This is a genomic window from Bacillus sp. AFS088145 (genome assembly GCF_002564465.1).
In the GTDB taxonomy this organism is placed as follows: domain Bacteria; phylum Bacillota; class Bacilli; order Bacillales; family Bacillaceae_G; genus Gottfriedia.
Window position 1 is genome coordinate 115,344 of record NZ_NUUX01000013.1, and the last position, 57,671, is coordinate 173,014.

Genomic DNA, 57,671 nt, shown 5'->3' on the forward strand with positions numbered 1-57,671 from the left:
TCTTAAAGGCTGGTGATGTGATTGTTACCCACGATGGTGTGAAACACTGGCATGGTGCTGCAAAGGATAGTTGGTTTGAACATATTGCAATAACTGCAGGTACACCGGAGTGGTTGGAACCTGTTTCAGACGAAGAATATGAAACTTTAACTAAATAAATTCTATACTAACGCATTGGATCATGAATTCGATGCGTTTTTTAAGTTTAAAAAATAGAAGACCAAACGCTTTGATAAATAATTAAAAGATAATGCATCGATGTCCCACTGTATCTCCTAAAGCATTTTCAAAACTAAAAAAAGTACAGACTGAAAGAATTCCCCAACCTGTACTTCATCATTTTATTTCATTCGTTTTTTATATACCTTCATCGAAATTACATAAAACAAAATCCCAATTGCAACTAACCATAACAATGCTGTTACAATCGCACTATAGTCCGGTTGCCCAGCTAAAAGGGAACGTACACTTTCGGCAATTGGTGTCATTGGCTGATTTTCTGCAAAAGCTCGAAGTTTGCTACCCATATTATTTGTTGGAACAAAGGCAGAACTTACAAACATTAAGCCCATTAGTAGATAAGAGAACACGCTCGCACCTTCATACGATTTTGACATTAGCCCGCATGCTACTGCAATCCAAGTGAAAGAAAATACGGTCAGCAGGATCATACCAGCTGCTAATAGCCACTCCAAAAAATTAGCATGAGGACGGAATCCCATGATAAAAGAAATGAGAATCACTGAAGCAACTGATAATAAGTTTAATATTAATGTTGAGATGACATGCCCTCCCAATATCGATGATTTGGCGATTGGCATGGAATGGAATCGATCAAAGATTCCTCTAGTCATGTCTGTATTAACCCGAACTGCTGTATAGGAAATCCCCATTCCAATACACATAAGCAACACACCTGGAACGATAAAATTCACATAATCTACTTTATCCATTGTCATTGCACTTCCGAAAATATAGACAAAAGCAAGCATAAGCATAATCGGCATGAGAATCGTTGTGATAATTGTATCAATACTTCGAAGTGAATGCTTCATCACCCGACTACTCATTGTAATGGTATCGCTAAAAAAATGGTTTCCCCTCATTCCTATTCTCCTTTCTTTCCGGTAACAGCGAGGAAAATTTCCTCAAGGTTCGGCTGTTTTTCTACGTATTCCACTTTTTTAGGTGGAAGAATTGCTTTTAATTCATTCAATGTGCCTTGAACGAGAATCTTCCCTTCATGTAAAATCGCAATGCGGTCAGCTAGTTGTTCGGCTTCTTCTAAATACTGGGTAGTGAGAAAAACGGTAATGCCAGCTTTCGCCATATCACGAATCACTTCCCACAAAGCTAAACGAGCTTCAGGGTCAAGTCCAACAGAAGGCTCATCAAGAAAAACAAGTTCAGGTGACCCAAGTACTGTCATTGCTAAATCCAAACGTCGTTTCATACCGCCTGAATAAGTAGCAAGAGCACGATTACCAGCTTCAACTAAATCAAAGCGACGTAGACTTTCTTCTACAGCTTCTTTCCGATTAGGCAAGTGGCGAAGTTTTGCTACTAGATCAAGATTTTCACGTCCTGTCAAAATATCATCTACTGCCACATTTTGTCCGGTTAGACTGATTTTCTCACGTACTTGTTGTGGATTTGTTTGAAGGTTGGCATTACAAACTTCAATTTCCCCCTTATCTGCTTGCAATAATGTAGTCAAAATTTTAATAATAGTTGTTTTACCTGCACCATTTGACCCAAGTAACGCGAAGACACTGCCTTTTTCCACTTCAAAATCAACACCTTTGAGAACCTCAATTTCCTTGAAGGATTTTTTTAGCCCTTTCACTGAAATTGCTGTATTACTCATAATTATTTCCCTCCCATATATATAGTTGAAGCGCGTTTCACTCCGTCCTAGCGTCTGCAACTATTTTTTTTATATATCACGCTTACTTTTTCTTACCCACACGATCTAGAATGCTTTTGTTTAAATTATTGCGTAACTTATCGTCCCATCTCTTCGCTTGATCGGTAAGTCCATTAGCAAATGCTGTCAAGTCTTCACCAGTCACTTCCAATACGTCTTTGCCATCTGCCGCACCAGCTTCAAACAAATCAATGAGATCATATTGGATTCTCAGCATATCCATGCCACTTCCAGAGGCGAAACTCCACATATAGTTACAGATTGTTTTGTAGGCTTCTGAGTAGTTTCCAGGCAAAGCTTCCACACGCGCCATCATTTCTTTGTATTCCTTTTTGTCATCAAGTATCTTTTTGATAAAATTTATCATGATATTTAGCCCCCTACCTTATTTTTTATTCGTCCATATTTTAACTTGCTGTTCTACTCTACGCTCAATGTCTTTTTTCAAATCTACTTGGCTTCCTAATAGACCTGCCGATTCTCCATCTAGTTTTGAGAGAGCCATCAATTCGTCAGCAAATGCCGCCACATCTTCACCCGTAACATCTAGCACATGCTTGCCTTCTGCTGAACTTGCTTCAAACAGTTCATACAAGTTGATGATTTCTTCACCAAATCCATATCCGAAATTCCACATATACTTTTGAATCTTTTTAAACACAAAAGCATAATCTTTCGGTAGGGAATTTACTTTTTTCATAAATGCTTTGTATTCCTTCTTGCTTTCTAAATCGCCTATGAATAGCTCTATAAATTTCTTCATATTACTTCTCCCCTTTTAAGCTATTAATTTTTGATGAAACAAAATCCCATTTTTTCCAAAATTGCTGTAATTCCTCATGCCCAGCTTCGGTTAACGAATAAAACTTTCGAGGTGGGCCCATTTCAGAACGTTTTTTCTCAATATTTACTAATTCTTTCTTTTCCAGCCTGATCAGAATCGTGTAAACTGTACCTTCAACAACTTCTGTAAATCCCAGTTCATTAAGAAGGCGGGTAATTTCATAGCCGTAGGTATCACCCCGACTGATGATTTCCAGTACGCAACCTTCTAACGAACCTTTAAGCATTTCAGTTAAATTTTCCATAGCAACACCTCCTTTATCATTTGGTTAAATTAGTTTTCTGTCTATTAGTAAAAGTAAACTGTAACGCTAAATAGCGGACGGTCAAAAATATTGAATAGATAAAACCACTTCTCAAGCTAGTTAGTAATACAAATATTCAGTATCACTTAGTACCGGATAAAAAAATTACTAAATAACCTATGGATCATGGATTTCATATGTTAAGTTTTACATGAACTCTTAAGCTATCTAGCACGACTGATATTCAGTGTTACTTAGTAATAGTATATTGTATTACTAAGTAGAAAAAATGTGAACCGTTTTATAAAAAAAATTTATAAACATTTCCAACTATATAGTATTACAGATATACAGTATTACTTAGTACCAGTAAATTGTATCACTCAGTAGTTAAGATGTAAAGTAGCTACGCAATAAATTTTTGGGTTGAGAAAGACGATCAGCAACCACTATTTTTTGTGAAGTTTCTGAGCAGTAATTTTTCAATAAGTAATATTCATTACAAAAAAAATGAAATTAGATGAAAACAAAGAACATACCCAAACCTTTGTTACATTTAGATTTGAGCCTTCTCATTTGTATACTCTCAACTGGAAGCCAACCAGCGACTCCTACCCTTTCAATTACTGTGTGCGAGGATTATTCAGTATGACTGAATAGTTTAGGTAAAGTTAAGTCCAGTAAATGAATCGGTCGATGAAATTTTATGTTTAGCATGTGATATTTCGATTGTTTCTAGTTTGCCTGTACATTTTATGAGCAGTCAATTAAATGAAAAAGTGAGGTAGGGTGCATTATCTAAAAAAGGAATTAATACAAAGATTTTGCACAAATAATCATAATCAAGTAAGGTCAGAATCTGCTTTAAAATTAGTTCTATTCAAAAGTTATTTTAACAAATTCGCGTATTGCTCTTCGTAAAATTTTTAAAGTACAATTGTTTGCCTTATTATTTTTCCTTATCATCATGCGGATAATTGTGTGGACTATTAATTAATTTACGTAAATCTCCCCTATAAAAAACATCTTTAAATTCTTTAAAATTAAAAGGAATAATCGGTGCTAAATATGGAACCCCTACTGAACGTAAACGAGACATATGGATGATCAATAGACAGATTTTTTCTTTTTTTTCTACCAATACCTTCATTAACAATTACCTCTCATCTCTAAATTTAAGTATTTATCATTAATTGATTAGAGCAAGGTCAAGTGAATACAAGGGTTAAAGGAACAAGGAAATGATTTTAAAAGACTTTCCGGTCCCCTTTCGTTCCAATCCACTTTTGCCTTAAACTTCTTGATTTTGATTCAAATCTATAAAAAATGATCTTCAAAAAAGAAGATCAATTTTGGCATTCTTAATAATAGTAGAAGCGTTTAAAACAATCCCCATACATCAAGATAATAAGCTCCAAAAACAAGAAAAATAAGAACTAGGGCTACTGATAAATAAACAACCAATATCCTTGAAAATTTAAATACTTGATTATTAATATCATTTCCCTTGATAAAATAACTTATTGTTGAAATGATTAATGCAAAAATCCCAACAATAATCGATGATAATCCAATGATCTTTGATAATGTGTCGCCTATTTTTGCATTAGTAGCTAGAGTGGAAAAATGAAGATTGGTGATTAAAAAACCAACTCCCATAATGGTTATACTTGTCCTTACCCAAGCAAGATAAGTTCTTTCATTCGCTAAATGCTGTTGTATATATCTAGAATCCATTGTTTCTTTCTGTTTTTCTAATGCATTATTCATATTCATACCTCTTTATCTAAATCTTTCTTCATAAAAACTTTTTTACTAGGATTATTTTCATTATTAAACTAGTTATAATTATTCAATTTAAATGATTTTACCATTCTTAAAAGCTACCATATGAGTAGATAAATTATTGATTCTTCTTTACACCTCTTATTAGAGGTTCACTAGCTTATTATCTTTTTCAGTTGAAACTTGTTGGTTTCTTTTTCCGGAAAAGAAGATTAATAGCGCAGCAATTGCCATAGCAATTGAAATTCCAAAAATTGCTATACTATATCCACCTGCTGAATTTGTACCAGAATCTTGAATAAGTCTCCCGAAAATAATTGGAGTAATAATACCTGATGAAGTCATTATTCCAAAATAAGTTCCAGTCATAACACCTCTTCGCTGTGGAAGTAAACTAACTACTACAGCAGGGTTAAGTGTGTTTACAGTGACCACTAATGTATTTACTAAGGAAAGTACGATGATGATTGATCCCACACCATTCAAAAGTGGATACAGTGAGTACAAAATCCCTGCTAGTAAAACACAAATAGCAGTAAATAAAGTTCTTGCTTTCCATAAACTTTCTGTCTTTTTGTATAAACGATCTGAAATGATGGATAGTACGATTGATAAAATTGCTCCAATTAATCCTGAAATAGCAATAACTGATGCGGACTGTTGTTCAGACAAACCTTTTACTTTTATTAGATATGACGGATTAAAAGTAAGTCCAAAGACAATGAACGAGTAAGCAATAAATGCAACTAAAGTTGTAATAATAAAAATAGGTGATCGTAAAGCTTTCCACATATCCTTCGTATTTTTCACATTTTTGTTTTCTACATTATTTACTTCTTTATTAAAAGAAACAGTTGGTTTCATTTTTCCTAACCAAAGCCAACAAATAAACCAGATAAAACTAAAAATACCAGAAATAAAAAATGCTAGTCTCCAACCGTAATTTGATATTAGCGTAACGATAATTGGAGCTGTAACAGCTATCCCAACAACATTTCCAAAATTAATGATGGATATTGCGAATCCACGTGATTCCGGTTTAAACCATTTACTTATATGACTAATTGCAGTTGCCAGAAATGCGCCTTCTCCCGCACCTAGTAATATTCTACTTAAAATTAGAATGGGTAGGCTTGATGCAAACAAGGCCATAGATTGTGCGATTGTCCAAACCATTGCCATAATAGCAAGTGATTTTCCAGTACCAAAACGATCTGATAAAGAGCCGCCAATTATTCCAAATATTGAAAATAACCAAAAAAAACTGCTACCTAAAATACCAAACTCGGTCGAGCTTAAGTTCAAATCTTTGGTAATATGAATGCCAGCTAAACCTAAAATTGATTTATCGGCAAAATTAATAATAGCCATAATAAAAAGTGAAAATAAAATAATCCATTTCGCCCAACTTTTCATCCAAACTCCTGCCCTTCATCAAATCTATACATAATTTCCGATAAATATTTTCAATATTCCTTTGAAAAAAACACCTGCACAATCTTTTTTGTACCAATCTTGATTGAGCAGGTGCTTATTTAAAAAAATAAATCACTAATTATTCTGAGCTATTAATTAAGGTGTTACGATATTGATAAAACGGTCGAACTCATCTAAAAGTGATAAAAATTCATCCAACTTTATTTTGTTACCAGAAAGGCTTAATTTACCTGCTGCTACGGCTTGTTCTGGTGAAAGTAGACCAAGTACAATTCCATAGAATGCAAATTGATCAATCGTTAAAGTTACATCTGCATTAGCGTCCAACTTATTTGCTTTATATATTAAAACTGAATTTTCTAAAAATAAAGTGTATTCTTGGTTAGAATTTGAAAGTGTTACATTTATCGTTATTTTTTTACCTTCTGCTTTTGGACCGTTCAATTTAACAGCTACCAGTTTTAAGAATTCATTTACTGGCATATTTTTAACAACTCCAGAAACATCTAATGGAGAATTATCTTTGTTCATTCCATTTCTTAGTTCGTATGCGCCAACAAGATAAATATTACGCCAATTTGCTGATTCTGCCTGGTATCCTAATTGTTCAAATGCATCTGCTAACAAGTTTTTAGCTTCTAAATTTTCTGGCTCGGACATTACAACATTTTTTAATACTTGAGCTACCCAGCGATATTCACCTTTTTCAAAGTCAATTTTAGCTTGTCTTAAAATATTTGTTGCCCCGCCCATATATTCTACATATTTATGGCCTGTTTCCACTTGTGGTAAAGGATCTAAATCGGAAGGATGGGCGCTATAAAATCCTAAATAGAAATTGTAAACTCCCTTTGAATTATGCTTTAAAGTACCATAATACCCACGATTACCCCAATAAGTATCTAATGCTTTTGGAAGCTTAATCGTTTCAGCTATTTCATCCATCGTATAACCATGATTGGCCAAACGAACCGTTTGATCGTGAATATATTTATATAAATCACGTTGCAGTTTTAAATGTTTTATTGCATTATTTTTCTCCCAAACAGGCCATGCATGAATCATGAGTAATGCATCGATCTCTTCATTTTCAAATAAATCAATTGTTTTATCTAGTGAATTAGCCCAGTGTAATGCATCTCGAGTTTTTGCTCCTCTTACTGTATATATTTGATGCATCAATTTATTGGCATTCTCTGAAACAAATAATGATTTATAATTTTCAATATAAAAATGCATTTCAGCAGGTGCTTCCGTGTTAGGCGTCAATAAAAATTTAAATGTAACACCATCTATTTCCATTAAATGTATTTCGCTATCTATTTCAACATTTGGTAATTGAAAACTCAGCGTTCCTGAACCCATTGTTGGGCCAATCCCTACTGATACAGAGCCCTTTGTACCATCTGGTAAATCTTTACCAAACTGATATTCTGCACGCCGCGCCATGATTGTACCTAAAAGTGCATTCTCACTTAACGCTTCTTCCGTAAAATATTGCGGAACGATAATCGGAATATTAGGATGTTCAGCATATTTAAGAACTGCTTGAATACCTCCAAAATGGTCAGCATGACTTTGACTAATAATAACGGCTGATACTGGTTTTTGTGGTCGATGTTTATAATATAATTCCATTGCAGCTTTAGCTGATTCATTACTTGCTAAAGCATCAACGACAATCACACCATTTTTCCCTTCAATAAAAAAGCAAGTTACCAATGATTGACCGCGAACTTGATAGACTCCTTCTACAACTTCAAATATACCAGATATCGCCTGTAATTGTGCATTTCTCCATAGACTAGGGTTAACAGTCTCAGGAGCAGTGTCATTTAAATAATTTAACTGTTCAATGTCCCAAACAACTTCCCCAGAATCATCTTTAATAATCTTTGCTTCTAGTGGTGCAATAAATCCTCTATTAGCATCAATAAAGTCTTGTCTATCATCAAAATTAAGAAACTCGTATACTGCTAAATTTGCCTTTTTTGTAAAAGAAGTTGCGGGCATCGATTGCGTTAATATGTTATTTGTCATAAGAACCTCCATGAATTGTTTTCTATTCAAAAGTGTTTATCAAAAAACTTCTCTATTAAACTAATTAACTTCTACTTGTTCAACCTTTAAAGCTCTTTTTAAAATCTTGCCTGTACTGTTCATAGGTAATTCTTTCTTAAATTCTACTTGTTTTGGTAGTTTGTACTTAGCAAGCTTGTCCTTACAGAAATGCAAGATATCATCTGTTGTTATACTTTCATCATTCGATACAACGTAAGCCTTTATGATTTCTCCGTAATCTTTATCGGAAATTCCAATTACTGCTACTTCCACTACCGCTGGGTGTTGATAGATTACTTCCTCTACTTCTCTAGGATATACATTGTATCCGTTTACAATAATCATGTCCTTTAATCGATCAACAATAAAGATGTATCCATCACTATCCATTTTTGCTAAGTCACCCGTATAAAACCAATCATTTTTAATAGTGTTAGTTGTTGCTTCAGGCATACCAAGATATCCAATCATTACATTTGGACCTTTTACAATTAGTTCACCTATCTCGCCTCTTGGAGCTTCATTTCCAAATTTGTCGACAACCTTATTTACTACACCTGGAATATCTACCCCTACAGATCCAATTTTTCTAACTCCTTTTATAGGATTAAATGCCGTTACAGGAGCTGTTTCTGAAAGTCCGAATCCTTCCGCGATAATCGTCTTATATTTTTCTTCAAACCGTTGAAGTAACTCAACTGGCATCGATGCTCCACCCGATAAACAGACACGCATCGATACGAAATACTCAGCTGAATAATCTTTTAATTGTAATAAAAAGTTATACATCGTTGGAACACCAGCGAATAATGTTATTTTCTCATTAAAGATTGTATTAATGACTTCAACAGGATTAAATTTTTGAACTATGACGATTGTCGCTCCACTCATAATTGGAGTATTAATACAAACTGTCATGCTAAATACATGGAACATAGGAAGGGCAGCTAAAATGCGATCATCTTCTTTGAACTCGACAAGTTTAACAATTGACTCTGCATTTGATGCCATATTTCTGTGACTTAGCATAGCTCCTTTTGGTTTTCCTGAAGTTCCAGAAGTATATAAAATAACGGCTAGATCTTCTTCTATAACAAACGGATATTCATTGTTTTTTGAGTTATTTACAATCAACTGCTCCCAATTAAATTCAGTTTTATTCGACCCTACATAGTACAGCATTTCAAAATGCTTTAATTCGATCTTAAGAGAATCAATAATCGATTCCATCTCAAAATTTGCAATGACAGCTTTTGCTTGGCTATTCGATAAAATATATGAAATTTCTTCTTTCGTATAGATTGGATTAACTGGTATAACTACACCACCCGCACGAAGAATTCCATAATATGCAAAGACAAATTCTGGACAATTGCCTAATACTAGGGCTACTCTATCTCCTTTTTTGATTCCGTCATGTACTAAATTAGAAGCTACACATTCAACTTGTAAATCTAAATCACTATACGATATATTTTTATTTTCAAATGTAATGGCATTTCTATTTGGAAACTTTTCTGCACTTTTTCTTAAACTTTCATTTAGATTCCAATTCATTCATATTCCCCCTGGTATTACATGTATTTATTAGATCGCTCAACAAGAAACTAAAGAGAAATTGTTAAAAGTAATCAATAGAAAACTATTAAAATATGAATATAGTTGAGGCACCCTCAAAAATTTTGAAGGTGCCTGGTAACTATCATTAAAAATTATGAAATGACTAAGCCAGAACCCGCAACTTCATTTGAAACTTTTGCAATTACTTCATGTGGAATTTTGAAAAATATTCCACATGGATCACTATGAACCATCGCTACAATGTAAGCCATATTTTCGACATTCACTTCAAAATCAGCAAATGTACTAGGAAGACCGACTTTTTCACGAAGATTACGGATAAATAAAACGACTTCTTCAAGACAATCTTCTGGTTTTTCCGGTATATCCTCTAGACCTAACGCATTTGCAAAACCTTGGATTCGTTTTAAATAATATGGTGCAAGGGATTCCATAACATTCGGTAATAACACTGCATTTGCAAGTCCATGAGGAATTCCGAATTTTGCGCCAAATACATGTGCTATATTATGAACTGGAATCGCATTAACAGAAAGACTGAAAGCAGAAATTGCCATCGAACTAGCCATTAACATATTTGATCGTGACGCAAGGTTATGCCCTTCATGAACAGCAGTAGGTAAATTATCTACAATCATACGAATCGCTTGAATTGCATATGCATCCGTCATAGGATTCGCCTGAGGTGAGAAATAAGCCTCAATTGCATGAGTTAATGCGTCAAATCCTGTAAACGCTGTAATTTTTGGTGGTAAACCAACTGTCAATTCAGGGTCTAAAATCGCCATATCAGGGCTAATGAATGTATTTAGGATATTCGTTTTAATTCCTACCTTTTCATTTAATACTACAGCGATTGGAGACACTTCTGCACCAGTTCCAGCTGTTGTTGCGATTGCAACATGTGGAATTGGAATATACTGAGCTTCTGGCCAAAATTCCATTACATTTCCAACAAGTAGCTCTTCACGAATATCATGAACCTTATTATGAAGCATCCATTTAATTGCTTTAACTGTGTCTAAAACACTCCCACCACCAACAGCAATTAATGAATCTCCATTACACTCTTTAAAGAACTTAGCTCCGCGGTTTATGATTTCACCTTTTGCATCCTGTTCAATGTCCTCAAAAACTCCTACTAACTGTACTGCACTAGGAATCGCTTCAAATAGTTCCTTAATTTTATCTGTAATTCCCGCTTGAGTAATTCCTTTATCAACGTAAAGAACTGCTCTTTTACCACCAAGTCCTTTTATCATTTCGGGTAACATTGAGCGAGCTCCAGCCCCGCTGTTTACAACTGTTCGAACCGAAAACTGAAAAAATGACGTTATCATGAGATCACCTTCTCTTTTCTATTATTGTTTTTTATTAGTCATACTAAATTAATTTATTTTTTTATATTAGTAGCTTATAAATTTAGTTTTTTTATAATAAGATGCCATACCAAGGTTTTTGGCTTAATTCCGGAGTAAGTGAACAATGAACATGCTTTACTTGAGTGTACTCATCTAAAGCATAACGGCCAAGTTCACGTCCAAAACCACTTTGTTTATATCCACCAAATGGTGCATCACTTCTTAACATGTGCCAATCATTAATCCAAACTGTTCCTGCTTTTAATTCACGTGAAATTTTAAGAGCTTTGTTAACATCTTTTGACCAAACACCAGCTGCTAATCCGTAAATTGAGTCATTTGCAATTTCGATGGCTTCTTCTACCGTTGAGTAGCGAATTACGCAAAGTACAGGACCGAAAATCTCTTCTTGGGCAATTTTCATTTTATTGTCTACATCTGCGAAAATAGTCGGTTCAACGAAATAGCCATGATCATACCCTTCACCTGTTAAACGTTTCCCTCCGCAAACTAAGCGAGCACCTTCTTGAATTCCAGTTTCAACATAGGATAATACCGCATCAAGTTGCTGCTGAGACGCCATAGGTCCCATTCCGTTCGCCATATCAAGCTGGTTTCCAATTGTAATTGAGGAAGCTAATTTTGCTAAGCGATCAACAACTTCATCATAAATCGAATCATGTACTAATAAGCGAGTGCCAGATTCGCAAAGTTGTCCAGAATGTAGACAGAATCCAAATAAACTACCTGGAATTGTAATATCTAAATCAGCATCTGGTAAAACGATGGAAGGTGACTTTCCACCTAATTCAAGTGTTACTCTTTTTATGGTTCCGGATGCTAATTGCATAATGCGACGTCCAACTTCTGTTGATCCAGTAAAGGCGATTTTATCAACCTGCGGATGAGTAGCTAATACTTCTCCTACAGTAGCTCCAGGTCCTGAAACAACATTGAATACACCAGCTGGAATTCCTGCTTCTGTAGCTAATTCAGCTAATTTCAACGTCGAAAGTGGTGTATTTGAAGCTGGTTTAACAATAATAGAATTTCCCATTGCAAGAGCAGGTGCAATTTTCCACATTGCTAAAAGCATTGGAAGATTCCATGGTGTAATCGCAGCTACGACACCGATTCCTTCACGCCATACCTGATTATTGCTTGGTCCAGGAAAAGGCAGTACTGGCAGAGACTCAACAAATGGATACTCGACAGTAAATTTTGCTGTTTGCTGAAGTAAATCGACTAAATATAAAATATCTAAATTTGAAATTCGTCTGACAGTTGCACCTGAGCTAATCGCTTCTAAGTATGCAAGTTCCTCCGAATGTTCGACAATCTTATTCCCGAAATTAATTAAGATTTGCGCTCTTTCTTGCGGTGATTTTTTTGACCATACTCCTGAATCAAAGGCTTTACGAGCAGAGACAATTGCAGCTTCAGTATCTTCCTTCCCTGCTTTAGCGACTAGAGCGATTACTTCTCCAGATGCAGGATTTTTTACACTAAACGTTTCACCACTTTTTGCTGGTGTCCATCTACCATCAATATAAAGCGGAAATTCTAATACTTTTACAGTCGTTTGCATTTAAAAACCTCCTAAAATAGTTTTATTAATATTAGATAAATAGGATTTATAGTAACACCTTTTCCTTCGAATTGGCCTTACCTCTTATTTAGAAAAAATGGTAGGTCATTTGGGTATAACGACGAAAATAAGTCATGGATCATGTTCTTTCCCCTTTTTAAATGAATGAAGATAAATTAAATTGACATGGTTCCACAGACTGTTCATAACCAAGAAAACGCTTGCAAAAAAATTTTTAGAATATAAAATTTGATGAAAGTTTTCTTAGAATTTACATTTAATTTAAAAATTAAGAATTATCTGAATTAATTGTATAACATCACAGTTACTTAGTAAAATTAAGGTTTGTAATACCTGGTCCACAATTACTAATATCTAAATTTAAAGGATTTTATTATTCTCAAATCGAATTTCTAATATAGTAATCTATATACTAAGGTGGTCATCCTATGCACATACAAAAACTAAAGATTCTTTCTGAAGTTGCTAAAACGGGCTCTTTTTCTATAGCTGGTCAGAATCTTCATATAAGTCAATCTGGTATTAGTCAGGATATAAAAAAAATTGAAGATGAATTAGGTATTAAAATTTTCGATCGCACTCGTTATGGGGTTGTTCAATCTTATGAAGGTACTAAAATTGTAAAAAAAGCAAATGAAGTTTTGTTAAAATATGAAGAATTGATCGATGAGGCTAGAAAAATTTTAGATATACATTCTGGAAATCTCAGAGTGTCTACTATACCTGCTTTTATTACTTATTTATTGAAACCATTAATGGAATTTAAGAATTTATATTCAAATTTAACGATAGAGATTTCAGAAAATATAACTGAACTGACAGTTGAATCAGTTCAACAGAATAAAGCTGATATCGGACTGATCTGTATATATGAAGAAATTTTAAAAAATATTGAGCATTTAAATTTCGAAAGTATCGCTGAGGGAACATTAAAGGTTTATGTCAGTAGTGATTCTCCTTTCGCTAAAAAGAAAAAAATAACACCAGAGGAAATCATTCAACAGACTGTAGTCTTATATAATGGAGATTATATTAAATGGTTTATTAATAATTTTCAAAATACTTTTGGAAAATTGAATATTTTATTGTCATCAAATCAAACGGAAGAAATATCTCGTTTAATCTCAAATGGATTAGCGATTGGGTTTGCCCCAGACTTTGCTACTAAAGCTAACCCTTATGTTATGGAAGGTAAAATCGTTGAAGTTGATATTATCAACTATGAACCCATTAATGTAACACTTGGCATTATTCAGACGAAGAATAGAACTCTTACAAAAATTGAGGAACACTTAACTCGGTTTATTAAATCTGAATTACAATATTATATAAATTAAGATTCGACTTCATATTCATAGCTAATTTAACCTAAAACTGTATAATGCTAATAAAATGAAAAGAAGTCTCAAATGATACGAATCATTTGAGACTTCTTCTTTTTTATTTAAATTAAAGTACATTACTTAACTTTTATAGTTCGTTTTACAGAATGACTTTTATTTCCAGCATTATCAATTGCGTATAGATTAATAGTTTTTGTACCTTTACTTTGTTTAGGTAATTTTACATCAAATGTACTCTTACTTGATACTTTTGCTTTCGCAACAGGACCGGCTTGATGATCAGAGAACACTTTTTCAGCAATAATTTGTGCTTCTGGTGCAACACCTTGTATAACTGGGCCAGATTCAGCTGCAATTCCTGCCACGTGGACACCATGTGAGCTTGTTGCATTATTTGGATCTTCCACTCGTGGGATGATGTCATCATTTTGATCAGCCCAATTGTAGCCATCTATTAATTTAATGAAGTTGTGCCTTTAGTTCATAAGGAAAGCTATTAAATTTATTTATCTACTATTAACTTCATAAGCTGTTCTAATTCCTGCTTCAATTGCCCCTTGCATCCATCCTGGTGTAGTAGATGAATGGGATCCAGCGAAATGAATTCTCCCTTCTGGCGTACTAATATATTGACCTAATTCTTTTATTTGATCGGGTTTAAACATGACAAATGCTCCTCCAGAATAAGGAAATTCATTCCAATCATGTGAATAGCCTATTAGAAACTCTGAAAACACTTCATCTCCAAATATATACGAAAGATCATTCAAGGCAATTTTTATACGTTCTGCCTGTGTCATATTATTCCAAATACTTGCATCATCTTCCCATGTGTAGCTTGCTAACATAATACCTGTGTCTACCGACGTACCAGACCCATGGCTAGGAAAATACGAAAATTTAATTGGTAGATCAGTAGTTAATTTCCCACCATGAATTCCATATTTTTCCCAAAATTTCGTTTTAAATTGTAGAGCTATTTTAGTTGAATTTGCATAATGTATTTTTCTAATCACTTTCCTCTTTTCATAAGAAATAGATTCAAAGGGAAGTAAATCTACAAAGTTTAATAATGTAAAAGGAATTGTTGAAATAACAAAATCGCTAGTAAGTTGATGCTCTGTATTAAGAATTTGATTTTCAGTAAAAATTGTTACGTTTGATTCTTGTTGTATAATTTTTTTAACTCTTTGGTTCGTAATAATATAGTCTTTAAGTTGTGGTAAAAATCCATTTATAAGATGATCTGTCCCACCTGTTATTTCGTATAGTTTAAGGTCTTTTGTTATTAGGATTAGAACTTCCCTTAATATGGCTGTAAATGCAAGTTCAGAAAACCCTTCTAATCCAACAAACGTTTCAATTAGATTAATAGCTTCAGTTGATAGTGATACACCTACAGGGTTATATTTCAAAAAGTTAGCCATTGAATACTGATCATACATATTAATAATGATTTCCCAATTTTTTTCAGGATCTTGATTAATAAAATCAATAACTGGACCAACTGCTAACAAAAGTAACTCTAATGCAGTTTTTCCTTTTTCACTTGGTAAGACATTAAAATTTAATTGGTCAGGATTAGCTTTATAATTTTTATCATTTGTTAATACGTTATTAACGTAAATTAAATCATTAGGGGTACTATTAACGAACTCATTAACTGGCAAATTAAATTTTTTTATATATTCTAAAACTAAATAGTGAAACGAAGGGATACGCATTGCCCCAAGATCTATATATTGATTATTTATAAATGGTTCCCTTTTTGTGTAAATTCTACCCCCTATTCTGTTATTCGCTTCAATAATGGTAATCTGATGCCCTGCTTCTTTCAAAAGTGAAGAAGCAACTAAACCAGAAATCCCTGCACCTATAATTGTAATATGTTTTGGTGAATTCGTTTTTTGTAATCCATTTTGAATTATGTAAATCATTTGCTCCATTGAAAGTAGTAATTTTTGAATCATAGATATCACCTCATCATGCGATAAAATAACTATCAATAAGATGTTATTAGTGTACAAGATGAAATAGAACTTCAGAGAAAACATATCTATAATGATACAAAATAGTTGAACTCCACTTACAATTAGATTAAAAGAAATCTTTAAAGATGCTGTCTTTTCACCATTGTTCGAGGACTCAAGTCGCAATAATTTGACGATTCAGAAAGCAGCAGTTAAAGCAGGATTAAATCGGTCAACATTTTGGTTACACTATCGAGTTAAGAGTTATTAATGCAAGTCACTAGAGATTAAAAATGACCTTGCAGACAAAATTAATTTTCTTTAATACAGGCAAAAGATTTAACAGAACAGCAACAACTAATAAAGTTACTTAATTATTTATATATCCAAAGAAAAAGCCGTTTTTTCTTTATAGAAAAAAGGCTTTATAAGTACACTGTTAACGAATCAGAGCACATTTAAATTGTCATCTCTTCAAATAAAATAGTTAATGCTAAATGAAAATACTAAACTATTTGAAAAAAAACTAATTTAATTTTTTAATGACAATAGAAGCGTTTACGTTCGCTGGATTCCTCCAATTACAGTTGCAAGTCCAACAGCTGTTGCTGAAGAATGATTTCTAAGAGTAAGCACATCAGCAGCCGCAAAAGCTACTATAGCTTGCCCGTTGTTTTGCTGAGTACCAGCACCTGAACCATAGATCGTACCTGCAACCGGCAAGCCATTTACAAATAGTGCAAATTGGTTTGATTCTGTACCCGACACTGAGAAATTAACTTCGTAAATCCCCGGAGTAATAATTGCAATTTGATAGGTACTAGGGGTATGCGTAATTCCACTTGTCATTATTCCATTTGAATCAAAAATGACATCTGCCTCTACTGCAACCGTCTGAGGAGTTAGATTGAAGATGTATGCGAATTCTGATAAGCCACCTCCTGTTGCTCCCGCTGGGNNCCCGCTGGGCCTGTCGCTCCTGCATGAATAAAATTCATAAAAAAATGACACTATCTTAAAATAAACAAATGGCCCAAACCCTTGATACTCTTAGGTTTGAGCCTTCTCATTTGTATGATCCCAACTGGACTTGAACCAGCGACCCCTCCCCTGTCAATTACAGCGTACGAGGTTTATTCAGTATTACTGAATATTTTAGGTCAGTTATGTCCATTAATTCAAGGGGGGCAATGTAATTTTATGCACACCTTGTTCGTTATTTCTATTATTTCTATATAAGTCTGTGCAATTTTTGTGCAATGTGAATTTCAGTGCATAGGTGGTCGGGTGTTTTATTAGATTAAAAATTAACGATGAAAGTAAATATTAAAACAAACTTCAGTGCGGAAATAGATTAATAAATACACTATGTGAATCAATACTTTCCTCTAAGAAAAAAGAGCAACTACAAATTTCGTAGCTGCTCTTTTTTAGCATTATTGAATTCCTAGTGCACTCTTAATACTTTCTAACGTTTGTGATTTATATTTCTTTTTAGGAGTTGGTGCATAGTTGATTGTTGGATTTTGCATTAAGTAATTTTCTTCAACAAATGCCATATCTTTTGCGTCTACTACTCCGTCAAAGTTAATATCCGCTTCACGTTTGTTTGTTCCCCAATATGTTTGGATATACATCGCATCCATTACGTCGATTACATCATCTTTATTAACATCACCTGCAACAGCTGGGTTAAGTTGTAAGAAAAGATTTTGATTAGTGACTTTTCCATCTTCATGGAATCCGATTGTAAAGTCTTTGTGTACTGTAAAATGTCCTGGAACATTGTATTCAAGTTCGTATTGATTACTGAATTGTTACTCATAAAAATCGCATCAGTTATTGTTTGCTCGACACTTACATTATAACGAAAAGGGCGATTTTTTTCTATTCAAAAGGGCTGCCCATAAGTCAGTTCCCTGAATGATGGACAGCCCGATTTACTATTTTTAACTTTACCTATTACTGCATTCCCACTTCGTGAAGAACGTCATTTAATGTTTTCCCCTTGTATTTCTTTTCTGCTTTTGGTGCATTGTCCATCCATGGGTTTTGCATTAAGTAATTATTTATCACATATTGCATATCTTTCTCATTTACCACACCATCAAAGTTGATATCTGCTGCACGTTTATTTGTTTCCCAATAGGTTTGAATATAAAGCGCATCATTAATATCGATAACATTATCTTTATTCACATCTCCTGCAGGTGCACGGTCATAATAGAGTGCCTTCGAGTAAGGTTTCACTTCACCATTTTCATCCAATCCGATTGTAAAGATTTTCTTAACAGTGAAATGCCCTGGCATATCTACTTCTAGTGTAAAAGGTTTATCCGTTACCGGTAAATTAGATGTTAAATGCCATAGAAATCCACCATTACCTAGCGTGTTTGGATATTCTTTTCCTGTTTCATCTGTTATTTTAACTTTTGCACCTGCTTTTATATAATCCATAGTTAGTGGTTCATCAGTAGTTTGAACCCCAAATGCTTCAGCATTGACCCACGATTTCATAAATGAGTAAGTTCGTTCAACTTGATATGGAAGACTTATACCAAATGATGATTTCGTCGTATCATCTGTATTTGAGTACGATACATTGAATTGTGCAAAACTTGGGCTTACACTGCCAGAATCATCTTTCACTTTGTATGTGATATCAACCATTGGAACCTTACCTGATAATCCTGTTTGAGCAGTGTCACCAATTAATGTTGCAGTAATGTCAGTTCTTTTTCTCATTGTTCCTTCTATGTTTACATCTGTATTCACTGTCTTAATATCAACTTTCCCATCTAATGTTCCATGAGGCTTAATGCTTACCAGATCGGCATTGGAAAGGCTTGGATCTACAAATGAATACACAGCTTGCTTCATGTTTGCCATATTGTTCATAGAAAGAGTAATTGTTACTGTATCGCCAGCTTTTACTGTCTGTTTATTAGGAAGTGCTGTTCCATACGGCGTACCTTGTTTCACGTAGTATAGAAGTTTATGACTATAATAGTTTTGCACTGTTGCCATATTTTGTGCATACATTTCTACTTTGTACGGTTGTATAGTTTTATTCAGAGGGATTTGTGTTGTAAAGTTACCGTTACTGTCTAAAGGAACCGATAGTACCCCTCCACCAAGTATTTTGGTCGGCACTGTATAGAAAAGTTTGTTATTTGCTTGTGAAACATCTATGCCGCCAGCTTTCATCTCATCCACTCCTGAATCATAGACAGAACCTGTTAACGATACAGTTTGTTGTTCCGGGCTATATTCATATACGCCAGAGTCCGCGTTAAGATTTAATATTGGTTGCGTAACGCTGTAATAAACAGGAGCATCTGAACTAAAGGTTTTCCCCTGATCATTTGTTCCTACCATTCTTATTTTGTACAATCCTGGTTTAGTTTGTTCATAATCATATGCAATCGGTTGATCTGGATTTCCCGTTAATGGATAGTACATACCCTCGTTCAATATACCTTTTAGGTAATATTGAACATTCTCATCTGCACCCAAGCCATCCAATGTGCCAAGGAATCCTAATTCTTGATTCGTTTTTGGATCAATAAGGAAAAAATCCATCGTGCGCATATGAGATTTCAATTGAAAATCAAGACCTACTGACCATCTTATTCCGTTATAGCCAGCCTCTACCGCTGTCGTATAGGCAGGCGGGTCTGCTGCGATATGGTCAATCCCTTCTTCAACGGTTTTAATGGCAAATGGTACTTGATATGTTTCATTTGGATTATCATGATTCGTATAAGTAACAAATCCTTCATATACTCCAAGGGCTGCTGATTTTGGAACTGTAATTCCAACAACTGATTTCTTTTTCGAATTTGCCCCTACTTTTATTGATTTGTCAGTCACAATCATAACGCCATTTGCATCAGCATCTAGTGAACCTCTACGCCCTGTTTGGAACGCAACATTTACGTCATATGTTTTTGATTGATTGCTATTATTATAGATATTTAATGTGCGTTGATCACTAATGTTTGAACCTGCTGGTGCAAAGACGCCAAATGCTAGTGCTCCTGTTAAATCTTTGACTGTTTTTAGATTGCCTTTTTTATCTTCTTTTCCTAATGTTTCGTCTACTACTTCAATTCTTGTTTGTGCATGAATTGCTTCATATGGATCAACTTGGCCTGCCCCTGACTCATACACGCTATAATCTCCGTTTAAAGGATCAGCTGTATTCATTAATGTTTCTTTAATTTGAGCAGGTGTGATATTTGGATTCGCTTGTTTTAATAAAGCGGCAACACCAGCTACATTTGGCGTAGCCATTGAAGTACCCGATAAATTATCGTATGCATATTGATAATTACCAATTTGATCTGCTCCGTGCACATAAGATGGGACAGTCGAGAAGACGGATACACCTGGTGCCGTAACTTCTGGTTTAATATCATACGTGATACGAGCTGGACCACGAGAACTGAAACTTGCTAACTTGCTACCTTCGTCAGTTAGTTTTCCCATTTCATCAAATGAGAATGTCGCTGTACCTGAAGTAGTTTGTGGTTGAATTAATTTTGCTTGCTCAAGTGACATAGTGAATGTTGGTATCATTCCATACCCTGCACCTAAGTATGATGGAATAAATCCTTCTCCAGCCACATTATTCGCAATAATTACTGCTTTAGCGCCATGTTTTTGCGCTTCTTTCACTTTATCAACAAATTGAGTAATCCCTCGATTTACGAATACGATTTTACCTGTTACATCTTTTCCATTATAGTCAGCTGGTGATCCTGTATTTGGTATAAAGACGATCGGTAGATTTTGTCCTTTTAAGCTCTCAACATTGTCACCAAAACCCATACCTAATAATTTCAAATCAGCTTGTACTTCTGATGTTCCATGCAAAGTTCCTTTTGATGTAGCGATTGAAGTTTTTGTATCATTTGCGCCTACTGTAATTGCTAATGCAGATGCTGCTGGTGATCCTAATGTGTACATACTGGCTCCAGAATTTCCTGCTGCAACAACTGCAGTGACTCCTGAAAGTACTGCATTGTTTAGTGCGAGACTTTCAATATTCTCAGGATCATTCGAAGTATTACCTAGCGATAAATTGATTACATCCATACCATCCGCTATCGACTTATCAATTCCACCTAATATATTTTCAGTTGAACCTGAACCATATGCTCCTAGTACACGATATACGTAAAGGTCAGCATCTGGCGCTACACCTGTTACTGCGTAATCTGTATTATTTTTACCACGGCCTGCTATAATTCCTGATACATGTGTTCCATGCTCTGTATAATATGGTGATCCAGGTGTTTCAGGAGCACCTGATTTTTTCCAATCGTCATAAGTAGTCTCCATTGGATCGGCATCATTATCGACAAAATCCCAGCCTTTCACTGAGCTTGGACTAATTGATTTTGGATCGACGCCTGGTTGTGCACGATACCCTTTATATGCATCCGTTAAATCAGGATGGTTGTAATCAATTCCTGTATCAATTACTCCTACCTTAATCCCTTTACCTGTAAAACCTTCTTCATGTAATTTATTGATTCCAGGAAATACTTCAGTTGCTACTTTTTTCGAATCACTAGATCCTTCAGTTCCTTCTGGACTAGTAGGTGGCTCAACTTTAATGACATTATTTGGCCAAACTGCTTTAACTACTTTTGATTTTAATAGCGATTTTACTTTATTTGCTGGTAGTTCAATTGAAACACCATTAAGCGAGCTCTTATATGTGCGTTTAATCTTGAACAATTTATTATTCTCTTTTAAATCATCTTTGTAAATTGTTTGCAAGTCGCTTTTAAATGTATCTTGAGCTGTATCTGCTTTTTGCTTTGCATCTGAAACTGATAAACTATTTCCTTCTGCTGCTGCTTCTAAAACAGCAATTTTTGCCGGCTGATCTTTAAATTCTACGATAACCGACAAATTATCTGAACTCTCCAAATCTACTGATGATGGTAACTGAAGACCTTCATCACTTGTTGCCTTTAATTGTTTCAGTGCCTGACGTTGTTCTGGTGTAAGTTTTGCAAGTACTTGCTCAATCGAATCTGGCGTTGTTGCCTTTGCAATTTGATGATAATTATGAATTGGTAAAGAACTTAATAGTACCCCTGTACTAAGTGTGAAAACTGCAGTACCTTTGATAATTCGTTTCATCTAACTCTCCCCCTCAATCTTTTCTCTCTACATTTTTAATTATACGGACATTTGACAAGTTTCATTTTAATGATAATTCCAATCAATATTTCTTCTTTTATCGACAAAATTCAACAAATAAAAAAAACTCATTAAAGAGTTATTGATATAAAATATTGATTAACTTTGTAGAATCTTGTTATTTTTTAGCGATTAGTTATATTTTATTTCTTTCGTTTGACAGGTTCATTTTAATGCTAATTCCAATCAACTTTCTTCTTTTGCTGATAAAATCCGATAAAAAAGAACTCGTTTATGATATTATCCCTTCATAGTAGACACTTAGAAAAGTCCATCCGATAAAACGGATGGATAGTCTTCTTGACATAGTTAAGACTAAAAGTTGTATTTGGTGAATCCAAAAACTAAGAAAGAAATAGTGGATGCGATCAATGAGTATATCTATTTCTATAATACCGATCGATTCCAAGAAAAATTAAACGACCTTTCCCCGATAGAATATCGAGAAAAGGCCGCAGCTTACTATACTCTTTTTTCATTGTCTACTTGACAGGGGGATCTGCATAGTAGCTCTTATTTATACTTATTTTATTCCTAATTCACTCTTCACTGTTTCTAATGTTTGTGATTTATATTTCTTTTTAGGTGTAGGTGCATAATTAATAGTTGGATTTTGCATTAAGTAATTTTCTTCAACAAAAGCCATATCTTTTGTATCTACAACTCCATCAAAGTTAATATCTGCTTCACGTTTGTTAGTTCCCCAGTATGTTTGAAGATAAATTGCATCCATTACATCGATTACATCATCTTTATTTACATCACCTGCATTAGCGGAGTTAAGGCGTAAGAATAGATTTTGATAAGTGACTTTTCCATCATCATGGAATCCGATTGTAAAGTCTTTGTGTACTGTAAAATGTCCTGGAACATTGAATTCAAGTTCGTATTGATCATCAGTTAATGGTAAATTTGGGACTTTGAATCCTACTGAAGGTCCAGCACCCGAAGGAATCACTCCATTGTATACCGTTCCGTTGGAATTTGTAGCTTTTATTTTAATGCCCATTTTTGAATAATCATATTGTTGATTTGCTTCTCCAGCAGGAGTCAAAAATGCCTCAGCTTTGTTAATACCACGAGCAAGTGAATACGTTGGTTCTAAATAATCAATCGCTGGATTTCCACTTATTGCAGTTTTTGTCGTATTATTCGTATCAGTATACGTTGTTGACATTGAATTTTGGAACAATACAGGGTATGCAGTGTATTCGTTACTCATTGTAAATGATAAATCTGCTAATGCAAGATTTCCTGATAATGGATCTACCCCATCCTTTAATGAAACTGTAACTGTCGCCTCATATAAACTTCCAGCAAATAACTTATCAGTAACATTTACATTGACTTTATCTGCAACACTTGGATTTGGCGTAACATTCATCGATGCTACATCAGTGTAATGATAAAACTTATAAACAGCTTGTTTTACATTGCTTACTTTATTTAAAGTTAACGTAGCAAGAGCTGTTTCTCCCATTTTTGCAGATCGTTTTTCAGGTGACATGTATCCATAGGCAACGTCGTCTCTTGTAACGAGAATTTCTCTACCTTCTTTAAATGTTTTATTTGATGCCGCATCTATTGCGTAGAATGAAAGTAACATTGCTCTTGTAGGGTTTGTTGGAATATTAACTGAGAATGTACCATCTGGATTTACAGGTACAGAAGTTGCTCTTCCGCCAAAATTATCTAAATAATATACTTTCGTACTACCTTGATTAAAATTCATGCCAACTTCTTGCATCTCTGCTGTTTCTTTGTCATATACCGAACCAGTAAAGTTCACTGTACTTTGACCATTTTTATATTCAACGACATCTGGACTATTAATCGTCATTTTTGGAGCTGTGTTATCAAAATAGAAAGGTGCTTCTTGCGCAAATGTTTTTCCTGCATCATTTGTGCCAATTAATTTTAATTTATAGTATCCTGGTTTCGCTATATCTGTATCATAAGCAAATGGATGTTCTGAATCACCTGTTGCTTTGTAGTAATATCCATTAAAAATTTTTTGAACGATATAATTCACATTTTCATTCATACCTAATGTATCCATGGTACCAATGAAGCCCAAATCTTTGTTCGTTTTTCCATCTTCAAGAATAACATCAATCGTACGCATATGTGATTTGATACTAAACAATGCGTTTGTATAGACTAATTGTCCTGAATATGCAGAATCAAATACTTGTGTAAATGCTTGTGGACTCATTGTGACAGGGTTAATTCCTTCTTCGACTGTTTTAATTGCAAATGGGACTTGATATGTTTCATCTGGATTTGAATGATTTGTATACGTTACGTATCCTTCATAAATACCAAGTGCTGCTGGTTTCGGCACTGTAATTGCAACAACCGATTTCTTTTTCGAATTTGCTGCTACTTTAATCGACTTATCTGTGACAATCATGACTCCATTCGCATCTGCATCTAATGAGCCTCTTCGACCTGTTTGGAACTTAACATTTACGTCATATGTTTTTGCTTGATTACTATTATTATAGATATTTAGAGAACGTTGATCGCTTACATTTGTACCAGCTGGTGCAAACACGCCAAATGAAAGGGCACCAGTTAAATCTTTGACTGTTTTTAGATTACCTTTTTTATCTAGTACTCCTTTTGTTTCGTCCATAACTTCGATTCTTGTTTGCGAGTGGATTGCTTCATATGGATCAACTTGACCTGCACCAGATTCAAACACACTATAACTTCCATTTAAAGGATCCGCTGTGTTCATTAATGTCTCTTTAATTTGAGCAGGTGACATATCTTGATTCGCTTGTTTTAATAAAGCGGCAACACCAGCCACATTCGGTGTAGCCATTGAAGTACCTGATAAATTATCATATGCATATTGATAGTTACCAATTTGATCTGCTCCGTGCATATAAGAAGGAACTGTTGAGAATACAGATACACCTGGTGCCGTTACTTCTGGTTTAATATCATACGTGATACGAGCTGGACCCCGGGAACTGAAACTTGCCAATTTGCTACCTTCATCAGTCAGTTTTCCCATTTCATCAAATGTGAATATCGCTGTATCAGAAGTAATTTTTGATTGCAATATCGTTCCTTGCTCTTTTGACATAGAGAATGCTGGAATCATACCATAGCCTCCACCCAAATATGCAGGTATAAATCCTTCTCCAGCCACATTATTCGCCATAATCACTGCTTTAGCTCCATGTTTTTGCGCTTCTTTCACTTTATCAACAAGTGCATTAGTACCTCTATTTACGAATACAATTTTTCCTGTTACATCTTTTCCATTATAGTCAGCTGGTGATCCTGTATTTGGTATAAAGACGATTGGTAGATTTTGTCCTTTTAAGCTCTCAACCTTGTCACCAAAACCCATACCTAATAATTTCAAATCAGCTTGTACTTCTGTTGTTCCATGCAAAGTTCCTTTAGAAGTAGCGATTTCAGTTTTTGTATCATTTGCTCCAACTGTAATTGCTAACGCAGCTGCTCCTGGTGAGCCAAGTGTATACATTCCGTCTCCAGCATTCCCTGCAGCTACTACTGCTGTGACTCCTGAAAGTACTGCGTTGTTAAGTGCAAGACTTTCAATATTCTCAGGATCATTCGAATTACTACCAAGCGATAAATTGATTACATCCATGCCATCAGTTACAGATTTATCAATTCCAGCTAATACATTTTCAGTTGAACCTGAACCAAATTTTCCTAATACACGATAAACATAAAGGTCAGCATCTGGTGCTACTCCAGTTACTGCATAATCAGCATTATTTTTGCCACGTCCTGCAATGATTCCTGATACATGTGTCCCATGTTCTGTATAAAATGTTGCTCCATTAGATGTTTCAGCAAGGCCAGATTTTTTCCAATCGTCGTAAGTAGTCTCCATTGGATCGGCATCATTATCGACAAAATCCCAGCCTTTCACAGAGCTTTGACTAATTGACTTTGGATCGACACCTGGTTGTGCACGATACCCTTTATATGCGTCCGTTAAGTCAGGATGGTTGTAATCAATTCCTGTATCAATTACCCCAACCTTAATCCCTTTCCCTGTAAAACCTTCTTCATGTAATTTATTAATTCCTGGGAATACTTCAGTTGCAACTTTTTTCGAATCACTAGATCCTTCAGTGCCTTCTGGACTAGTAGGCTCAACTTTAATGATACTATTTGGCCAAACTGCTTTAACCATTTTCGAGTCTAATAATGATTTTACTTTATTTGCTGGCAGTTCAATTGAAACACCATTTAGTGAGCTTTTATATGTGCGTTTAATTTTGAACAATTTATTATTCTCTTTTAAATCATCTTTATAAATTGTTTGTAAATCATTTTTAAATGTATCTTGTGCTGTGTTTGCTTTTTGTTCAGCTTCTGAAAGTGATAAACTATTCCCATTTGCAGCTTCTTCTAAAACTGCAACTTTTGCTGGCTGATCTTTAAATTCAACAATTACTGATAGTTTATCTGAACTCTCTAAATCTACCGAAGATGGTAACTGTAGTCCTTCCTCGCTAGTCACTTGTAATTGTTTAAGTGCCTGGCGTTGTTCTGGTGAAAGTTTTGCGAGTACTTGCTCAATAGAGTCTGGCGATGTTGCCTTTGCCATTTGATGATAATAATGAATTGGTAAAGAACTTAATAGTACCCCCGTACTAAGTGTGAAAACTGCAGTACCTTTGATAATTCGTTTCATCTTATTCTCCTCTTCATACTTTTTTTCCTACATTTTCATTATACGGACATTTGACTATTTTTAATATTCTGATAATTATAATCAAACTTTCTTCTTTTATTGATAAAATCCGACAAAGAAAAGAACTAACTTCGGAGTTATTCATGTAAATTATTGATTGATTTCGCAAATACTTATAAATATTTAGCAATTATATAAAGTTTATTTCTAAATCTAAGGTTAAAAATTCTTTCGTTTGACAGGTTTCATTTTAATGATAATTCCAATCAAATTTCTTCTTTTACTGATAAAATCCAATAAAAAAGAACTCTTCTTTAATCTGACACTCACTATAGACACTTAGAAAATCCCATCCAGATAAGGGATAGCTAGTCTACTAGTCAAGTTTAAGACCATATAGAGTTCTTTTTGTAACATATTCATGAAATTTGTCGAGAATTACCATTACTTAACAACTGAATATATTTAATTTCTAATTGTGGCGTTAAAAATTCTTTATAATGCCAAATCGCAAGTAGACATTGATTTATCTTTTCATACATTCCAACATTTTTCATTTTCATAGCAACTACAATGAAATCATCCAATCCTTCAATAGACATACTAGTTTCACATTTTAAGAGAGCGAGTGCAAAACAATAGTCTAAATATAGCTGTTGTTTAAATAAATCTGCACTACTTTCCAAAGCAGCAATTTCAGTTCCATGAGAATTTATTAATTTTAATGCATCATCAAATCTACCGAGTCTTACATACGCTTCAAGAATTCTTGGGATTCCTACATATAAATCGTCTCTATCTTTAATCCATTCATAGTAATCATCCACATAGTGTAGCTCTCCAAAATCAATCAAAGCAACAAAACGATTTCCCACTGCAATTTCTGCAAAATATTCATTGACCTTTTCATAACGGTCAATTAATTCCATTACATCTTTTTTATTTTTATCTAATTTCCTTAATGCAATACATTGATACATTAACGCTCGTCCAAAATGATCCTTATTTTTAGCTATTTTTTCTAGTCGTTTTGCATAATATAGCAACTTATCCCATTCTTTTAACATATATTTTGTATTTGTAATCCATAAAAGCGTTAGCTCTTGGTATTTCTCAGGCATATATTTCAAATTTTCTAATACTTGTCCTAAAACAGATTGACCTTCTTCTGTTAATCGAGTGATATAGTATTTTCGGAAATAACTTATACTAACTTCCTCATCTGAGTGGTCTGGCATATGGTTAATGATGATGTCATAAATTGGTAGAGATTCCTTTTCATGTCCCTCTAAAAACAATTTTTCCGCAACTAAAAAAAGAATTTGTAAGTTCTTTGTTCGGATGATCTTAGAGTTTTCTTCTAATATAATTGAAATCATCGCTGTAAATTCATCATTAAAATTGTTCATTACACAATTATGAAGATAATCAATACTTCTACGCTTATTTAGTGAACGATTTTGGTTGAAACATAAATACGCATATTTGGAATAAAAAAAACCTATTGGTAGGTCAAATGCTTTCGTAATTGCATCTAAATATCGAATCGAAAGGGCTTTTTTATTATTAAAAATTCTACTAATATCACTAATATGAATACCCGAATTGGTCGCAAGTTCCTTTTTGTTGAATTTTTTTATTTTCATATAAGTCTTAAATTCATAAAGAAGTAGTTGATTCATCATGATTCTCCTATCACGAGTGAAAAATAGTTTTACATAAATAATAAAAATCAGTTAAAATGATTACTTTTACGATTGTTTAAGCAAAATCCACATTACCTAATTTTAAATACTTTAAAAACTCAGAACCAAAATTAGAAATAGGATTATTCCAAGAATAGATAACCCAGAATGGAATGATTGAATATTCAAGTGCCCTAAGTCTGATTGGAACAATATCACCATTTACGATATAAGGGTCATATTTCGTTCCAATTTCACAGGCAATTGTTATCGCTTTATTTTCTTTTACTACCCTTTTTATTAATTCCATATTGTTTGTAGAATAATATATTTTCGATTTACTAAAGTAAAGATTGTAAAATGCTTCCATGGCTGATGAACTATATAAAACAAATTGTTCATTTATTAAATCTTTTGGCGTTAAACAGTCATAATCTACTAATGAAGAATTTTTACTTACAAGCACACATAGATTGCTTTCACAAAGTTTTTCATAACGAATGTCTGTTTCTTCTTTTAGTAAACTTTCACTTATTGCTAATACGCCAATATCCGTTTTACCTGTTTTTATATTTAAAAGTACTTCTAATGAATCTTTTTCTTGAACGAGCGTATCGACGTGAGGATAATCATCCTTATATTTAATTAATGAATTAAAAATCAGGTCAGAGGCAACTGCAGAATACGATATTTTTAAATTAGCTTCCTTTACGTTTTTTTGAGTATTGATTTCAGCTTTTAACTCCTGATATTTTGAAAGCGTATCTAAGACTTTTTTTAGAATGACTTTCCCTTCATCAGTTAATATCGAACCGGTCCGTGTACGTATAAAAAGGGTAACTCCCCATTCCCTTTCTAATTGTGAAATAGACTGACTAATAACAGATGAGGTTATATGAAGATTTTCAGCTGCTTTTAAAATAGACCGTTCTTTTGCAACTTCAACGATATAATAGAGTTTTTCAATATACATAGTTACTCCTTTAAAAACGATTATGCAATTTTATGAACAAACCTATTTAAAATTTGGTTTGTAATTGTAAACACCTAATTCCCATTAATATTTTGTCTTTTTTTCTATTAAAATGTAGTATTTTAGCATTGTTAAGTCGACTTTAACACTAGTTTTTTTTGTTGTATATAACGCAATTATTAACATATGTTAAGTGATTTTAAACATACTTCCAAATACAAAAAAATCTGCACCCGATTGTTAGTTGAATCTAACAATTTGGGTGCAGTTCAGTTTAGGTTTCTAGTCTTCTCTTAGAGTTTTGATTATCCGTCTTAGAATATTACCATTTTCAGTAATTACTGCTTAATAGCTCTTAAACTTTATCTAAAGAACGTTTTTATGACTATATCTGGAAGTTAATGATAATGTTCCTGCATTTTGAAGCGATTATTTTACGGACACCAATGAAAGGAGATCTGATGAATCTTGTTTTACCAATAGCCCCTTAAGATATTCCTCTAATGTGATTCCCTGTTTCATGATATCTTTAGCTACTTCTTCTCCAACATAACGCAGATGCCATGGTTCATATTTATATCCAGTAATAGCTTCTTTTCCCTTTGGGTAACGAATGATAAAGCCATATTCTGCTACATGAAGCTGCAACCAATTCGCTTCTTTTGTGTTCTGAAAACAATCTTTAGCAGCGCAGGTTGCACTACTGTTACCTACGTCAATTGCAAGGCCTGTTTCATGTTCGCTTGTGCCAGGGATCGCACTATACAAACGCGCTTTTTCATATCCATCCTTTTTGACGTAATCTTCGAATAACGAAACTTGTGTCTCGAACGAACGATAACCAGAAATGCCAACAATCGTGTACCCTGATTTTTTCGCATCATGAACTAATCTCTGAATGGCATAGGCTGCTTCTTTTCTTAATTTCTGTTTTTCAGTGCTATTCGTAAACGGAAACGTAATCCCTGAATTCATTAAGTTTTTCGGCACAAAATTTACCGGCAATTTATTCTGTTTATTAATTAAAACCGTAAGATCGTCCGGTTTTGCCACCACAGGAATTACTTCTTCTTCCCAACGTTCTTTATTTGTGATTTTCACGTACTTACTACTTACATATCCAATTTTTCCATTATAGAGAATTTGGTACCACCCGTTCACTGCTGAACTCTTCACGTCTAATTTTTCGCCTTTTTTGATATTTCCTAAAATTGCATATTTCGTGGAAGGTCCTGTTCGTACATTCAAATTAACGGTTGTTGTATAGTTTTTAGCGATAGCGGGGCCTTCTTTTTTATTTGTGATTTTCACAAACTTACTACTTACATACCCTTTTTTCCCTTTATAGAGAATCTGGTACCATCCGTTCGCTGCTGAACTCTTCACGTCTACTTGTTTGCCTTTTTTGATATTCCCTAAAATTGCATTTTTCGTGGAAGGTCCTGTTCGTACATTCAAATTAACCGTTGTTGTATAGATTTTAGCGATAGCCGGGCCTTCTTTTTTATTTGTGATTTTCACGTACTTACTGCTTACATACCCTTTTTTCCCTTTATAGAGAATCTGGTACCATCCGTTCACTGCTGAACTCTTTACATCTACATGTTCGCCCTTTTTGATATTTCCTAAAATAGTGTATTTCGTAGAAGGTCCTAATCTTACATTTAAATTTACAGTTGTAGTATAACCTTTTTCTACTGCGAATCCTTTTTGAAGAGAAAAGGTCCAACTTATACCTATACACAATAAAATCAAACTAATGGTGAATAATGAAAATTTCTTATTAATTTGTTGCATATAAAACCTCCTCTTTTCGTCCCTATTTTTTGAGCTTATAGGCATAACTCTCCCTATATCTAGACGGATCAAAGGATAAAAAATCATTTTCCGAATAATAGATTGCCTGTTTACGACTAACATCCATTTTTTATTCACTAGTTTCCATGAATTAGATTTCAGGTTTTGACAAACGAAAAAATACAGTTATCTATGAAAAATAAAGTTCTTACAAACTATTTATTTACTCCTACCGAAGGACGTAAAGTTCTTCTTAAAATTTTACCAGTACTATTCTTTGGAAGTTCAGATAATATTTCAATTTCTCTAGGATACTTGTACTTTGCTAATCTTTCTTGTGCAAATAACATAATCTCCTCAATTGAAATATTTTGATCGTTACAAACAACAAATGCCTTTACACTTTCTCCAAAGTTACTATCTGGAATTCCAATTACAACTGCTTCAACAACTGCTGAATGTTGATATAATACCTCTTCTACTTCTCTTGGATAGACATTATAACCACCTACAATAATTAAATCTTTTATACGGTCGATTATATAAAAATACCCATCCTCGTCCATCTTTGCTAAGTCTCCTGTATAAAACCAACCATTTTTTATCGAAGCAAACGTTGCTTCAGGCATTTCTAAATAACCTAACATAACGTTTGGCCCTTGAACAATTAACTCTCCAATTTCGCCAACTGGTACTTCCAAACCATTAGGATCAACAATCTTATTAATAACATTTGGAAAATTTAAACCTACCGAACCTGGTTTTCTAATTCCATTTAAAGGTGTAAATGTAGTGATAGGAGCTGTTTCAGATAAACCATAGCCTTCTAATATATCAACTTTATATTTCTCTTGGAATTGATTAAGTAAGTCAAGTGGTAATGAAGCACCACCTGAGAAACATGCTCTAATTGAAGAAAAATCTTCAGCCGTTGCATTTACTTGCATCATAAAACGATACATAGTTGGAACGCCAGCAAACAATGTTGCTTTTTCTCTGCTTATTGTATTTACTACTTCGGTAGGATTAAACTTTGGAATAATTAAAATGTGGGCTCCACATTTAATAGGCGTATTAATACAAACTGTCATACAAAACACATGAAACATTGGTAACGTCGCAATAATCCGATCATCTTGCGTATAACCAAAATATTCCCCAAAAGTTTCCGCATTCGAACCCATATTTCGATGAGATAGCATTGCACCTTTTGGATTTCCTGTTGTTCCTGATGTATATAAGACAACCGCAAGATCATTCTCATTGATAGAAGGTGGAACAAATTCATTTTCCGAGCTTTGAAGTAGTTGTTCCCAGCTATTAAAAGGATTAAGGGATTCTGTGTAGAAAGTCATTTGTAAATTTTCTAGCTTATTTACTAACGAAGACAGTAATTGACTTAATCCATAGCTTGCGATAACGGCCTTAGCTTTACTATTAGATAAAATGTAAGTAATTTCACGGGAAGTAAAATTAGGATTAATCGGCACGACTGATGCACCTGCACGTAATATTCCATAATATGCAATCACAAATTCAGGACAATTTCCAAGTACTAACGCTACTCGATCCCCTTTACCTATACCCTTGTCATATAATCCTGATGCAACTTTATCAACCATTGCATCTAATTCTTGATAAGTTACACTTTGATCTAAAAATGAATATACAAAACGATTTGGATACAATGCTGCACTGCTTTTTAAATTTCCACTTAAATTGTAACTCATAATTCAGCTCCTCTTGATCTATGAATAAATGATTATATTCAGGTATGAAACCTACTCAGGAAAATCTTAAATATAAGAAACACATCTTATACTTTGCTTTAAGATACATATGAAAATTTAACAAGTTTCGTAATATTGACACGTTCTAATCTATTGTTATAAAGTTATTAACCCCCCCTTTAATAAAGGAGGGGTTAACTGATTTTATAACTTAGTCAAAAATTAAAACTTTGTTAAATCCTTAAATTCTGTTCCAGTAGCATCACAATATGCTTTGTACATATCAAGAGCAGCTACCCAATTTAATTTTAAGATTGAGTTTCCTTCATCGTCCTGGAAATCCAATAATCCATCTAAAATGTTTAAAACAATAACATCTTCTTCACTTAGCATTTTTGGTGTATGAAGTGATCCTGCTGGTTCAAAAATAACATCTCCTGCTTTAGAAACCCATTCTTCACCTTCATAGTTCCATGCTCCTTGAATCGTGTAAACAATAACTGTACCATGATGATAATGTGCAGGCATTACTGCACCTTTTGAAGCTTGTAATAAAACAAAAAATTGACCATTTATTGGGTTTGCTTTTAGTAATTTAAACTGAACGCCTTCCATCCATGGAATCCATGGTAATTCCTCCGGGTTCATGTAAACTGATTCTAATAATGGATATTCTGCCATTTTAAATCCCTCTTTCATTTTCAATTTTTTTGTTTTTTATACTAGACACCTTTTTAGGTATCATCAGTAACGCGTTCATTCACTGTAATTACTTGTCCTGTAATAAATCTAGCATCATCAGAACGTAAGTAATAAAAAGCAAAGTAACTTTTCCCTCAAAGGAAAACATAATATATCAATCTAGCAACATTGTTTTTTAAATTTTCTGAAATTTAATTGCATAAAAAACTATTTCTTAATTTCAAAATTAATTCCAATTATTTTAGCAGAAATGATGAAATGATATATTACACCTCCATTGCAAATACTAGGTAGTTCATACTAAACAGCGAAGTTAATAACAGTTTTACTTCATTTAGCTCGCAATACTAAATGTAGAACAAGCGATTTATCTACCTTAAATTCAATATACTTTTCCTTTAAGTTAATTTAAAGTGCAAAAAAGTGACAGTTGATTGAATTTTTTTCAACTATCGCAAATAAAAAAAGATCCTTTTTCATTCACGCTGTTGAAAAACAATATTGACAATTAATGATCAAAAATTTTCGTAAAAGGAGTAGAGTGATGTTGATTTCCACTACGAGATGCTCGCTTTCCATGGGGCGGGAGCTGAGCCTCCTCGGCGCGCCTGCGGGGTCTCACCCTTCCCGCATATCCCATAGGAGTCGAGCATCCCTCCATTCCAATCAACTAATTCATCGAAAAAAGTTTACGATATAAATCTAATTTAATATCCTTTACTTAGTGTAACCTAACAGAATAGTAATTAGTTTATCAGTTAATTGAGATTGAAAATCAAGTTATAAACTAATCATTTAAATTGATCTAGCTAAAATTGTTCTTAAACGATTTATAATTATTGAATCAATTTAACATTTAAAATCGTTCATAAATAAAAAAACATGAATATTAACATCAAAAATATTCTACTAATACGATTGACCATTCTATATTTCAACACTCTGAATAAAAAAGGATCCATTGAGGATCCTTTATAATTACATATAGAACATGTATTCCTTCGCTTTCATTTAAACCATCTACTCATTGGAAATTTTGTTTAAAAGCTTTAATAAATTGTTTACTGTGTTCGGACAATCTCTTCCGTTTTGTTCGAACAATTCCAAAGGAAAAGCGCAGAGAACGAGGATGGATAAATGGAATGGCAATAATATTTCCATTTTGAATATTTGTGACCCTATTTAAAAATATATTCATAGCGAAAACAACTCCCAGTCCTTCAGATACCGTTTCGGAAATAACGTTTACGTTGTTAGTTGTTAACAAAATATTCATTTCGGGAACATACTGTATTAATTCATTAACAAAATCCTCCGTAAGATGATCTTCCGAAAGAATGACCGACTGATTTACAAGGTCTTCAACTTGAACATATTCTAAGTAGGCAAGTTGAGAATTCTTGCTAACACATATTACTGTAGCACCTTCGTAAATTGTTTCAAATTCCAACTCTGGATTAGATGCGACCATTTCGTCAGTAAATACTGTAATACCAAAATCAGCTTTGTCCGTTTTAATGTCTGATAGAATCGCATATGGTTTTTTTTCAAAAATTTCAATTTGACTATAAGGATAATTTTTTTTATATGAAGCAAGTGTGCTTGGGATAACAAACATAGCATTAGTATTAGCACTTACTGATATATTGACCTTTTCTGGATGATTATTCTGATGTACAAAAACAGATATATCTTCTACTTTTAGCATAATTTCATGTGCTTTGCTGACAATAAATTTACCTTCTTCTGTTAGCTCGGCACCTAATCTCGAACGATTAAAAAGCTTAGTTTGAAGTTCCGTTTCTAAATTAGTTATTGCTTTACTTATAGCTGACGGAGAAATATGAAGATTGTCAGCTGCACTAATTAATGATTTTGTTTTAGCAACCTCAATTACGTACTCTAATTGTAATAAATTCAAATCATCACCCTTTTTCTCTTTGCTCTGTCAATAACATTGTTGATGCTCGCTAAAATCAGTTCCCTTTCCTCGGCGTAACCGCAGTACCTCACCCCAATTTCATAACTCAGATGGGTCTTTCATTGGATCGTTTTTTAGTATGAGTATGGAGCATTTTTCTAAAAAATCACTTTGTATCAATTTCATTACTAACCTTTTATGATAGACTTTTATCTAAGTGAATTTTTTTCAATTAACTATCACTTATTTACACTTTATATTAACTTAAAGGAAAAGTATATTAATTTTATAGAGGTGGAAGCGTTTTCTGCTAATCACTTTCTTAGATTGCACTATTCGTCTAGGTAGATTTACAATAAATTAAACTTTACGAAAACAAGGTTGGTTCTGTAAATTCACCGAGATCTATTAAGTCAAAGATGAAAATAGTTTTTATCCTTCTCTATTTGTTTGAACGATCATGTATTAGTCTTGGAGGTGCATTTTATCAACTAAATTTTAATTGAATAAAATTTAGTACTTTAGAACAGATTTTTAGGGCTTTCACTTTCGATTAACAGTTTTAGATATTCCCAATCTTAGGAGGTTTAAAATGAGTCAATATGAATCGATCTTAATTACAGGTGCAGCAAGTGGCTTAGGTTTAGGTGTAGCAAAGCATTATAGTAAAAATGAAAATGCACATATTTTTTTAATCGATATAAATCCTACAAATTTAGAAAATGCTAAAAAAGCATGTGAAGAGTTAGGAGCTACCGTTCATACTAAAATTGCAAATATTATGGATGAAGAAGTTATGAAAAATGTCATAAATGAATGCGATGAAATTAAGCCACTAGACTTAATTATTGCAAATGCTGCTGCACAAAGACCAGGAAGTAAAAGTAGAACAGAAGATACTCCTGAAGATATTATGTGGGCAACGAAAATTTGTGTAAATGGAGTCGCAAATACGGTTTTTCCAGCTTTGGATTTGATGAAATCAAGAGGTAAAGGACATATTGTTATGACTTCTTCTGCGTCTTCTTACTTAGGATTATGGGGTTTACCTGGTTATGCAGCTGGTAAAATGTGGGTACGCCGCTTAGCTGAAATGTTGCCAACGTCCTACCCTGAATTAACATTTACAGCTATTGCTCCTGGTCCAGTAAAAACACCATTATGGATTGAATCTAATCTTGATCCAAAAACTGGAGAATTAAAAAAAGGCGGAATGAAATTAGAGCCGTTAAGTGTTGAAGAAGGTGTAGAGTATTACATTAGAGGAATTGAGAACAAAGAAGTATTTTATTGCTTCCCACCACAACTAAGTGAGCAATTATCACTGGCAGAAAAACTTTCATATGAAGAAAAAATGAACTTAATTAAGAGTCATGCGAATTAAGTTATCCCTCTTTTAATTTAAAATATCAGAAAATTCATAAAATAACAAAAGATACTAAAAGGAGCGATTTATTATGTTTTCACTTAAAGGAAAAGTTGCAGTAATCACTGGAGGCGGTTCAGGTATTGGACTTGCTACCGTTAGACGTTTTCATCAAGCTGGGGCTAAAGTAGTAGTCGCTGATCTTACTGACGAAACAAAACTAGCATTAGAAATTGATGGTTTATTTATTAAGACAGATGTTTCAAAAGAAAATGAAGTACAAGCTTTACTAGAAAAAACAGTTGAAGCATATGGTCGCATTGATATTCTTTTTAACAATGCTGGTATCGGTAGAGGTTTAGTGATGATTTCGGATGCAGAATCTGTAGATTATGAAGTATCTTTTAAAGTTAATACAATGGGTGTGTTATATGGATTAAAACACGGAGCCGTATACTTAAGTGATGGTGGCGTTATTATTAACAGTGCGTCTGTTGCAGGTCTACAAGGTGTGCCAACTTATGGACCATACGTTGCATCAAAGCATGCAGTTATCGGAATTACAAAAACTGCTGCACTAGAGCTAAGCCCACGAAATATTCGAGTGAACTGCATTTGTCCTGGAACAATTGATACGCCAATGTTACAAAATAGTGGTGCTCCTGAACAAAGAGCAATTAATGATCTTGTTACACCTCTTGGTCGTTCTGGTTTACCTGAAGAAGTAGCTGCTCTTGTTCACTTCTTAAGCTCCGACGATTCTAAGTTTATTACAGGCCAGGCTATTACTGTAGATGGTGGAATAACAGCTGGTACTTCATTAGGAGTTTGGTCTGGATTAGCTGCATTAGTTCAATAAACGGAACCTAGTTAACAGCTACTCTTAGGATCTTTCTTGGCAGTTTAAAAAGGAACTTCATATTTGAGTTCCTTTTTATTGCATTGAGAACAAAAGAAAAATTGCTTATGAGTTGGAGAATGGTTATGGAAGCATTAACAAAAAAGCAAGAATTACATGGAGAAAGCGTGAAATTTGCACAACAACATTTAGCAAACGAGCGAACTTTTTTGGCCTGGATACGAACTGCAATATCGATTACTGGTGTGGGATTTTTAACTACTTCTTTACATTTTACGATAAAGTTTAGTTCAAATAAGTTTATAAATTTATTAGTCATATTTCTTGGCATTTACGCATGTGTAATTGGTTTTATAACAGGTATTTTATCAACCATTCAATATTCAAAAAAGAGAAAAGAAATCGAAAAAGGTATTTACATCCCTTCTAACAAATCGATTATTTTTGTTTCCATTTTATTTTCTCTATTAGTATTCATGATTTTTATGTATCTTTCTTTTTTATTATTACGAAATAAATAATGTAACTTGCATCTAGGATAACTATAAATTAAAGTGAGTGATTTAAATGGAATATGAAATAATGAGCGATTGCTGTTCTCCAAGTAAACAAAATTCAACCTTATCTCAAAATAATAGAATAAGTGCCGTTAAATGCTGTAATAAGCAATCTTACGACGACATGATTTATCTACGCGGCGGAGAATTCTTGATGGGAACAGATGATCCAGATGGTTACAAGGCAGACGGTGAAGGACCTGTACGAAAAATAAAAGTAAATCCATTCTATATAGATGCTTGTACTGTTACTAATTCTCAGTTTGAAAAATTTGTAACGAATACTGGCTACAAAACTGAAGCTGAACTATATGGATGGTCCTTTGTTTTTCATTCTCTCGTGTCCTCTGAGACACAGAAAAATGTTACACAACTTGTACAACAAACGCCTTGGTGGCTTGTTGTAGAAGGAGCAAACTGGAGACATCCTGAAGGACCAGACTCTACGATTGAAAAAAGATTAGATCATCCTGTCATTCATGTTTCTTGGAATGATGCTACAGCCTATTGCAATTGGGCTGGAAAAAGGCTACCAACTGAAGCTGAATGGGAATACGCTGCTCGAGGTGGTTTAGAACAAAAGAAATATGCTTGGGGCGACGAATTACATCCCAATGGTGAACATTATGCAAATATTTGGCAAGGCCAGTTCCCAAATGAAAATCAAGCATTAGATGGTTATATAAGTACAGCTCCAGTTCGATCATTTCCTCCTAATTATTATGGTTTATATAATGTTTCAGGAAACGTATGGGAATGGTGTTCAGATTGGTTCAGTCCAAACTATCATGTTCTTGATTCAAATGAAAATCCTAAAGGAATTCCACAAGGTACATCCAAAGTAATTCGTGGTGGCTCCTATCTCTGTCATGAATCTTACTGTAATCGTTATCGTGTAGCTGCTCGTAGCTCCAATACACCTGATAGTTCAACTGGAAATATGGGATTTCGATGCGTTAAAGATGCGTAAGTAAACATACTTTCTTAACAAATGTTTCGTTTTACTTTTACTTAATTTTTTACACTTTTAAATATAAATGTACCTTTTCAATCATTCACACCAAGAATGTACTATCAATCGATTCATTTATTTCTATTTTAAGGAGCTATGAATATGAAAAACAATATTGTATACATTGTACTTGATGACATGGGTTTTTCTGACCTAGGTTGTTACGGTTCGGAAATTAAGACACCTAATATCGATCGTTTAGCTCAAAATGGATTGAGCTATAATAACTTTCATGTTACACCTCTTTGTTCTCCAACTAGAGCAAGTTTATTAACTGGGCGAAATCATCATTCTGTCGGTATGGGGCTTCTTTCAAACTTTGATTTAGGTCCTGATGTCCCTAGTACAAGAGGTAAAATACACCCTTCTGCAGGTACAATAGCAGAAATATTAAAAGAAAATGATTATAGTACTTTTGCTGTAGGAAAATGGCATTTGGCACCCATCTATGAAGAATCAGCTGCTGGCCCTTTTCATAACTGGCCGTTAGGAAAAGGATTTGAACGATTTTACGGATTTCTAGAAGGGATGACAGATCAATATTCGCCTAGTTTAGTTTATGATAATCATAGTGTGGAGCCTCCGGAGAAATCAGATTATCATCTTTCAGAGGATCTAGTCGATCAAGGGATAAAGTTTGTTTCTGATCATGCCTCATTTTATCCAGAGAAACCTTTCTTCATGTATCTTGCCTTTGGCGCACAGCATTCACCACACCAGGTTTCTCAAACTTATATCGATATGTATAAAGGTACTTATAACAAAGGTTGGGATAAAATTCGCGAGGAAAGACTGGAGCGTCAAAAATCATTAGGAATTGTACCAACAGATACAGTATTAGCTGAACGAAACCCTGGTGTAAAGGAATGGGAAAATCTTTCACAAGATGAAAAACGTCTATTTGAAAGATTCCAAGAAACATATGCGGGATTCCTTACTCACACAGATGAGCAGATTGGTAGATTCGTTAACTTTCTAGAAGCTATCGGTCAATTGGATAATACGATGATCGTATTCCTATCGGATAATGGAGCAAGCCAAGAAGGTGAGTTTGACGGGATTCTAGAACAAACTTCCTACTTTAACGGAGTTCCAACAACTGCTGAAAGTATGATAGATCGGATTGATGATATAGGTGGACCAAATTCACAGCCTAACTATCCTCGTGGCTGGGCACAAGCTAGTAACACGCCTTTTAAGTATTATAAGCAAACAACATTTGACGGAGGTATTCATGTTCCCTTGATTTATCATTTCCCAAATCGGATCAAGGATTTTGGAACTGTCCGAGACCAATTCCATCACGTTATTGATATTACACCAACCGTTTTGGAACTTGCTGGAATAAGTACACCAGAAGAAATCAAAGGTGTTAAGCAAATGCCTTTGCACGGCAAGAGCATGCAATATACTTTTGATGATCGTTCAGTACATACAAGTCGGGAAACCCAATACTTTCTAATGGCAGGACAGCGTGCTATTTGGCATGACGGCTGGAAGGCGATCTCTTTTCATACGAAAGGAACCCCATTTGAAGAAGATCAATGGAGTCTATTTAACATTAACAAAGATTTTTCTCAAAGTAACGATTTGGCAGCAATATACCCTGAAAAACTTAAAGAATTACAAGATATCTGGTTGAATGAAGTAATGGAATTTAATGCACTTCCGTTGCTTGATCAAACGATTGAATTATTTGCTTATATCTCTCCGGATGATAAGGTAAGATCTCGCACAGAATTTACTTTCTTTCCGGGAATGAGTCATAGTCTTGCATCACCGCCTATATTAAATCGTTCATACTCAATTACAGTGCCTATTGATTGCCCAAGTGATGACTGCGAAGGCGTTTTGATTGCACAAGGAAATCAATACAGTGGATATACAATTTACATTCAAAATAACCGTTTATTTTATGAGTATAATTATGTAGGGACAGTCTATAAAATTGAATCCGATTTAGAAATACCAGTTGGAAAATCCACACTCCACTTTGAATTTTCCAAAACAGGACCTTTACAAGGAAAAGGAAGGCTATTTATCGATGATCATCAAGTTGGTGAAGTAGATATGCCTAGAACCTTACCATTTTTGATTTCAATCGAAGGATTGGATATAGGGCGAGATGCGTATTTACCAGTAAGTAAAAACTATGCAGATTTAGGAGACTTCGCATTTACAGGCACTATTCAAAAAGTAGCGTTTAAATTACAAAACGATTAAGTTGAAATAAATGGAAAGTATGGCACTATGCTATACTTTCTGATCCAATCGGCACGAGTAGGAATAACAAGTAAGCATATAAAATTAATTTATAAGGGAGTGCTTTACATGAGACGCTGGGTAATTCTCATTATGTTGTTAATCGCAACACTTATTAACTTTGCTGATAAATCCTCCACAAGTGTCGCATCTGTTTTTATCATAAAGGATTTTAACCTATCCTATGTACAATACGGTTTACTCGGAAGCATATTTTTCTGGTTCTTTTCTCTAGCTAGTGTAGTCGGAGGTGCTTGGTCAGATAAAATTGGTACAAAAAAAATGTTATCGATTCTATTGGTCGCATGGACATTATTGCAATTCGGTACATTTTTCATAACTAGTTTCTCGTTTCTTCTATTATATAGAATTCTGCTTGGTGTATTTGAAGGTCCAGCCGGCCCTGTTGTGATCAGTCATTTAAGTAAAGTATTTCCGGAAGAACGTCGTGGAATGGCGATTTCAGTATGTAATGCAGGTGCGATGATTGGAGCTATGGCACTTACACCTGTTTTAGTTCACGTAAATCAAATATATGGCTGGAGAATTTCATTTGTGGCATTAGGAGTAGTTAGTTTAATTTGGGTTCTTATTTGGGGATTAATAAAAGACAAATCGAAAACCTCAGTTGAATCAACGGTCGAAAAATTGCCAGTAGAAAAATTCAAATGGTCAGAGTTTAAACCGATTTTATTCTCTCCTACTTTACTATTTACTTTACTTAATCTTTTTGCTAGTTTTTGGTTAGTCGTATGGATTTCTGTATGGCTACCTGTCTATTTAGTAAAAGGAATCCATTTATCACAAACAAAGATGGGACTAGCCGTATTATCAATCGGCCTTATTAATATGGTTGTATCAATGAGTGCTTCTATTTGGTCTGATAAATTATTCAAAAAATCCAACAATTTACGTTCATCTCGTGTCTTGTTCTCGTCAATTTTACAAGTCATTAGTGCCGTATTACTATTTTCCGTTACGCTTATAAAAGCACCGGTATTCGTCATTATCATATTAGGAGTAGCACTAGGATTAACGACAAACATATTAAATGTCGGTCCTATTATTATGATGAGTTTACTTCCAAATAGACGCGGCTTAATGATTAGCCTTGGAATTTCATTTCAAAATCTATCAGGAATTGTTGGACCATTAGTATGTGGTTACCTAATAGATCTTGCAGGAAATAATACTTTGAGAGGATTCAACAGTACAATCGAATTTACTGCAGCGCTCATAATAGTAGGGTGTACTTTATTTGCAATTTTCGCTAAACCTGACTCGCCCTTATCAAAGAACTTTAGTCACATTGATTTAGTAGAACCAAAAGAAATTTAAATCGAAAAATAGAACAAATACGGATAAACAAGAAAAAGCCCAACCTTTGATAAACAAAAGTTTGGGCTTGATTCTAATTTCTACTTAAGTTTTATAGTACGTTTAACTGAACTACTTTTATTTCCAGCTTTATCAACTGCGTAAATAGTAAGTGTAAGTGTAAGTGTACCTTTCGCTTGTTTTGGTAATTTCAATCCAAATGTACCTTTGCTTGTTACATTTGCTTTTCCAACAATTTTATTCCCAACTGACACAATAATACTTGTATATGCTTCTGCTTTACCTTCAATCGTTATTTCATTTTTCGTACTTGCAACCAAACGTGAGATAACTGGTGCAGTTGGTGCTGTTCGATCTAACACGGTTGTTTTAGATGAAGCACTTTGATTTCCTGCTTGATCAATGGCAACAACTGTTAGAGCTGTTCCCGCTTTTTGTTTGCTTACTTTAATACGATAGATACCTTTAGTATCCGCTTTTCCAGTTGCAATTACTTTATTCTGAACAATAACTTTAATAGATGCATTTGCTTCTGTTGTACCAGTTACGTAAGTATCATTGTCATCGATCACGTTAATCTTCGGTGCAGTTGGTGCTGTTTTATCTATTACTACAATTGTTGTAATTTCACTTTGATTTCCATCTGAATCTTGTGCAGTTACACGTAATGTTGTTCCTGCTCTTTGTGGACTAATTTGTACTACGTATTTTCCATCTGAATTCGCTTTTCCTGATGCAATTAACTTATCTTGAACTTTAATAAGAATCGTTGCATTTGCCTCTGCTGTTCCTGAAATTGTCTTATCATTGTCATCAATTACGTTAATTTTTGGTACATTTGGTGCTGTTCGATCTAATACGATAATCGATGTAGTTACACTTTGGAATCCACTAGAATCTTGTGCAATTACCTGTAATACTGTTCTTGCTTTTTGTGGACTAATGACAACCGCATATTTCCCTTGTGCATCAGCTTTCCCTGTTGCAATTACTTTATCTTGAACTTTAATAAATATAGTCGCATTTGCTTCTGCTGTACCAGTTATTTTTGTATCGTTATCATCGATTGCATCGATTTTCGGTGCAGTCGGTGCTGTACCATCAACTACTGTTATCGATACATTTAGTTGATTTCCATCAGCATCTTGTGCAGTTACTTGTAATACTGTTCCTGCTTTTTGCGGACTAATATGAACGACAAATTTACCTTCTGAATTTGCTTTACCTGTTCCAATTAATATACCTTGTACTTTAATAAGAATTGTTGCATTTGCCTCTGATATACCAGTAAATGCAGTATCATTATCATCGATTGAATTAACGACTAATACATTCGGAGCTGTACGATCTAAAATTGTAATCGATGAAATATCACTTTGATTTCCATCAGCATCTTGTGCAGTTACTTGTAATTCCGTTCCAGCTTTTTGCGGGCTAATTAGAAGGACATATTTCCCTTCTGAATTCGCTTTTCCTGTTGCAATTACTTTATCTTGAGCTTTCACAAGAATCGTTGCATTTGCCTCTGCTGTTCCAGAAATGGCCGTATCATTATCATCAATCACGTCTATTTTTGGTGCGTTTGGTGCTGTACGATCTAATACTACTATTGATGAAATGTCACTTTCATTTCCATTTGAATCTTGAGCAGTTACATGTAACGTTGTTCCTGCTGTTTGTAAACTAATTTGAATTGCATATTTTCCTTCTGAATTTGCAATACCTGTTGCAATTACTTTATCTTGGGCTTTCACAAGAATCGTTGCATTTGCCTCTGCTGTTCCAGAAATTGTCGTATCATTGTCATCAATCACGTCTATTTTTGGTGCATTTGGAGCCGTACGGTCAATAACTGTTGTCGTTTCAATTACTTGATTGCCTGCTTGACCTTCAATAATGATTGTTAATTCTGTCCCCGCTTTTTGTGGGTTAATTTCGACTTCATATGTGCCATCTTCTTTTGCTTTTCCTGTACCTACTACTTGATCATTATTTTTCACAGTAATACTTGCATTCGCCTCAGTTAAACCTGAAATGACTTTGTCATTGTCATCTACTGTATGGAGACTTAAAACTGTTAGATTAAATTCTTGAGTAATTTTCGCCTCACCTTTAGAAATTGTTGCTGTCAATGTTACTTTTTGATTACCCTTCTCAGAATTTGGTCGTCTTACCGTACCATCTTCATTAATGATGAAAGGATCACTTGAAGACCATTTAATTGTCGTATCATTTGAACCTTTAGTCGGTAAATTCAAACTAGAAGTAACTAAATTTTGATCAGTATTGTTTTTCTTGATCAATTTCCAAACGACCGATGCTTTAGCTGCTTGAACTGCTGGTTCATCATTCGTGTCTTTACTTCTAACATAAAAACCAAATGATTTCGCTAGTCCTGCTGTGCCAAGTCTTATAATTGCAGTCACTTGTACATACTGATTTTGTTCTGGTATTGTCACTTTTCCATCATTTGCTATGATTTCTGGATTATCAGATAACCAAGTGATCGATACTCCGTCGTTTCCGATAGTTGATGGGAACGATAGGTCATGAGTGACTTCCATATCTGATGAATTTTCACCAAGTACATTTTTCATCTCAAGTGAATTATAAACTCTCAGTACTTTTGTTCTATCTGCATTTTCATTATCCTTTAAAACAGTTAAATTAAACGTTTTATATGTTGTTCCGCTGTTTCTTGTTATTTTTGCTACCAACTTTACATGTGCATCTTCTTCATCGAACAACGGTGGATATACTGTACCTTGATTTGTAATATGCTTTGTATCGTCAGAAGTCCACGTTATTAGTGAACCATTGGATCCTCTTGTTGGTAATGATAAATTTTGAGATACATTCTCTTGATCAGTGTTTGCTGCACGGATTACATCCCATTTAATAAATGAAGCATCTTCATCAACTGCTAATGAGTCATCTGGAGTTTTTGCTTTTACTGTAACATTAAACGTCTTTACAGAAGTTGCCCCACCTACAGTTGCCGTCGCAGTTAGTGTAATATCCGTATCATTATTCGCTCGATAAACCTTACCTTCGTTTGTTAGTACAGTCTCATCACTGCTTGTCCAACTAATATGTGCTTTATTACTTTCATCAACAAAAGGTAATGCCAAATTCGATTTCACTTCAGTTTGTTGTACGTTTTCGCCTTTAATCAAGTCCCAATTTAATTTGTTTGCAGCATTTATTGCTAGTGGTTGATCAGGACTTTCTGCTGCTCCAAGACGGTAGACTACGACATTAAATACTAAAGGATGATTTCCTGTTAATGGGTGACTTGGATTCGAACCTATTGTGCTTCCTCCATCGATTTCAAACAAGTTCGGCCCTGGTTTTAGTTCTCCAGTATTCATACTGAATGGTTTGACACCTGGCTCTTGTTCATATCCAGCTGGGATGTCTGTAGAAGTTAATGGGTTGTCATAAACATTGTCTCTCCATTCAGACTGCTCATCAAATAAGTTTTTGTAAACATCCCTAAGTCCACTAAAACCTCGGTTCCAATCAACCCATGATGCATAAAACTTATCTTGATGTGCCGTAACCGTTCCTTTTACAGTAAACGATGAATCATAAGTGAAAAATGTTGCAGTGCCTGTTGCATCAATGATTGCATCGTCAAATTTCACTTTTGGTATATACGAATTTTTGTATACTGGTAATTGAACTGTAGTCTCGTGACCTAAATAGTCAATCATTGTTACTGGGAACGTACTTTTCCCCTCAGGAATACTACCTGGATCATTGTAGCCAACAAGAGAATTAAAGGCATACACGTCACCTATTGGCATGTCCCAACTTGGTATTGCATTCGGATAATAAGGAGTGTCAGCTTTTCTTTGCTGATTTCCAACTAATAAGATTGGTGCTAAATCTGGATTAGCTGAGTACGTTTTATTGTTACCATACGGCGTAACAATGTAACCATGAACGCCTGGATCGAACCCTTCCGAAACATATATTCCGTCTCGGGGAATATCTAAAAATTTGATCTCTGTATTTCGACTCGTATCTTTATACGGAACAACTTTAATTGGAAGTTCTGTAGTAGTTGTATCATTCTTAACTGTCACTTTATCTGTAGCTACAGTTACATCAAATGTCAGTGTACTTGTATTCTCCAATGTATCTGTCGTTGTAAGGACAATCTTATGGTCTCCATTTTCTAACACAACTGGATAGCGGAACGTTTTTGGAGTTGGATCAAACGTTACGATACTACCCATTGATTTTTTGGAACCACCATCAACAGCAACTTCAACTTTATAGCCTCTTGAATTCGCTACCGTATCTTTCACTGTTGTATTTAGCATTAGAGCGACATGATCTCCGCTATTTTCTACATATGCACTCATATTAGACGCATTTAATGAAATAGTCGGTGCAACTGTGTCAACAGCCGTCTCGATTCCAACTGCTGGTATGTCTGGATCATTCCACTTTTCACCTTCAGCTAAAACGACAAATTTCACTGCATAGTCACCAGCAGGCAGGTCATTTGGAACATTAAAATGTCCATTAATTGCATATTCACTATATTCACCATGTAAAGGTGTTTCCGTCATATATTGGTTAAGGTCAAGATCAACAGGTTCTCCAACAACCGTGCTGTTATCGTAATAATTTTTCAAAATGACTGCTTGGATTTTTTTCACGACATTCTTTCGTCCTACCGCTTTAAAATTCAAGTTAAACTCGTCACCAGGCTTTACATCAGCAGCCCAATACATACTTGGTACATTATCGTTTAAAGTTGCAGTTTGTAAATCGATCCAAACGTGATTACTAGTTTTATTCACGATGACAGTTTGCTCTTTGCCTAAATTACCAACTTTATCTATCGGCGCAATATTAATAATATTTAGTCCTTCGTTTAGACCATAGACTTTCAATTCATACGTTCCATCATCATTTTGTTTCACGTCTTCACGATAGTTAGTATACGGCTCACTTCCATTAACTGCTAAGTACACATTACCATCTACACCACCAGCATCTCCATCATCCATTGTCCATCGTACTGTATAAGAATCTTCATTCGTCACTTCAGGATGCGATGTTTCATCATAATCTGCTGATCGTTTCATATTTAAAGTCGGTGCTGTCGTATCTTTATACATTGGTATATAAACAGTCGGTTGCGGTTTTGCATTTGGTGCATCCGCCGTTGCTGTTACTGCAAAGTAATACTGTCCATCTTGAACAGTAATTCCTTGATTAGTTGAATTCCAAATCCAATCCCCTGAAATTTGAACAGGAGGGGTACCCGAATACGGATCTGATTTAACTAGCCATTCATCATCTGATAAATGAGTAACAAGATTATGGTTTTTATCGACAACATCAATTTTTAAGTTTCGTGCATTTCGTAATAAAGCAAGAGCTGGTAGTGGGTTCATACCAGGACCATAAGCATAATACTTGTCACCTAAAGCAAGTTGTTCTGGGGTATGTGGTTCACCGAATATCTCGTTATATCCGAAATAGAAAGGACCCGTTTGAATTCCCATTTGTGTACCTAGACCTGATTTCGTCCACACATCTGTTGTTTCTTTTGTATCAACGATGTTTGGTTCATCCCATTTTCCATAAAACCCATTATATGGAACGTTTAATGTTGGTTGTTTTGAATCCGTCGGTGTTAAATAAATATAGCCCTCTACAAACGTGTTTTTCAACGTAGAATCTGCTAAAGATAATGTAACATTCACTCGTTTCGTTGAGTTTGCAGGGATTGTAATTTCATTTAAATCAAATGATAATTTTGCATCTTCCAAATATCGACTACGAATATTATCAGAATTCGTTTTAAGCGAGTCCTTTAAAACATCTGTCATGACATTTCCATTTAATTTATACGTAACTGCCTGATTTGAAAGATTTTGAGCAACTAATGTAAATGTTGACGATTTACCAATTTCTTTTAAACTAATACTTCCAGTACCAGTCGTACCTGTTACGACAACAGGAGATTTCACAGCAAGATCCGGTCGAATCATTCCCGCGCCTTGTCTTCTTGGTTGATATTCAGTCATATAATCAATACGGTCAACCGAATTGTTTGCATTTACATAATCTCTTTTTGCCGGAATTGATGTATTCATTATTAAATTCTTCGTTAATTGAGCAAAAGCTCTTGTACCTGGTTTATATCCTTTATCTATTAAAGCTTGCATAACATCTGCTACTGCGCCGGTTACATATGGAGCCGCCATCGATGTTCCATCTTCGCTCTCATAAGCATTGTGCTTACTAGTATCTGCTGTTCTTACAGAAGAAACAATCGCATGTCCAGGAGCCATTACTTCAGGTTTTAACAATAAGTCACTTGTTGTTCCCCAAGATGTAAAATCAGTAGGCTGTCCTGAATTCGATTCAGCAAAGGCCGATCCTAATTTTTCATCTGTAATTTTGAATTTGATAGTTGGAATACCACCACCAAAAACAGGAACTTGATCCAATACTTCTTGTAATGCCATTCCATCTTCATAACTTATAAACGAAAAAGGAATCGTTCCAAATCCTTGAGGATCCGGAGCAGCACTATCAGGAGATGAGTTATAAACGATAACGCCTGCAGCACCTGCCTGCTTGGCATTTGCTACCTTCTCAGCAAAGCTAATTGTTCCACGCTTAATTAATACGATATTATTTTTAACCTTATTCTTTAATTGAGTAGTGTAGTCAGTCAGTAATCCAGGAAGATCATTTCCATCAATATCCTTTCCTAGAGGAACTAGTACATATTCTTTATCCTTGTTTGCTGTCCAATTCCAATCATCTAGTCCTTCTCCAGAAATGCTGTGTCCAACACCTGTATTAAGGAATTGATAAGTGTGTTTTGATACGAAATTATTTGCTGCTGCAACTGTAAATGAATCTGGATAAACACCAGGATTTCCAATTTTATTTAAATCAGGGGTTTGTCCTAATTTTATTGTTTCTCCCATTCCACCTGATCGATCTGAATAGGCATTCGATGCATTTCCTGCCGCAACAACGACAACATGCCCTTCATCCGTTGCATTTCGAATTGCAATTCCTAATGGATCATTTGGGTCTCTTGTATCAAATGAAGAGGATGAACCTAAACTCATGTTAATAACGTCTGCTCCAAGTGATGAAGCATGGTCAATCCCTTTTATAATGTCTTCTGTTAACGCTCCTGCTTGATGGTCAGAAAACACTTTTTCTGCAATAATTTGAGCTTCTGGTGCGACACCTTGTATGACGGGACCAGAACCTGCTGCGATACCAGCTACGTGAACACCGTGTGAGCTTGTAGCATTATTTGGATCTTCTACACGTGGAATGATGTCATCATTTTGATCAGCCCAGTTGTAACCATCTACTACTTTAAGAGAAGTTGTCCCGTCTGGACGAATAAATTTCCCCTTTTTAATTCTAGCCTTACTCATATCTGTAGGATCTGGAAAAGCTTCATGAGTATAATCCACTCCGGTATCAACAATCGCGATGACCATTCCTTCTCCTTTATAACCAATAGGTTTCCCTAGTGTTGAGCCATTCCACAGATTTTTAATCCCTGTTAGATCATGTTGTTGATTAACTGCAGGCGCATATATTTGTTGTAATGTAACTGATTTAACATCTGGTAATGATTTAATATCATCTATATCTTCATACTTAATATGATCAATACTAAAACCTTTAAAAATGTTCTCATATTCATGTTTAAATTGTAATTTACTACTGCTCTTGGATTTACCTCCAGAGAGTTTGTTCATTATTTCGGTTTTTTGCGTTTCGATATCATTATTGACACGATCCTTAGCATCACTTAAAGAAAGTTGATTAATTCCAACATTATCCGATGCAGTCATTTCAGAAACTGTTTCACCTTTAAGCTGAACAATAACAGAAACTTCCTCATCAGGCTTATGCACTGCAAAATCTGATAGATTCTCTTTATTTGCAAATTTATTTTCTTTATCTTTTTTAGCCGCAGCCTCAATACTTTTCATACCCTCTTCTTTGAATCTTTCAATCTCATCTTTTGATAAACTGTTTGAACTTTGTTTATCTTTGCTATTAGTAACAAATATACTTGGTTTTGGAGCTGCTTCACTTAAAAGTGCTGGGTTTTGAGGCTTATTTTCCTCAGCTAATACATATGTCATGTTTGACATGACAAGACCAAAAATTGACAAATACGACACTCTTTTGACAAAACTTTTTCTAAACTTCATTTTTCTCCCCCCTTGACTGAGCATTTTTTTGTGAATTGCACATGCTCAATCTATTTCTATTGTGTAAATTTAATTGTTAAGAATTTTCTTAATAGTTAAATTTATATTTACAATTGTACTTAAGCTTGCATTTACAGTAAATTGGGGGAATCAACATATGATTAATCGTAATTTTTGATAAAAATCGACATTTTTTTCAGTTTTTCACCATCGATATTGAATAAAAAAGGAATATATTAAGTGAAATATTAACAATTTGACCTAATTTTCATTTTAAAAGAATAAAAATAATTTTCACACTTGGGGGAATTATGATTTTCTATAACTCCAATGGTTGGTTATTACAAGCATGTTTTATTACTAACTTAAAAACAATAAAAAAAGAAAAAACCCTATATTTAAAGGATTTTTCCCTAAAATTTGTTCTTAATAAAGATTAGTTTCTAAATTAAAACTAGAATATTTTATTTGTAAAAAATTACCTATTTCTTTTTCGATTAATCGATTATTTAAAACTCATATCGATCTCCGATTTTATTAATTTCATAAACTCCTTTTCACAACTATTAGCATGTTTTTTTTGTGATTTAGTCAAACATAACAAGATATCGTCATGTCCAAAATTTACTAAGTCAATTGATACAATATTACCATTTATTACATGTGGATGGTTTTTGAGCGCAAAATCCGGAGTTAGTGTGATTGCTATATTTTGATTAATTGTTTCTACGATAAAATGTGCATCATTTGCAGTAAATAGTAAGTTGATCTCCTTTAAGTTGTTAAAATGTCTTGCAATGTACTCCCTTAAAAAAACCGAATCATAAAGTACAAAGCTTTGATTATGTAGCTCTACCGGTGTAATCTTTTCATAAAATGCTAATGGGGAATGTTTACTTACAAACAATTTCATCTTACCTTTTAATAAGATATCAAAATCTAAATCATCAATTGTATTAATCAGACTATTTTCCAAAGCAATCAGACCAATATCAATCGTTCTTTGTTGTATTTGGTCAAGTATTCTTCGTGTATCATCTTGTGAAATCGTTAATTCAATATTCGGAAAGACTTCTTTAAAAATGGATACCGGTTTTAACATTAATTCCATAAAGGAACCAATTGCAGCCACTCTCAGCTTACCCGTATCCAAAAAAGTATTCTTCCTAGATTTATCCTTTAATTCCTGAAATTTTGATAACACTTCAAATGATAGTTTAATAATTTGTTTTCCTTCATAAGTTGGAACTGGTCCTTGTCCTCTTTGACGGTCAAATAGTTTAAACCCTAGTTCATTCTCAATATTTGTAATGGCTTGACTGATACCTGATTGAGTTACATTTAAGTTTTGTGCTGCTATTGATATTGAACCAGTTTTTGCTACCTCTACAATATATTCTAGATGCACTGGATTCATCATACTTCCCTCTTTTCAATAAATTACAATTTTATTCATTTTACTATAGAAAGATTTTTAACTAAACCATGTTGTAAATAATAATCATTATTTGACTGTGATCATAGAACAAGTTGTTCAAGTTGCGGTAAAAGTGATAATGAGAAAACGAGTCTATAGAAATAATTCTAAGACTCGTTTTCGTTTTCGTTTTCATTTTTCTTTATTAATTCATTTGTATAATCTTTTTTAGTATTCCTAACAAAGAAGAATTCAATTTTAACTATTTAATTAAAACTTTTTTTCAATTCCTCTAATGTAATTTTCCCAGTACTCTTGATTGGAGTAATTGAAGTAGGAAAATATGGATTTGTTGTCATAAAGTTCTTTTCAACAAAGCTGAAGTCTTTAATATCTACGACTCCATCTTTGTTAAGATCTTCTTTTAAGTTCACACCTATTACTTTTGCTTTATTTGCGATAAGTTTCGCATCATAAATATCGATTACATTATCATCATTTACATCACCAGCAGCAGTAGTAGCCATATTGATACTATAGTAATTCCCTTGTAATTCACCATCAATCTTTCTACTTAATTTTATTTTATTACTAAATGTGTAATGTCCTGGGATATTGACTACTAATGTATAGAGTTCCTCTGTCACAGGGATATCAGCAAAAACCATTTTTCCAATTTTTGATATGGTTGCTTTATATTTATTACCCTTACTATCTACTAAAAATGCTTTTATTCCGATTGTTGAATAATCTAATTTAGTTCCAAGTTTAATTGCTTCACCGCGGAAATATCCTTCAGCGTAACTGTGTTTACTGATTAAATTAATACTATCAGCAAAAGTTTGCACGCTTGTCGTTTTACCTTCATTTGTTTTATAAGAGCTTTCAGTGGAATAGAAAGTAGCTTTTCCATAAAACCATAGATCATCAACGACTTTCATCGTAATATCTAAAAGATTAATAGAATTATTAAGTTTAATTGGTAGATTAGTTTTTGTATCAAACAGGTCCACACCATATGTGACCATGTCAGAATAAGTATCTGACTTTATTTCCGGTTTTGCTACACGGATTGTCCATTTATTTTTAGCTGCTAAATCTTTTAATTCTTGAGTTGGCTTGACATTCATTATTTTAAATAAATGAGGTACATCAATTGACGTTCTGGCACTCGTTAAGTCGATAGGATTATTTACTGAGAATGTTGTTGTAAATTCTGTACCAAGTCCAACCGCTTGATTATTTCCTTTAATTTGTGCATATTGAGTTCCCTTCTTCATCATAATATATCGATCTAAATTAATATTTGAAGCGGTAGCATAGTCAAATGAAAATAAGTCAATAGTCGTTGGCTGATCATTGTATTCGTCTGGTAAAACACCAAACTTAAAGTCACCATTTTCATTTGGTACAAGATAATCAGTTGGAAAAGAATCGTCATCTTGATAAACAATTACATTGTTAGCTGCTTGTGTTATTGCATGCCCTTTACTCTTCAGGTATTCAATTGTGTCATCATAAACTTTTCCATGTACCCAATAAGCTTTATAGTCTTTTCCATCATATTCTGATTTCTCAGTCGTTAAATCCGCGTTTGTTAATTCATGAATACCAAATGTTTTATCATATGTTACTTTTGGTGCAGTATTATCAATAACCATATCATTATCGATTTTAAAGGTTTTACCAGTTGAATCCGTTCCTATAAACGAAATAATATATCTTCCTTCATCTAACATAGTGTATTCATCAGAAATAGGTTTCTTTGAATCACCAGTAAAACGTTTTACATCTCCACTAAATGCATTACGGAGTGAGTATGGAGTATCAACAGCTAAACCATCTGCATTTATTGTTCCTACGAGTCCAATTGGATTACCATTTAAGTCTTTAATAATCATATCAATTGTTTTCAATGGACTTCTTAATTGGAATCTTGCTGGAGTATAAGGAACTAACCACGGATGGAAGACACTATAATCATTCGTAATTGCGTTTTGATAGAAATCAACAAACTCTATCCCTCCGTCAGTATAACGAACGTGGAATGGTATTCTATAATCAGAAGTGTTGGATTCATTTCGAACATGAATATAACCTTGATAGTTACCAATTTCTGCATTCGATGGCAGAGTTAGTGTCGCTGAAATATTAATTGAACTATTACTATTTACTTCAAAAGTATTAGGCAGTCCAATAGACACTTTATTTGCTTCTGCATTTTTAGATACACCATCAATTGTTAAGTATTCTACACTCGTAGTATATTTTTGATTTTGATTACTCAAGTTCGATACTTTGATTGTAGTAGTTTTCGTTTTAGTTGCTGTAGAACTTGCAATGCTACCGTATGCGATAGATCCAGTAATATCATCAATTTCTTTTGGTGAACCAAATTCATCAAGGGTCACTGTTTTATCTTGAACTTCTAGTAATGTCGTATTATGCACCGCTGCAAAAGCATCTATTCGACCCGCACCAACTTCATTGACATTATACGTACGACCTTTTAATGGAACAGCGGTATTCATTAAGGTAGCTTTTACATCTGCAACAGTATAATTTGGATGAGATTGTAAAAGTAAAGCTGCAACCCCAGCAACATGAGGTGTGGCCATCGAAGTTCCATCAAAATTTGCATATGCACTCGTATAATCAACGCCATCAGCAGGACTATTTATGTATTCTGGAATGGTAGAGAATGTCGTAACGCCCGGAGCTACAACATCTGGTTTAATATCAAAATTATTTGATACTGGTCCACGTGAACTAAAATCAGCTAACACATCACCCGAAGACATATTTGATTGGAGATTTGATAATCTCACCGTAGAATCAGGATTTTCGTTTAATTTAGTAACTAGTTTATCTCCATCACTTTGTAGCATTTTAAATGAAGGTAAGTATCCAAGGTTCTCACCTAAGTAGTAAGGGATTTCCCCAGTTACGTTATTATAGATTAGAACAGCTACCGCACCTTTTTCATGTGCACGTTTAATTTTTTCATCAAACGTAAGAGTTCCGCGTGAAATTAGAGCTACTTTTCCAGTCAAATCCTTACCAGAGTAATCAGCTTCAGTACCTATCCCAACATTTACCACATGATAATCTTGATCAATAACCTTTAAATAATCTTTTCCCATACCATGTCCCAATAAAGTACTTGGTACTTTCGTATCACCTAAATTCGTTGTAACCGAAGGAACATCAGTCGGCACATCACTCGCCCCTACTGTAATTGCCAATGGTGAAGCACCTGGAGATCCAAGTGTTCCAGGATTCGGACCTGTATTACCTCCTGCAATTACTGTTACAACCCCCATTAAGGCAGCATTATTTATTGCCACTGAGGTAGCAGATAACGAATTGTTTTCGTCATTGCCTAAAGATAAATTAATAACTTGCATACCATCTGCAACGGCTTTTTCAACTCCAGCAATAACCGATGAATCAGAACCTGATCCATAATGTCCTAATACACGGTAAACATTTAATTCAACTTTTGGAGCAACACCAGTCATAGCATAATCAACGGTATTTTCTGGATTTGCTGCAATCGTTCCAGAAACGTGTGTACCGTGATCTGTGTAAAAAGATCGCCCCTCTATAATTTCATCTTCACCAGACTTTTTCCAATCTTCTAGAGTTGTTTCCATCGGATCCGAGTCGTTATCAACAAAGTCATATCCACCTTTATATGCATCTTTTAGGTCCGGATGATTGTAGTCTATTCCTGTATCGATTACACCAACTTTAATTCCCTGTCCGTTAATATTTTCATTATGTAGTTTATCAACACCTAAGAACGGCAATGGAGCTGGCAGTTCTTTTGAATTCGAAACGGGTTGGGCAATTGATTCACTTTTTGGAAGTTGTACAATATTATCTTTCCAAATTCGTTTTACAACACCTGTATCTAGCAAAGCATTGATTTGACTAGTAGGTATTGTCATGGCAACTCCATTAAAGACATTCTCGTAGGAACGGGTAATACTGTATGATGATTTTGAATCTTTACTTTTAAACATTTCTTCCACTCGTTGCTTAAAGTATGCCTGTTCATCTTGTATTTTTTCTTTTTTAGATTTAGCATCTCGCGTAGAAACTGATGCTGCTGAGTCTTCAATTGGTGCTGTATTCAACTCAACAATAATTTTTGATTGAACATCGTTTGATGACGTTAAACTTGGATCAATAATAAACCCATCTTCTGGTGTCAATCGATTTAAAGATTGTCGTTGCTCATCTGTAAGCCCCTTTATAATTGCTTCAGCAGAATTAGTGATCGCATAAGTCTTTTGATGTGGTAATAAATACGTTGTCATAAAACTCGTTGCTAGGACTCCTGTTACCATTACATTTAAGATTTTTTTTGATTTCATTTTCTTCATCCAAAAGCTCCTTTTCTTTGAATAAACTCATTAGTTTAAAAATTAAAAAACTCCTTACTACCCTGCTATTTTATTAATTTATAAAAATATCAAATTGGAATTTCCCAAAGGCCAATTTGATATTAAATAACTGTAGAGAAAATACTGTTCGATTGAGTATCATTTTATTAGCAAAAATTGAAGAACCCATATTGTTGTTGAATTTAATGAATTAAGGAGAAAGATTACTAGTATTAAAGGATCGTTTTAGAAGTAAAGAGATTAATTAATATGGACTAGTACTTGATTCAAATTCTAAATGCGTGTGGAAATTTAGTAAATTGGGGGAATGCTCCGTTTTGAATAATGAATGAGGTACA

General features: G+C 34.2%; 35 protein-coding genes and 1 pseudogene (1 of these 36 only partly in view). 9 read left to right on the forward strand and 27 right to left on the reverse strand.

Going from position 1 to position 57,671, the window contains the following annotated elements:
- A protein-coding gene (locus COI44_RS08835; protein ID WP_098427607.1) for a cupin domain-containing protein crosses the window boundary here: on the forward strand, window positions 1–158 show its 3' end. It extends 256 nt beyond the left edge of the window; only the last 158 of its 414 coding nucleotides appear in the window; the start codon falls outside the window, past its left edge; its stop codon occupies window positions 156–158.
- Between the two features lie 183 nt (window positions 159–341).
- Here the strand turns inward: COI44_RS08835 and COI44_RS08840 are convergent, their stop codons facing one another.
- The 12 genes from COI44_RS08840 to COI44_RS08895 all read right to left on the reverse strand — a co-directional run bounded on the left by COI44_RS08840 (window position 342) and on the right by COI44_RS08895 (window position 12,828).
- Complete coding sequence (locus tag COI44_RS08840) at window positions 342–1,106, reverse strand: ABC transporter permease (protein ID WP_098427608.1); 765 nt, start codon at window positions 1,104–1,106, stop codon at window positions 342–344.
- A 2-nt stretch (window positions 1,107–1,108) separates the two neighbouring features.
- Window positions 1,109–1,867 carry an ABC transporter ATP-binding protein gene (locus COI44_RS08845; protein ID WP_098427609.1) on the reverse strand — a complete coding sequence of 253 codons (759 nt, stop codon included), beginning with the start codon at window positions 1,865–1,867 and terminating at the stop codon, window positions 1,109–1,111.
- Window positions 1,868–1,949: 82 nt separating this feature from the next.
- Entirely contained in the window at window positions 1,950–2,294 is a 345-nt protein-coding gene (locus tag COI44_RS08850; protein WP_097976037.1) for a DUF1048 domain-containing protein, read from the reverse strand.
- Window positions 2,295–2,312: 18 nt separating this feature from the next.
- Window positions 2,313–2,690, reverse strand: a complete 378-nt coding sequence (locus COI44_RS08855) for a DUF1048 domain-containing protein (RefSeq protein WP_098427610.1) — start codon at window positions 2,688–2,690, stop codon at window positions 2,313–2,315.
- 1 nt (window position 2,691) lies between these two features.
- Window positions 2,692–3,015 carry a PadR family transcriptional regulator gene (locus COI44_RS08860; protein ID WP_098427611.1) on the reverse strand — a complete coding sequence of 108 codons (324 nt, stop codon included), beginning with the start codon at window positions 3,013–3,015 and terminating at the stop codon, window positions 2,692–2,694.
- 949 nt (window positions 3,016–3,964) lie between these two features.
- Window positions 3,965–4,165 carry a spore germination protein gene (locus COI44_RS08865; RefSeq protein ID WP_098427612.1) on the reverse strand — a complete coding sequence of 67 codons (201 nt, stop codon included), beginning with the start codon at window positions 4,163–4,165 and terminating at the stop codon, window positions 3,965–3,967.
- Window positions 4,166–4,395: 230 nt separating this feature from the next.
- Window positions 4,396–4,785: a YidH family protein gene (locus COI44_RS08870; protein WP_098427613.1), complete on the reverse strand. Its 390-nt coding sequence runs from the start codon at window positions 4,783–4,785 to the stop codon at window positions 4,396–4,398.
- 159 nt (window positions 4,786–4,944) lie between these two features.
- Window positions 4,945–6,216: an MFS transporter gene (locus COI44_RS08875; protein WP_098427614.1), complete on the reverse strand. Its 1,272-nt coding sequence runs from the start codon at window positions 6,214–6,216 to the stop codon at window positions 4,945–4,947.
- Between the two features lie 156 nt (window positions 6,217–6,372).
- Window positions 6,373–8,277 carry an alkyl/aryl-sulfatase gene (locus tag COI44_RS08880; protein ID WP_179887054.1) on the reverse strand — a complete coding sequence of 635 codons (1,905 nt, stop codon included), beginning with the start codon at window positions 8,275–8,277 and terminating at the stop codon, window positions 6,373–6,375.
- Between the two features lie 60 nt (window positions 8,278–8,337).
- Window positions 8,338–9,855, reverse strand: coding sequence for a long-chain-fatty-acid--CoA ligase (locus COI44_RS08885; RefSeq protein ID WP_098427616.1), 1,518 nt, complete (start codon window positions 9,853–9,855; stop codon window positions 8,338–8,340).
- Window positions 9,856–10,010: 155 nt separating this feature from the next.
- Window positions 10,011–11,219: an iron-containing alcohol dehydrogenase gene (locus COI44_RS08890; protein ID WP_098427617.1), complete on the reverse strand. Its 1,209-nt coding sequence runs from the start codon at window positions 11,217–11,219 to the stop codon at window positions 10,011–10,013.
- A 91-nt stretch (window positions 11,220–11,310) separates the two neighbouring features.
- The gene (locus COI44_RS08895; RefSeq protein WP_098427618.1) at window positions 11,311–12,828 is read right to left on the reverse strand and encodes an aldehyde dehydrogenase family protein; all 1,518 of its coding nucleotides are present in this window, start codon (window positions 12,826–12,828) and stop codon (window positions 11,311–11,313) included.
- 449 nt (window positions 12,829–13,277) lie between these two features.
- On the opposite strand from COI44_RS08895, the gene COI44_RS08900 reads away from it, so the two are divergent.
- A complete protein-coding gene (locus COI44_RS08900; protein ID WP_098427619.1) occupies window positions 13,278–14,186 on the forward strand; it encodes a LysR family transcriptional regulator in 909 nt (302 codons plus the stop codon).
- Between the two features lie 122 nt (window positions 14,187–14,308).
- Here the strand turns inward: COI44_RS08900 and COI44_RS08905 are convergent, their stop codons facing one another.
- The 5 genes from COI44_RS08905 to COI44_RS08925 all read right to left on the reverse strand — a co-directional run bounded on the left by COI44_RS08905 (window position 14,309) and on the right by COI44_RS08925 (window position 22,321).
- Complete coding sequence (locus COI44_RS08905; RefSeq protein ID WP_218926915.1) at window positions 14,309–14,599, reverse strand: S8 family serine peptidase; 291 nt, start codon at window positions 14,597–14,599, stop codon at window positions 14,309–14,311.
- A 99-nt stretch (window positions 14,600–14,698) separates the two neighbouring features.
- Window positions 14,699–16,162 (reverse strand): flavin monoamine oxidase family protein, encoded by a 1,464-nt coding sequence (locus tag COI44_RS08910; protein ID WP_286163834.1) that lies wholly within the window; start codon window positions 16,160–16,162, stop codon window positions 14,699–14,701.
- Between the two features lie 558 nt (window positions 16,163–16,720).
- Window positions 16,721–17,173, reverse strand: a complete 453-nt coding sequence (locus tag COI44_RS08915; protein WP_353616010.1) for a BclA C-terminal domain-containing protein — start codon at window positions 17,171–17,173, stop codon at window positions 16,721–16,723.
- A 425-nt stretch (window positions 17,174–17,598) separates the two neighbouring features.
- Entirely contained in the window at window positions 17,599–17,910 is a 312-nt protein-coding gene (locus tag COI44_RS08920; protein ID WP_286163864.1) for a dockerin type I domain-containing protein, read from the reverse strand.
- 214 nt (window positions 17,911–18,124) lie between these two features.
- Window positions 18,125–22,321 (reverse strand): S8 family serine peptidase, encoded by a 4,197-nt coding sequence (locus tag COI44_RS08925; RefSeq protein ID WP_098427622.1) that lies wholly within the window; start codon window positions 22,319–22,321, stop codon window positions 18,125–18,127.
- Window positions 22,322–22,700: 379 nt separating this feature from the next.
- Here COI44_RS08925 and COI44_RS08930 point away from each other — a divergent pair.
- Window positions 22,701–22,871, forward strand: a pseudogene (locus tag COI44_RS08930) (IS3 family transposase); the annotation flags it as partial.
- Window positions 22,872–22,904: 33 nt separating this feature from the next.
- On the opposite strand, the gene COI44_RS08935 reads toward COI44_RS08930, so the two are convergent.
- The 7 genes from COI44_RS08935 to COI44_RS08965 all read right to left on the reverse strand — a co-directional run bounded on the left by COI44_RS08935 (window position 22,905) and on the right by COI44_RS08965 (window position 35,882).
- A complete protein-coding gene (locus COI44_RS08935) occupies window positions 22,905–27,074 on the reverse strand; it encodes a S8 family serine peptidase (RefSeq protein ID WP_098427623.1) in 4,170 nt (1,389 codons plus the stop codon).
- Window positions 27,075–27,493: 419 nt separating this feature from the next.
- On the reverse strand, window positions 27,494–28,756 hold the full coding sequence (locus COI44_RS08940; protein WP_098427624.1) for a helix-turn-helix domain-containing protein: 1,263 nt from the start codon (window positions 28,754–28,756) through the stop codon (window positions 27,494–27,496).
- A 79-nt stretch (window positions 28,757–28,835) separates the two neighbouring features.
- The gene (locus COI44_RS08945) at window positions 28,836–29,732 is read right to left on the reverse strand and encodes a LysR family transcriptional regulator (protein ID WP_098427625.1); all 897 of its coding nucleotides are present in this window, start codon (window positions 29,730–29,732) and stop codon (window positions 28,836–28,838) included.
- Between the two features lie 429 nt (window positions 29,733–30,161).
- A complete protein-coding gene (locus COI44_RS08950) occupies window positions 30,162–31,529 on the reverse strand; it encodes an SH3 domain-containing protein (RefSeq protein ID WP_179887055.1) in 1,368 nt (455 codons plus the stop codon).
- A 215-nt stretch (window positions 31,530–31,744) separates the two neighbouring features.
- Window positions 31,745–33,259 carry a long-chain-fatty-acid--CoA ligase gene (locus tag COI44_RS08955; RefSeq protein WP_098427627.1) on the reverse strand — a complete coding sequence of 505 codons (1,515 nt, stop codon included), beginning with the start codon at window positions 33,257–33,259 and terminating at the stop codon, window positions 31,745–31,747.
- 222 nt (window positions 33,260–33,481) lie between these two features.
- Entirely contained in the window at window positions 33,482–33,940 is a 459-nt protein-coding gene (locus COI44_RS08960) for a 2,4'-dihydroxyacetophenone dioxygenase family protein (protein ID WP_286163836.1), read from the reverse strand.
- A 1,045-nt stretch (window positions 33,941–34,985) separates the two neighbouring features.
- A complete protein-coding gene (locus COI44_RS08965) occupies window positions 34,986–35,882 on the reverse strand; it encodes a LysR family transcriptional regulator (RefSeq protein WP_098427629.1) in 897 nt (298 codons plus the stop codon).
- Between the two features lie 592 nt (window positions 35,883–36,474).
- On the opposite strand from COI44_RS08965, the gene COI44_RS08970 reads away from it, so the two are divergent.
- The 6 genes from COI44_RS08970 to COI44_RS08995 all read left to right on the forward strand — a co-directional run bounded on the left by COI44_RS08970 (window position 36,475) and on the right by COI44_RS08995 (window position 43,276).
- A complete protein-coding gene (locus COI44_RS08970) occupies window positions 36,475–37,266 on the forward strand; it encodes an SDR family NAD(P)-dependent oxidoreductase (RefSeq protein ID WP_098427630.1) in 792 nt (263 codons plus the stop codon).
- A gap of 73 nt (window positions 37,267–37,339) precedes the next feature.
- Window positions 37,340–38,107, forward strand: a complete 768-nt coding sequence (locus COI44_RS08975; RefSeq protein WP_098427631.1) for an SDR family NAD(P)-dependent oxidoreductase — start codon at window positions 37,340–37,342, stop codon at window positions 38,105–38,107.
- A gap of 125 nt (window positions 38,108–38,232) precedes the next feature.
- Window positions 38,233–38,628, forward strand: coding sequence for a YidH family protein (locus COI44_RS08980; RefSeq protein WP_098427632.1), 396 nt, complete (start codon window positions 38,233–38,235; stop codon window positions 38,626–38,628).
- Between the two features lie 46 nt (window positions 38,629–38,674).
- Window positions 38,675–39,634 carry a formylglycine-generating enzyme family protein gene (locus COI44_RS08985; RefSeq protein ID WP_098427633.1) on the forward strand — a complete coding sequence of 320 codons (960 nt, stop codon included), beginning with the start codon at window positions 38,675–38,677 and terminating at the stop codon, window positions 39,632–39,634.
- Window positions 39,635–39,778: 144 nt separating this feature from the next.
- Entirely contained in the window at window positions 39,779–41,899 is a 2,121-nt protein-coding gene (locus COI44_RS08990) for an arylsulfatase (RefSeq protein WP_179887056.1), read from the forward strand.
- A 108-nt stretch (window positions 41,900–42,007) separates the two neighbouring features.
- Complete coding sequence (locus tag COI44_RS08995) at window positions 42,008–43,276, forward strand: MFS transporter (RefSeq protein WP_179887057.1); 1,269 nt, start codon at window positions 42,008–42,010, stop codon at window positions 43,274–43,276.
- A gap of 80 nt (window positions 43,277–43,356) precedes the next feature.
- On the opposite strand, the gene COI44_RS09000 is transcribed toward COI44_RS08995, so the two are convergent.
- From COI44_RS09000 to COI44_RS09010, 3 genes are all read right to left on the reverse strand, one after another.
- On the reverse strand, window positions 43,357–51,504 hold the full coding sequence (locus COI44_RS09000; RefSeq protein WP_179887058.1) for an Ig-like domain-containing protein: 8,148 nt from the start codon (window positions 51,502–51,504) through the stop codon (window positions 43,357–43,359).
- Between the two features lie 505 nt (window positions 51,505–52,009).
- Window positions 52,010–52,924, reverse strand: coding sequence for a LysR family transcriptional regulator (locus COI44_RS09005; protein ID WP_098427637.1), 915 nt, complete (start codon window positions 52,922–52,924; stop codon window positions 52,010–52,012).
- A 263-nt stretch (window positions 52,925–53,187) separates the two neighbouring features.
- On the reverse strand, window positions 53,188–57,312 hold the full coding sequence (locus COI44_RS09010; RefSeq protein ID WP_098427638.1) for a S8 family serine peptidase: 4,125 nt from the start codon (window positions 57,310–57,312) through the stop codon (window positions 53,188–53,190).
- Window positions 57,313–57,671: the final 359 nt, after the last annotated feature.

Coding starts and splice junctions, on each gene's coding strand:
- COI44_RS08950 (WP_179887055.1), bottom strand. CDS start 31,529: ATGCAACAAATTAATAAGAAATTTTCATTATTCACCATTAGTTTGATT.
- COI44_RS08935 (WP_098427623.1), bottom strand. CDS start 27,074: ATGAAACGAATTATCAAAGGTACTGCAGTTTTCACACTTAGTACGGGG.
- COI44_RS08945 (WP_098427625.1), bottom strand. CDS start 29,732: ATGTATATTGAAAAACTCTATTATATCGTTGAAGTTGCAAAAGAACGG.
- COI44_RS08875 (WP_098427614.1), bottom strand. CDS start 6,216: ATGAAAAGTTGGGCGAAATGGATTATTTTATTTTCACTTTTTATTATG.
- COI44_RS08940 (WP_098427624.1), bottom strand. CDS start 28,756: ATGAATCAACTACTTCTTTATGAATTTAAGACTTATATGAAAATAAAA.
- COI44_RS08910 (WP_286163834.1), bottom strand. CDS start 16,162: ATGATTCAAAAATTACTACTTTCAATGGAGCAAATGATTTACATAATT.
- COI44_RS08995 (WP_179887057.1), top strand. CDS start 42,008: ATGAGACGCTGGGTAATTCTCATTATGTTGTTAATCGCAACACTTATT.
- COI44_RS09005 (WP_098427637.1), bottom strand. CDS start 52,924: ATGATGAATCCAGTGCATCTAGAATATATTGTAGAGGTAGCAAAAACT.
- COI44_RS08970 (WP_098427630.1), top strand. CDS start 36,475: ATGAGTCAATATGAATCGATCTTAATTACAGGTGCAGCAAGTGGCTTA.
- COI44_RS08865 (WP_098427612.1), bottom strand. CDS start 4,165: ATGAAGGTATTGGTAGAAAAAAAAGAAAAAATCTGTCTATTGATCATC.
- COI44_RS08980 (WP_098427632.1), top strand. CDS start 38,233: ATGGAAGCATTAACAAAAAAGCAAGAATTACATGGAGAAAGCGTGAAA.
- COI44_RS08880 (WP_179887054.1), bottom strand. CDS start 8,277: ATGACAAATAACATATTAACGCAATCGATGCCCGCAACTTCTTTTACA.
- COI44_RS08900 (WP_098427619.1), top strand. CDS start 13,278: ATGCACATACAAAAACTAAAGATTCTTTCTGAAGTTGCTAAAACGGGC.
- COI44_RS08985 (WP_098427633.1), top strand. CDS start 38,675: ATGGAATATGAAATAATGAGCGATTGCTGTTCTCCAAGTAAACAAAAT.
- COI44_RS08890 (WP_098427617.1), bottom strand. CDS start 11,219: ATGATAACGTCATTTTTTCAGTTTTCGGTTCGAACAGTTGTAAACAGC.
- COI44_RS09010 (WP_098427638.1), bottom strand. CDS start 57,312: ATGAAGAAAATGAAATCAAAAAAAATCTTAAATGTAATGGTAACAGGA.
- COI44_RS08850 (WP_097976037.1), bottom strand. CDS start 2,294: ATGATAAATTTTATCAAAAAGATACTTGATGACAAAAAGGAATACAAA.
- COI44_RS08990 (WP_179887056.1), top strand. CDS start 39,779: ATGAAAAACAATATTGTATACATTGTACTTGATGACATGGGTTTTTCT.
- COI44_RS08855 (WP_098427610.1), bottom strand. CDS start 2,690: ATGAAGAAATTTATAGAGCTATTCATAGGCGATTTAGAAAGCAAGAAG.
- COI44_RS08885 (WP_098427616.1), bottom strand. CDS start 9,855: ATGAATTGGAATCTAAATGAAAGTTTAAGAAAAAGTGCAGAAAAGTTT.
- COI44_RS08840 (WP_098427608.1), bottom strand. CDS start 1,106: ATGAGGGGAAACCATTTTTTTAGCGATACCATTACAATGAGTAGTCGG.
- COI44_RS08975 (WP_098427631.1), top strand. CDS start 37,340: ATGTTTTCACTTAAAGGAAAAGTTGCAGTAATCACTGGAGGCGGTTCA.
- COI44_RS08960 (WP_286163836.1), bottom strand. CDS start 33,940: ATGGCAGAATATCCATTATTAGAATCAGTTTACATGAACCCGGAGGAA.
- COI44_RS08955 (WP_098427627.1), bottom strand. CDS start 33,259: ATGAGTTACAATTTAAGTGGAAATTTAAAAAGCAGTGCAGCATTGTAT.
- COI44_RS08925 (WP_098427622.1), bottom strand. CDS start 22,321: ATGAAACGAATTATCAAAGGTACTGCAGTTTTCACACTTAGTACAGGG.
- COI44_RS08860 (WP_098427611.1), bottom strand. CDS start 3,015: ATGGAAAATTTAACTGAAATGCTTAAAGGTTCGTTAGAAGGTTGCGTA.
- COI44_RS09000 (WP_179887058.1), bottom strand. CDS start 51,504: ATGAAGTTTAGAAAAAGTTTTGTCAAAAGAGTGTCGTATTTGTCAATT.
- COI44_RS08895 (WP_098427618.1), bottom strand. CDS start 12,828: ATGCAAACGACTGTAAAAGTATTAGAATTTCCGCTTTATATTGATGGT.
- COI44_RS08845 (WP_098427609.1), bottom strand. CDS start 1,867: ATGAGTAATACAGCAATTTCAGTGAAAGGGCTAAAAAAATCCTTCAAG.
- COI44_RS08870 (WP_098427613.1), bottom strand. CDS start 4,785: ATGAATAATGCATTAGAAAAACAGAAAGAAACAATGGATTCTAGATAT.